General features: G+C 73.2%; 51 protein-coding genes (1 of these 51 cut by a window edge). 31 read left to right on the top strand and 20 right to left on the bottom strand.

Annotated elements, in window-relative coordinates; genetic code table 11:
• Nucleotides 1-547: the 5' end (the start) of a phosphatidylglycerol lysyltransferase domain-containing protein gene (locus AQJ30_RS31610; protein WP_067240764.1), read on the bottom strand. Its footprint begins 1,265 nt before the window's first position; 547 of the gene's 1,812 nt are visible here — the first part of the coding sequence; the start codon lies at nt 545-547; the stop codon falls past the left edge of the window.
• A gap of 223 nt (nt 548-770) precedes the next feature.
• Between AQJ30_RS31610 and AQJ30_RS31605 the strand changes: the two genes are divergently transcribed.
• Together AQJ30_RS31605 and AQJ30_RS31600 are read left to right on the top strand one after the other, a co-directional pair.
• On the top strand, nt 771-1,886 hold the full coding sequence (locus AQJ30_RS31605) for an alpha/beta hydrolase (protein ID WP_067240762.1): 1,116 nt from the start codon (nt 771-773) through the stop codon (nt 1,884-1,886).
• A gap of 138 nt (nt 1,887-2,024) precedes the next feature.
• Nucleotides 2,025-3,467 carry a hypothetical protein gene (locus AQJ30_RS31600; RefSeq protein WP_067240760.1) on the top strand — a complete coding sequence of 481 codons (1,443 nt, stop codon included), beginning with the start codon at nt 2,025-2,027 and terminating at the stop codon, nt 3,465-3,467.
• A 24-nt stretch (nt 3,468-3,491) separates the two neighbouring features.
• On the opposite strand, the gene AQJ30_RS31595 is transcribed toward AQJ30_RS31600, so the two are convergent.
• The gene (locus tag AQJ30_RS31595; RefSeq protein WP_067240758.1) at nt 3,492-4,826 is read right to left on the bottom strand and encodes a PH domain-containing protein; all 1,335 of its coding nucleotides are present in this window, start codon (nt 4,824-4,826) and stop codon (nt 3,492-3,494) included.
• On the bottom strand, nt 4,823-5,335 hold the full coding sequence (locus tag AQJ30_RS31590) for a PH domain-containing protein (protein ID WP_067240755.1): 513 nt from the start codon (nt 5,333-5,335) through the stop codon (nt 4,823-4,825). The genes AQJ30_RS31595 and AQJ30_RS31590 overlap by 4 nt, the downstream gene beginning before the upstream one ends.
• Before the next feature lie 31 nt (nt 5,336-5,366).
• Here AQJ30_RS31590 and AQJ30_RS31585 point away from each other — a divergent pair, with 31 nt between their 5' ends.
• Entirely contained in the window at nt 5,367-6,518 is a 1,152-nt protein-coding gene (locus tag AQJ30_RS31585; protein ID WP_067240754.1) for an NADH-quinone oxidoreductase subunit D, read from the top strand.
• 44 nt (nt 6,519-6,562) lie between these two features.
• Here AQJ30_RS31585 and AQJ30_RS31580 read toward each other — a convergent pair whose 3' ends face one another.
• On the bottom strand, nt 6,563-7,546 hold the full coding sequence (locus tag AQJ30_RS31580) for an SAM-dependent methyltransferase (RefSeq protein ID WP_245727226.1): 984 nt from the start codon (nt 7,544-7,546) through the stop codon (nt 6,563-6,565).
• Nucleotides 7,547-7,916: 370 nt separating this feature from the next.
• Between AQJ30_RS31580 and AQJ30_RS31575 the strand changes: the two genes are divergently transcribed.
• The 3 genes from AQJ30_RS31575 (at nt 7,917) to AQJ30_RS31565 (ending at nt 10,645) form a co-directional block, all read left to right on the top strand.
• On the top strand, nt 7,917-9,119 hold the full coding sequence (locus AQJ30_RS31575; protein ID WP_067240750.1) for a sensor histidine kinase: 1,203 nt from the start codon (nt 7,917-7,919) through the stop codon (nt 9,117-9,119).
• A gap of 80 nt (nt 9,120-9,199) precedes the next feature.
• Nucleotides 9,200-9,877, top strand: a complete 678-nt coding sequence (locus AQJ30_RS31570) for a response regulator (RefSeq protein ID WP_067240748.1) — start codon at nt 9,200-9,202, stop codon at nt 9,875-9,877.
• Between the two features lie 135 nt (nt 9,878-10,012).
• Nucleotides 10,013-10,645, top strand: a complete 633-nt coding sequence (locus tag AQJ30_RS31565; RefSeq protein ID WP_067240746.1) for an AAA family ATPase — start codon at nt 10,013-10,015, stop codon at nt 10,643-10,645.
• 47 nt (nt 10,646-10,692) lie between these two features.
• Here AQJ30_RS31565 and AQJ30_RS31560 read toward each other — a convergent pair whose 3' ends face one another.
• Complete coding sequence (locus AQJ30_RS31560) at nt 10,693-11,799, bottom strand: DUF5937 family protein (protein WP_067240744.1); 1,107 nt, start codon at nt 11,797-11,799, stop codon at nt 10,693-10,695.
• A 42-nt stretch (nt 11,800-11,841) separates the two neighbouring features.
• On the bottom strand, nt 11,842-13,062 hold the full coding sequence (locus AQJ30_RS31555; RefSeq protein WP_067241053.1) for a threonine aldolase family protein: 1,221 nt from the start codon (nt 13,060-13,062) through the stop codon (nt 11,842-11,844).
• 184 nt (nt 13,063-13,246) lie between these two features.
• Here AQJ30_RS31555 and AQJ30_RS31550 point away from each other — a divergent pair, with 184 nt between their 5' ends.
• From AQJ30_RS31550 to AQJ30_RS31505, 10 genes are all read left to right on the top strand, one after another.
• The gene (locus tag AQJ30_RS31550) at nt 13,247-14,185 is read left to right on the top strand and encodes a Rossmann-like and DUF2520 domain-containing protein (protein ID WP_067240743.1); all 939 of its coding nucleotides are present in this window, start codon (nt 13,247-13,249) and stop codon (nt 14,183-14,185) included.
• Entirely contained in the window at nt 14,182-15,174 is a 993-nt protein-coding gene (panC, locus tag AQJ30_RS31545) for a pantoate--beta-alanine ligase (RefSeq protein ID WP_067240741.1), read from the top strand. Before AQJ30_RS31550 ends, panC begins: the two co-directional genes overlap by 4 nt.
• The gene (locus AQJ30_RS31540) at nt 15,171-16,895 is read left to right on the top strand and encodes an L-aspartate oxidase (protein ID WP_067240740.1); all 1,725 of its coding nucleotides are present in this window, start codon (nt 15,171-15,173) and stop codon (nt 16,893-16,895) included. Before panC ends, AQJ30_RS31540 begins: the two co-directional genes overlap by 4 nt.
• On the top strand, nt 16,892-17,884 hold the full coding sequence (gene nadC / locus AQJ30_RS31535; protein ID WP_067240738.1) for a carboxylating nicotinate-nucleotide diphosphorylase: 993 nt from the start codon (nt 16,892-16,894) through the stop codon (nt 17,882-17,884). Before AQJ30_RS31540 ends, nadC begins: the two co-directional genes overlap by 4 nt.
• Nucleotides 17,885-17,900: 16 nt before the next feature.
• Nucleotides 17,901-18,698, top strand: a complete 798-nt coding sequence (locus AQJ30_RS31530) for a type III pantothenate kinase (protein WP_067240736.1) — start codon at nt 17,901-17,903, stop codon at nt 18,696-18,698.
• Nucleotides 18,699-18,881: 183 nt separating this feature from the next.
• Nucleotides 18,882-19,592: a serine/threonine-protein kinase gene (locus tag AQJ30_RS31525; protein WP_067240735.1), complete on the top strand. Its 711-nt coding sequence runs from the start codon at nt 18,882-18,884 to the stop codon at nt 19,590-19,592.
• A 263-nt stretch (nt 19,593-19,855) separates the two neighbouring features.
• A complete protein-coding gene (locus AQJ30_RS31520; protein ID WP_067240733.1) occupies nt 19,856-20,035 on the top strand; it encodes a hypothetical protein in 180 nt (59 codons plus the stop codon).
• A 194-nt stretch (nt 20,036-20,229) separates the two neighbouring features.
• Complete coding sequence (locus AQJ30_RS31515; RefSeq protein ID WP_067241050.1) at nt 20,230-20,694, top strand: BlaI/MecI/CopY family transcriptional regulator; 465 nt, start codon at nt 20,230-20,232, stop codon at nt 20,692-20,694.
• 9 nt (nt 20,695-20,703) lie between these two features.
• Nucleotides 20,704-21,237, top strand: coding sequence for an amino-acid N-acetyltransferase (locus AQJ30_RS31510; RefSeq protein WP_067240731.1), 534 nt, complete (start codon nt 20,704-20,706; stop codon nt 21,235-21,237).
• A 297-nt stretch (nt 21,238-21,534) separates the two neighbouring features.
• Nucleotides 21,535-21,870, top strand: a complete 336-nt coding sequence (locus tag AQJ30_RS31505; RefSeq protein WP_067240730.1) for a histone-like nucleoid-structuring protein Lsr2 — start codon at nt 21,535-21,537, stop codon at nt 21,868-21,870.
• On the opposite strand, the gene AQJ30_RS31500 is transcribed toward AQJ30_RS31505, so the two are convergent.
• The gene (locus tag AQJ30_RS31500) at nt 21,849-22,577 is read right to left on the bottom strand and encodes an SCO3374 family protein (protein WP_245727214.1); all 729 of its coding nucleotides are present in this window, start codon (nt 22,575-22,577) and stop codon (nt 21,849-21,851) included. The genes AQJ30_RS31505 and AQJ30_RS31500 overlap by 22 nt on opposite strands.
• A gap of 430 nt (nt 22,578-23,007) precedes the next feature.
• Here AQJ30_RS31500 and AQJ30_RS31495 point away from each other — a divergent pair, with 430 nt between their 5' ends.
• The gene (locus AQJ30_RS31495) at nt 23,008-25,533 is read left to right on the top strand and encodes an ATP-dependent Clp protease ATP-binding subunit (protein ID WP_067240728.1); all 2,526 of its coding nucleotides are present in this window, start codon (nt 23,008-23,010) and stop codon (nt 25,531-25,533) included.
• Nucleotides 25,534-25,637: 104 nt separating this feature from the next.
• On the opposite strand, the gene AQJ30_RS31490 is transcribed toward AQJ30_RS31495, so the two are convergent.
• On the bottom strand, nt 25,638-26,276 hold the full coding sequence (locus AQJ30_RS31490; RefSeq protein WP_067240726.1) for an HAD family acid phosphatase: 639 nt from the start codon (nt 26,274-26,276) through the stop codon (nt 25,638-25,640).
• A 524-nt stretch (nt 26,277-26,800) separates the two neighbouring features.
• Between AQJ30_RS31490 and AQJ30_RS31485 the strand changes: the two genes are divergently transcribed.
• A complete protein-coding gene (locus AQJ30_RS31485) occupies nt 26,801-27,379 on the top strand; it encodes a M23 family metallopeptidase (RefSeq protein ID WP_067240724.1) in 579 nt (192 codons plus the stop codon).
• Nucleotides 27,380-27,405: 26 nt separating this feature from the next.
• Here AQJ30_RS31485 and AQJ30_RS31480 read toward each other — a convergent pair whose 3' ends face one another.
• Nucleotides 27,406-27,999, bottom strand: coding sequence for a TetR/AcrR family transcriptional regulator (locus AQJ30_RS31480; RefSeq protein ID WP_067240723.1), 594 nt, complete (start codon nt 27,997-27,999; stop codon nt 27,406-27,408).
• Nucleotides 28,000-28,176: 177 nt separating this feature from the next.
• Between AQJ30_RS31480 and AQJ30_RS31475 the strand changes: the two genes are divergently transcribed.
• On the top strand, nt 28,177-29,763 hold the full coding sequence (locus AQJ30_RS31475; protein WP_067240721.1) for an MDR family MFS transporter: 1,587 nt from the start codon (nt 28,177-28,179) through the stop codon (nt 29,761-29,763).
• An 82-nt stretch (nt 29,764-29,845) separates the two neighbouring features.
• Here AQJ30_RS31475 and cseC read toward each other — a convergent pair whose 3' ends face one another.
• The 5 genes from cseC to AQJ30_RS31450 all read right to left on the bottom strand — a co-directional run bounded on the left by cseC (nt 29,846) and on the right by AQJ30_RS31450 (nt 34,689).
• A complete protein-coding gene (cseC, locus tag AQJ30_RS31470) occupies nt 29,846-31,258 on the bottom strand; it encodes a two-component system sensor histidine kinase CseC (protein ID WP_067240720.1) in 1,413 nt (470 codons plus the stop codon).
• A gap of 12 nt (nt 31,259-31,270) precedes the next feature.
• Complete coding sequence (gene cseB / locus AQJ30_RS31465) at nt 31,271-31,972, bottom strand: two-component system response regulator CseB (protein ID WP_067240718.1); 702 nt, start codon at nt 31,970-31,972, stop codon at nt 31,271-31,273.
• A gap of 158 nt (nt 31,973-32,130) precedes the next feature.
• Complete coding sequence (locus AQJ30_RS31460; protein ID WP_169808509.1) at nt 32,131-32,814, bottom strand: hypothetical protein; 684 nt, start codon at nt 32,812-32,814, stop codon at nt 32,131-32,133.
• Nucleotides 32,799-33,341, bottom strand: a complete 543-nt coding sequence (locus tag AQJ30_RS31455; RefSeq protein ID WP_067241044.1) for a SigE family RNA polymerase sigma factor — start codon at nt 33,339-33,341, stop codon at nt 32,799-32,801. The genes AQJ30_RS31460 and AQJ30_RS31455 overlap by 16 nt, the downstream gene beginning before the upstream one ends.
• A 319-nt stretch (nt 33,342-33,660) precedes the next feature.
• Nucleotides 33,661-34,689: an HhH-GPD family protein gene (locus AQJ30_RS31450; protein WP_107119745.1), complete on the bottom strand. Its 1,029-nt coding sequence runs from the start codon at nt 34,687-34,689 to the stop codon at nt 33,661-33,663.
• A gap of 316 nt (nt 34,690-35,005) precedes the next feature.
• On the opposite strand from AQJ30_RS31450, the gene AQJ30_RS31445 reads away from it, so the two are divergent.
• A complete protein-coding gene (locus tag AQJ30_RS31445; protein ID WP_079084421.1) occupies nt 35,006-35,857 on the top strand; it encodes a hypothetical protein in 852 nt (283 codons plus the stop codon).
• Between the two features lie 150 nt (nt 35,858-36,007).
• Here AQJ30_RS31445 and disA read toward each other — a convergent pair whose 3' ends face one another.
• Both disA and radA read right to left on the bottom strand, forming a co-directional pair.
• A complete protein-coding gene (disA, locus tag AQJ30_RS31440) occupies nt 36,008-37,132 on the bottom strand; it encodes a DNA integrity scanning diadenylate cyclase DisA (RefSeq protein ID WP_067240717.1) in 1,125 nt (374 codons plus the stop codon).
• A gap of 81 nt (nt 37,133-37,213) precedes the next feature.
• The gene (gene radA, locus AQJ30_RS31435; RefSeq protein ID WP_067240715.1) at nt 37,214-38,626 is read right to left on the bottom strand and encodes a DNA repair protein RadA; all 1,413 of its coding nucleotides are present in this window, start codon (nt 38,624-38,626) and stop codon (nt 37,214-37,216) included.
• 218 nt (nt 38,627-38,844) lie between these two features.
• On the opposite strand from radA, the gene AQJ30_RS31430 reads away from it, so the two are divergent.
• On the top strand, nt 38,845-40,569 hold the full coding sequence (locus AQJ30_RS31430; protein ID WP_067240713.1) for a BACON domain-containing protein: 1,725 nt from the start codon (nt 38,845-38,847) through the stop codon (nt 40,567-40,569).
• 87 nt (nt 40,570-40,656) lie between these two features.
• Here AQJ30_RS31430 and AQJ30_RS31425 read toward each other — a convergent pair whose 3' ends face one another.
• Nucleotides 40,657-41,478, bottom strand: a complete 822-nt coding sequence (locus AQJ30_RS31425; protein ID WP_067240711.1) for a DUF3109 family protein — start codon at nt 41,476-41,478, stop codon at nt 40,657-40,659.
• A gap of 186 nt (nt 41,479-41,664) precedes the next feature.
• Between AQJ30_RS31425 and AQJ30_RS31420 the strand changes: the two genes are divergently transcribed.
• The 4 genes from AQJ30_RS31420 to ilvD all read left to right on the top strand — a co-directional run bounded on the left by AQJ30_RS31420 (nt 41,665) and on the right by ilvD (nt 46,539).
• Nucleotides 41,665-42,597 (top strand): Ppx/GppA family phosphatase, encoded by a 933-nt coding sequence (locus AQJ30_RS31420; RefSeq protein WP_067240710.1) that lies wholly within the window; start codon nt 41,665-41,667, stop codon nt 42,595-42,597.
• Nucleotides 42,598-43,027: 430 nt separating this feature from the next.
• Nucleotides 43,028-43,852, top strand: a complete 825-nt coding sequence (locus AQJ30_RS31415; protein ID WP_211279140.1) for a sugar phosphate isomerase/epimerase family protein — start codon at nt 43,028-43,030, stop codon at nt 43,850-43,852.
• Between the two features lie 5 nt (nt 43,853-43,857).
• Complete coding sequence (locus AQJ30_RS31410) at nt 43,858-44,496, top strand: TetR/AcrR family transcriptional regulator (RefSeq protein WP_067241037.1); 639 nt, start codon at nt 43,858-43,860, stop codon at nt 44,494-44,496.
• A gap of 189 nt (nt 44,497-44,685) precedes the next feature.
• Nucleotides 44,686-46,539, top strand: coding sequence for a dihydroxy-acid dehydratase (gene ilvD, locus AQJ30_RS31405; protein ID WP_067240707.1), 1,854 nt, complete (start codon nt 44,686-44,688; stop codon nt 46,537-46,539).
• A gap of 70 nt (nt 46,540-46,609) precedes the next feature.
• Here ilvD and AQJ30_RS31400 read toward each other — a convergent pair whose 3' ends face one another.
• Nucleotides 46,610-48,931 carry a serine/threonine-protein kinase gene (locus AQJ30_RS31400; RefSeq protein WP_067240705.1) on the bottom strand — a complete coding sequence of 774 codons (2,322 nt, stop codon included), beginning with the start codon at nt 48,929-48,931 and terminating at the stop codon, nt 46,610-46,612.
• 181 nt (nt 48,932-49,112) lie between these two features.
• Here AQJ30_RS31400 and AQJ30_RS31395 point away from each other — a divergent pair, with 181 nt between their 5' ends.
• From AQJ30_RS31395 to proC, 5 genes are all read left to right on the top strand, one after another.
• Nucleotides 49,113-49,454, top strand: coding sequence for an SH3 domain-containing protein (locus AQJ30_RS31395; protein WP_067240704.1), 342 nt, complete (start codon nt 49,113-49,115; stop codon nt 49,452-49,454).
• A gap of 104 nt (nt 49,455-49,558) precedes the next feature.
• Complete coding sequence (locus AQJ30_RS31390) at nt 49,559-50,062, top strand: hypothetical protein (RefSeq protein ID WP_067240702.1); 504 nt, start codon at nt 49,559-49,561, stop codon at nt 50,060-50,062.
• A 232-nt stretch (nt 50,063-50,294) separates the two neighbouring features.
• Nucleotides 50,295-51,173: an ABC transporter ATP-binding protein gene (locus tag AQJ30_RS31385; RefSeq protein ID WP_067241035.1), complete on the top strand. Its 879-nt coding sequence runs from the start codon at nt 50,295-50,297 to the stop codon at nt 51,171-51,173.
• Nucleotides 51,170-51,991 (top strand): ABC transporter permease, encoded by an 822-nt coding sequence (locus tag AQJ30_RS31380; RefSeq protein ID WP_067240700.1) that lies wholly within the window; start codon nt 51,170-51,172, stop codon nt 51,989-51,991. Before AQJ30_RS31385 ends, AQJ30_RS31380 begins: the two co-directional genes overlap by 4 nt.
• 109 nt (nt 51,992-52,100) lie before the next feature.
• Complete coding sequence (gene proC, locus AQJ30_RS31375; protein ID WP_067240698.1) at nt 52,101-52,913, top strand: pyrroline-5-carboxylate reductase; 813 nt, start codon at nt 52,101-52,103, stop codon at nt 52,911-52,913.
• A gap of 31 nt (nt 52,914-52,944) precedes the next feature.
• Here proC and AQJ30_RS31370 read toward each other — a convergent pair whose 3' ends face one another.
• Nucleotides 52,945-53,529 (bottom strand): cysteine hydrolase family protein, encoded by a 585-nt coding sequence (locus tag AQJ30_RS31370; RefSeq protein ID WP_067240697.1) that lies wholly within the window; start codon nt 53,527-53,529, stop codon nt 52,945-52,947.
• Nucleotides 53,530-53,602: 73 nt separating this feature from the next.
• Between AQJ30_RS31370 and AQJ30_RS31365 the strand changes: the two genes are divergently transcribed.
• A complete protein-coding gene (locus AQJ30_RS31365) occupies nt 53,603-54,649 on the top strand; it encodes a GlxA family transcriptional regulator (protein WP_245727210.1) in 1,047 nt (348 codons plus the stop codon).
• On the opposite strand, the gene trpS is transcribed toward AQJ30_RS31365, so the two are convergent.
• Complete coding sequence (gene trpS, locus AQJ30_RS31360) at nt 54,601-55,614, bottom strand: tryptophan--tRNA ligase (protein ID WP_067240695.1); 1,014 nt, start codon at nt 55,612-55,614, stop codon at nt 54,601-54,603. The two genes, AQJ30_RS31365 and trpS, sit on opposite strands and share 49 nt — an antisense overlap.
• Nucleotides 55,615-56,392 lie beyond the last annotated feature (778 nt).

Raw genomic sequence — 56,392 nt, 5'->3', positions numbered from 1 at the left:
GGCGGTCGGCGAGGCTCGGGTCGCCGACCACGCGGTTCGGGTGGACGCTGACGATGACCAGCCCGAGGACGAGGGAACCGGCGCCCATCAGGACGAAGTTGGCGAGCGCGCGCCAGCGGCTGCGCGGGTCGGGCAGCGCCGCGAACTGGTCGCGGTGGCGCAGCAGCGGCACCAGCAGCGCCGCGGAGAGCAGCGCGCCCAGCAGCGAGTGGCGGTAGGAGAACTGGGCGATGGCGCCCGCCGGCAGCAGCGCCACGGCCGCCCGCCAGGCCCGCCGCTTGCCCCGCTTGAGCCCGTGCGCGAGCAGCAGCAGGAGCATCCCGGCGCTGAGCGAGAGCGCGGCGGCGAACGGCCCGAACGCCCCGGGCAGCACCTCGGCGAGGGTGTGCATGCGGCTGTGCCGGAACCGCGGGAACACGCCGGCGGCGACGTCCAGCAGGCCCACGAGCGCGCAGGCCCGGCCGACGAGCACGGGAACGGATTCGGGGCGCGGACCCCGGAGCATGCTCCGCACCCGGCTTGATCGGCGCGGAACCCCGCCCGACATTTCCCCATCTAGCCTGACAGACATCGCTTCCCACAGTGTTCGCGAGAGACCTGGATTCCGGAGCCGATCGGGCATCCGGCGACATTGCGCCCTCTAGGACGGTGTCTCGGGGAGAGAGGTTCACTCGTCTCCTCAAAGCCACTCCAAAGCCCACGGAAAGTCCGGGGCAAGCGTGCCCGACTTCGCGGGTGCGCGGACCGAAAGCGCAGGTGCCAGAACCCCCATGGGTCTCACGAGCACAACGGTTCTGCTGGTGGCGGTGGTGTCCGCCGCCACGCTCTTCGTCGGTACGGTCTGGCTGTGGCCGCGGCTGGCACGGCGTGGCTGGCGGGCCGTCGGCGGGCGGGTCGGACTGCTGCTGGGCACCCAGCTGATGCTGTTCGCCTCCGTCGGCCTGGCCGCGAACCAGGCCTTCGGCTTCTACGCGAGCTGGGCCGACCTGTTCGGCCGGGAGACCGACCAGGGCGTGGTGGTCGACCACACCGGCGGCTCGGGCGGTCCGCTGGAGGTGCTGGGCACGCGCCGGGTCGACGGGCCGGGCGGCGGCCGGCCGCAACAGGGCGGGCAGATCCAGAAGGTGGCGCTGACCGGCCGTACGTCGCACATCGCCACGCCCGCGTACGTGTACCTGCCGCCGGAGTACTTCCAGCCGCAGTACCGCACGCGCGTGTTCCCCGCCGCGGTCGTCCTGACGGGGTATCCGGGCACGGCGGAGGCGCTGTTCGAGAAGCTGCACTACCCGCGCACCGCGCGGGACCTCGCCAAGAACGGCCGGACGCAGCCGATGATCCTGGTGATGATGCGGCCGACGGTGGCGCCACCGCGCGACACCGAGTGCGTGGACGTCCCGGGCGGGCCGCAGACGGAGACCTTCTTCGCCAAGGACCTGCCCGAGGCGATGCGCGCGCACTACCGGGTGGGCCGCGTACCGGGCGGCTGGGGCGTCATCGGCGACTCCACGGGCGGCTACTGCGCGCTCAAGCTGGCCCTGCACCACCCGGGCGTCTACGCGGCGGGCGTCGGCCTGTCGGCGTACTACAAGGCGCCCCTCGACCCGACCACGGGCGACCTCTTCCGCGGCGACGCGACGCTGCGCAACGAGGCGGACCTGCGCTGGTTCGTGACGCACCGGCCCGCCGCGGACACCTCGCTGCTCGTCACGACCAGCAAGGTCGGGGAATCCAACTACAAGGCGACGCTGAAGTTCATCGACGAGGTCAAGGCCACCGGCAAGACCCGGATCTCCTCCATCGTCCTGGACAGCGGCGGGCACAACTTCAACACCTGGCGGCGGGAGATCCCGGCGGCCCTGCAGTGGCTCAGCGGGCGGCTCGGTTGAAATGATCTTGATCCTCGCCGAATTCGGCACGCATTCGGCGAGGACGGTGATTTCTGATGCCCCGTGAAGGCCACGGAACGGCAGCGTTTTTACGGGGCGGGGCGCCAACATTCGCCTACGCGCGGTAAGTTTCTGGCCATGCCACGTGGACGTCACCGCCATTCCCCACCTCTGCACAGGCTGTTGCCCCCCTCGGCGATCGCCGGCGTCTCCCTCGTCTGCGCGCTGGGCCCCTGGGTCTTCACCGAGGCCGTGGTGCTGCGCGTGCTGGCCGCCGCTGCGGCCGCCACGGCGATCACCGGCGCGTTCGTCATGCGCCGCTGGGACATCCAGGCCGGCAAGCAGGTCGCCGACCTCACGCGCGCGCGGGTGAGCGACGAGTGGCGGTTCGAGGAACGGGTCGCGGAACTGGAGTCCGACCTCGAGGAGTCGCGCGAACTGCGCAAGAAGCTGGAGCAGCGGCTGCGGGCCAAGCGCTCCGAACTCGCGGGGCTGCGCAACGAACACGCGGCCCTGCTGCGGCGGTACGCGACGGCGGAGACCGAGCGGGCGAGCGCCCTGGAGGGCCGCCGCCTGCTGGAGATCGAGACCACCGTCCCCGTGGCGCGCGAACTCACCGCCGGGCCGGGGAAGTCCGCGGCGGCGGAGAGCGAGACCGATCGGGCGGACTCCGCCGACGCCTCGAAGGACGAGCCGGTCGAGGCGACCGACGCGGCGGACGGCACTGCGGAGGTGCCCGAGACGCCGGGGGCCTTCTCCCCCGAGGGCTCCCAGCTGTTCCTGCGGGCCGGCGCGGCGCTGAGCCGCCTGGACACCGAGAGCGGCGAGGACGCAGGGAACGAGGCCGGCGGGGAGTCCGCCGCCGACGGCGGCGACGGCGAGCCGGTGGACGCCCAGGCGGCTGCGGAAGCGCCCGCGCCCGCCCAGGAGGACGACGACCCGCAGGGGAAGCCCGAGGCGGCCGACGAGCTCGCGCGCGCGGCCGCCACGGACACCCCCGACGCCCCCGACGTCACGGACACCGACGACGCGACCGCGGACGTGGACGTGGACGTGGATGACGTGGACGCGCCGCGCCGGACCGTCACGGACGTAGATGACGGCGTGAACGGCGAGGACGGCGAGGACGGCGGGGACGACGACCCCTCCGCCCAGCCGGTCGCCCGCGAGACCGAGGACGAGCCCCGGGCCGCGCGCCCCGCGGAGACCCCGGCGCCCTCCGCCGCCGTCGTGCCGCGTCCCGCGGCCCCCGCGCAGCGGCCCGCCGGTCACTTCACCGTGCCGACCGCCGTGGCCGTCGTACCGGCGTCGCAGCCCGTGCGGCGTCCCGCGTCCGAGGGCGGGTTCGACTTCTTCGGTACGCACAAGTCGTCGGCGTCGGCCGCGATGGAGGCCGTGCAGAACGAGGACCTCGCCGACGTCGTCGGGCAGGAGGCGCTCGCGCTGCACAAGGCGGAGGCCGAGGCCGACTTCAAGCCGGCCGACGAGGACACGCGCGGGGTCGGTCAGGTGATCGACCTGACGGCGCACGACGAGACCGAGCAGATCGACCTGCAGGGACTGCGCAGCGCCGCGTCCTGAGTGCTGCCGGGTCCCGAGGGGGCCTCAGGCCATCCAGCGGTCGGGCCGGGCGCTCCTGCGCCCGGTCCGCGACCGTTCCGCCTGACCGCGCAGCAGGTCCGCGGCCTCCTGCGCGTCCCGCAGCCGGGCCGTGACGGTCTTCCCGGCCCCCGTGTCCACGTGCACCGCCGCGAGCCGCCACAGCCGCAGCCAGGGCCCCTGGGTGAGCCGTACGCTCTGCACCTTCGCGTGCGGCACCAGGGCCAGGTCGCGCCGCAGCAGCCCGTGCCGGGCCGCGAACACCGCGTCCGTGACCGCGATCCCGTACCCGCGCCACCACAGCGGCAGGCACCGCCCGGCCCGCCGTGGCGGGCGCGACAGCGCGGCGCCGGCCGGGACGGTCACCCCGGGCAGCACGCGCGCGATGACGGCCTCCGCCGCCGCGCGCGGGGCGACGGGGACCAGCACGGAGTTGTCGGAGCCGGCCACGTCCAGCTCGACCCGCACCCAGTCGCGCCGCCGCCACAGCACCGGCTGCACGATCCGGACCGTCTGCACCCGGCCCGGGGGCACCGTCTCGTGGGTGCGGTCCAGCAGCCCGTGGTCCAGGCGCAGTCCGTCCGGCGAGTCGCCGACCGTCCAGTCGTACTCGGCGACGAACCGGCCCGCGCTGCGCGCACCCGCCGCGCCCAGCAGCGGCAGGCCCGTGGCGAGCACCGTCCACACGCTGTGGGTGACCAGCCACAGCACCGGCGGGACGACCAGCGCGGCGGCCAGCGCGCCCCAGGTGGCGCCCCGCAGCGCCAGGGACACCGCGAGCGCGCGCGGTGGCACGCGCAGCAGCTCGTGCGCTGGCGCCTCCCCGACCTCCCGCGCCGCGTCGGGCGCGAACCCGGCCGCCCGCGCGAGGAGTTCGGCGCGCAGGACGCGCGCCTCGTCCTGGCCGAGGAACGCCAGCTCGTCCTTCTTGTCCGCGCCCACGACATCCAGCCGCAGCTTGGCCACGCCCGCCACGCGCGCGAGGAGCGGCTGGGTGACGTCGACCGCCTGGATGCGCTCCAGCCGGATGTGCGCGGTGCGCCGGAACACCAGGCCGGTGCGGATGCGCAGTTCGCCGTCCGTCACCGAGAAGTACGTGAACCACCAGCTGAGGAAGCCGTACAGGGAGGCCGCCGGGACGATGACCGCGAGCGCGAGCAGCAGCGTCGTCGTGGTCAGCCGGGTCAGCTGCTGCTGCGCCTGGTTCGGGTCGTGCGCCGCCCAGCCGACGAGCACCGCCACCGGCGCCCACGCCCGCCGGAACGGCGTCACCGGGTGCAGCCGCCGCTCGCCCACCGGTTCCCGCACGCGTACGGCGTCGTCGACGCCCTCCGCGGTCACAGGCCCGCCGATCGGGCCTCGCCCAGCTCGGTCAGCCGGTCGCGCAGCCGCTCCGCCTCGGCCGGGTGCAGTCCCGGGATGGCCGCGTCGGTCGCCGCGGCCGCCGTGTGCAGCTGCACGCTGGCCAGCCCGAAGTGCCGTTCGACCGGACCGGAGGTGACCTCCACCAACTGCATGCGCCCGTAGGGCACCACGGTCTCCTCGCGCCAGAGCACGCCGCGGCTGATCAGCAGGTCGTCGGCGCGCTCGGCGTACCGCCAGGAGCGCCAGTTGCGCCCGACCAGCACCCAGCCCCAGGCCAGCGCGGCCAGCGGCAACAGCGCGAACGCCGCCCACGCGGGGCCGGCGCACAGCCCCGGTACCAGCCCCGCGGCGAGGGCGGCCGGCACCAGCCACACCGCCAGCAGCAGCCGGCGCATCCGCAGCAGTCCCGGCGGCAGACCGGTCCACGCCGGTCCGTCCCCCACCGCGTCCTCGGTGTCCACGTCCCGTGGGCTCCCCGTCTCCATGCGGCCAGCGTACGTAGGGGAGACTGGGTCCATGACTCCTACGACGGAGACCACGGTCGGGATCGGCGGTGCCGCGGAGAGCACCGACATGGTGCTCAACATCGGACCCCAGCACCCGTCCACGCACGGGGTGCTGCGGCTGCGGCTGCTGCTGGACGGCGAGCGCATCACGCGCGCGGAACCGGTGATCGGCTACATGCACCGGGGCGCGGAGAAGCTCTTCGAGGCGCGCGACTACCGTCAGATCATCATGCTGGCCAACCGCCACGACTGGCTGTCGGCGTTCTCCAACGAGCTGGGCGTGGTCCTCGCCGTGGAGCGGATGCTCGGCATGGAGGTGCCCGAGCGGGCGGTGTGGACGCGCACGCTGCTCGCCGAGCTGAACCGGGTGCTCAACCACCTGATGTTCCTCGGGTCGTACCCGCTGGAACTGGGCGGCATCACGCCGATGTTCCACGCGTTCCGCGAGCGCGAGGTGCTGCAGAACGTCATGGAGGAGGTCTCCGGCGGCCGCATCCACTACATGTTCAACCGCGTCGGCGGCCTCAAGGAGGACCTGCCGGCCGGCTGGACGACGCGCGCCCGGGCCGCCGTCGCCGCCGTCCGCTCCCGCATGGACGTCTACGACGACCTGGTGCTCGGCAACGAGATCTTCCGCGGGCGCACCCGGGGCGTGGGCGCGCTCGCGCCGGAGGCCGTCCACGCGTACGGCGTGAGCGGGCCCATCGCGCGTGCCTCGGGCGTCGACTTCGACCTGCGCCGCGACGAGCCGTACCTCGCCTACGGGGAGCTCCAGGACACCCTGCGGGTCGTCACCCGCAGCGAGGGCGACTGCCTGGCCCGGTTCGAGGTGCTGCTGGCCCAGACGCACAACGCCCTCGACCTCGCGGACGCCTGTCTGGACCGGCTCGCGCAGCTGCCGCCGGGGCCGATCAACCAGCGGCTGCCGAAGGTCCTGAAGGCGCCCGAGGGGCACACGTACGCGTGGACCGAGAACCCCCTCGGGATCAACGGCTACTACCTGGTCAGCAAGGGCGACAAGACCCCGTACCGGCTCAAGCTGCGCTCGGCGTCGTACAACAACATCCAGGTGCTCACCGAGCTGCTGCCGGGGACGCTGGTGGCCGACATGGTGGCGATCCTGGGGTCGATGTTCTTCGTGGTGGGGGACATCGACAAGTAGGTGGCGCCACGCAGGGCGCCGAGCGCACGCAGGGCGCCGAGCGCTCACCCGGCCAGCGGGTCCGGGACGCCCACCGGGTGCAGCAGCCAGCCGAAGTCGCCCAGTCCGCCGGGCGCCGTGAGTTCGGCGGCCTCGCCGGCGCCCGCGAGGGCGCGGACGTAGCCCGCGGGGTCCGTGGAGGCGAGCGCGAGCGGGGGGCGCGTGCCGGTGACGCCGAGGGCGCGCAGGGCGGCGCGCTGGGTGAGGAGGAGGGGGGCGGTCGCACGCGCGTCCGCCGCTGCGGCTGCCGGCGTCGCCGTTCGGGCCGCCTCCGCGCACGCGTCCAGGGCCACGTGGGCCGTGATGTCGCAGGAGCCGTCCGGCACCGGGGGCGTCTCGCGGCCCTCGCGGAAACCGGTGAGCGTGCCGAACGGGGGGCGCGTGGAGCGCGTGTGGGCGTAGTCCACGGCCACCGCGAGCCCCCGCCGCACGGCGGCCACGGCCGAGGCCCACGCGGCGTCCCGGGGCAGCCCGATCTCCGCGCGCGTGCCCTCCTCGGCGGGCAGCGGCCACCAGCGGTCGAGCCACCGCGCCTGCGCCCCGGCCACGGGCTCCCCGAGGCGTTCGGCGCCGTCGTCACGGACCAGGACCAGGCGGGGCACGCCGGTGGCGTCCGCCTCGGCGACGTCGACGGGCACGTTGTCCAGCCACTCGTTGGCGAACAGCAGTCCGGTGACGCCCTCCGGCAGGTCCGCGCGCCACTCCACCCGGGGGTCCAGCCCGGCCGGGCGGTCGGCCAGCTCGACGGCGTACGCGCGCGTGCGGGCGGCCACCTCGGCGGGGAGCGCGGTGAGCACGCCGGTGACCAGCTCGCCCCGGCCCGCGCCCACGTCGACGAAGTCCAGCGCGGCGGGCCGGCCCAGCGCTTCGTCGACCCGGCACAGCAGCCGGGCCACGGCGCCCGCGAACAGCGGCGAGGCGTGCACCGACGTACGGAAGTGGCCCGCGGGGCCCTCGGGCCGCCGGTAGAAGCCCTGGGGGCCGTACAGGGCGCTCTGTGCGGCCGTACGCCAGCCGCGCCAGGTGTCGCCGTCGCCGCCGTCGTCGCCCGCGTCTTGGCTGTCGGCCCCCGTGCCGTGGCCGCCCGTGCCGTGATCGTCGTCGTCCCCGCCGTGGCTCTTCACGCGCGTGCCCTCCCGTCCGTGCCGTGTGATCCGTCGTGCCGTGCCGTGCCGCGCCGTGCCGTGCTGTGCTGTGCTGTGCGTCGCGCCGCCGCTGTCGCCCGGCGTCCGCGGGCCCGTCCGGTCAGCCTAGGGGCACCGATGATCACTGCCTCCACCTTGGGGAGTACGCGCGTCGGGTGCGGATCGGCCCTCCGGTTGACCCCTGCACGCATCTCACTTCCCTACGCTGGGTTACGTGCAGCGCCTCTATGACTTCCTCCGCAGGCACCCGACCGGGGTCGACGGCTTCTGGGCCGTCGTCCTGTTCGGGCTCTCCGTGGTGACCGCGGGAGCCGGCCAGGAGGTCCGGGGCACCGACAACCTGGCGCTGATCATCCCGATCGTGCTGCTTCTCAGCCTGGTCGTGGCGCTGCGCCGGCGGATGCCGGAGAAGATGCTGGTGCTGGCCGGCGCGCTGGGCCTCGCGCAGCTGGTGCTGGACGTGGAGACCACGGTCGCCGACTTCGCGATGCTGGTGATCGTCTACACGGTGGCCGCCACGGGCGCCCGCTGGGCGTCCCGGCTCGCGCTCGGCATGGGCCTGTCGGCGGCGGCCCTGGCGCAGCTGCGCTGGCCGAACGACCAGGCCAGCGTCCCGGGCAACATCGCGATAGTCGTCTTCCAGACGGTGCCGTTCGCGCTCGCCTGGGTGCTCGGCGACTCGATGCGCACCCGGCGCGCGTACTTCGCCCAGCTCGAGGAGCGCGCGGCGCGGCTGGAGAAGGAGCGCGAGGCGCAGGCGAAGGTCGCGGTCGCCGCGGAACGCGCGCGGATCGCGCGTGAGCTGCACGACGTGGTCGCGCACAACGTCTCGGTGATGGTGGTCCAGGCCGACGGCGCCGCCTACGTCCTGGACGCGGCGCCCGACCAGGCCAAGAAGGCCCTGGAGACGATCTCGTCCACCGGACGCCAGGCCCTCGCCGAGATGCGCCGCCTGCTGGGCGTGCTGCGCACCGGTGAGCACCAGGAGGGCGGCGAGTACGTCCCGCAGCCCGACGTGGAGCAGATAGAGGACCTGGTGGAGCAGTGCCGCGGCTCCGGCCTGCCCGTCGACTTCAAGGTCGAGGGCACCCCGCGCCCGCTGCCCAGCGGCGTGGAGCTGACCGCGTACCGCATCGTGCAGGAGGCGCTCACCAACACCCGCAAGCACGGCGGGCCCAACGCGGGCGCGAGCGTGCGGCTGGTCTACTTCGACGACGGGCTCGGCCTGCTCGTCGAGGACGACGGCAAGGGCGCTCCGCACGAGATGTACGAGGAGGGCGGCGCGGACGGCCAGGGCCACGGCCTGATCGGCATGCGGGAACGGGTGGGCATGGTGGGCGGCACCCTGGACGCGGGGCCCCGGCCCGGTGGAGGCTTCCGCATCAGCGCCCTGCTGCCGCTCAAACCGGCGCATTGACGCCGACGCACGCCCCCTGGTGACACCTGTCACGCCCTGCACGACCCACTCGCTCACCCCCTTTGGACGGAAGAGGACCGATGACGATCCGCGTGATGCTCGTCGACGACCAGGTGCTGCTGCGCACCGGGTTCCGGATGGTGCTCGCCGCCCAGCCGGACATGGAGGTCGTCGCGGAGGCGGGCGACGGCGTGGAGGCCCTCCAGGTGCTGAGCGCCACCGCGGTGGACGTCGTGCTGATGGACGTGCGCATGCCGAAGCTGGACGGCGTGGAGACCACCCGTCGTATCTGCGCGGAGGCCGAACCGCCGAAGGTCCTGATCCTGACCACGTTCGACCTCGACGAGTACGCCTTCTCAGCGCTGAAGGCCGGAGCCTCCGGGTTCATGCTCAAGGACGTGCCGCCCGCCGAGCTGCTGGCCGCCATCCGCTCGGTGCACAGCGGGGACGCGGTCGTCGCGCCCTCGACCACCCGTCGGCTGCTCGACCGGTTCGCGCCGATGCTGCCGAGCACCGGCAGGGAGCCCCAGCACAAGGAGCTGGAGCGCCTCACCGAACGCGAACGCGAGGTCATGATCCTGGTCGCCCAGGGCCTGTCCAACGGCGAGATCGCGGCCCGGCTGGTCCTCTCCGAGGCGACCGTGAAGACCCACGTCGGCCGCATCCTCACCAAGCTGGGCCTGCGCGACCGCGTCCAGGTGGTGGTCCTGGCCTACGAGACGGGCCTGGTCCGCGCGGGCGGCGGCGGCCACGGCTGAGCGGGACGGCGGAGCCGTCGGCGCGGTGTGGGACGCGGTCCGCGGGCTCGGTTTGCGGGCTCGTGGTGCGGGTTGGGGGCGCGGAGGACCGGTGAACATCGGCCGGGCGTGACCGGTGTCCCCTAGGGTCGGCGCATGCTCCTGTGGATCAACGGTCCCTTCGGAGGCGGCAAGACACAGACCGCGCACGAGATCCTGCGCCGGCTGCCCGGCAGCGTGATCTGCGACCCGGAGCACCCGGGGTTCGGACTGCGCCGGATGCTCCCGCCCGGGCTGCGGGGGGACTTCCAGGACCTGGTGTCCTGGCGGCAGGGCGTCGTCGAGGTCCTCGACCTGGCGCTGCGCCGGCACGACGGTGTGGTGATCGCGCCCATGACGGTCACCGATCCCCGCTGCTTCGACGAGACCGTCGGCCGGCTCCGCGAGCTCGGTCATGACGTCCGGCACTTCACGCTGCTTGCCGAACGGGAGACCGTGCTGCGGCGGCTGCGCGAGCGCAACCTCGGGCACCTCCTGCGGGCCGTCACGGGCAGGAGCGCCGGACTGCGCCGGGAGAGTTGGGCCGTCGCGCGGCTCGACCACTGCCTGGAGCGCCTCCGCGAGCCCGAGTTCGCCGAGCACCTGTGGACGGACCGCTCGACCGTGCCCAGGACCGCGGACCGGATCGCCGTGCTCGCCGGACTGACGCTCACGCCGAACACCGAAGGGGCCCTGCGCACGCGCCTGCGCCAGGCCCGGGTGGGTCTTCGGCACATCCGGTTCGACTGAGCGGGGGGCGCCAGGGGCGACTCGGCAGAGCATGCCGCCCGGGCCGCTCAGCGCAGGATGCCCTCCAGGAAGTCCGTGCCGAGGCGGGACACCACCGTCACGTCCAGCTGGTGCAGGACGTAGCGGCCGCGGCGGCGCGTGGTGAGCAGGCCCGCCTTCTTCAGAACGCCGAGGTGCCGGGATATCTCGGGTGCGGTCATGCCGTGCGCCTGTGCCAGCTCGCTCGTGGTGTAGGCGCTGCGGGCCAGGTGGCGGCACAGGCGCATGCGGACCGGGTGGGCCAGGGCGGTCATCCGCAGGGCCAGCTGCTCGACCGGGGTCGGCGCGGCCGGTTCGGGGGAGCCGACCGGGTAGTGCAGCACCGGTTGCCAGGCGTACCGGTGCAGGACGCTCAGGTGCGGCCAGCCGAGGCTGGTCGGGACGAGCAGCAGGCCGCCGTCCCCCGTGGCCGAGTGGCCGGTGCCCAGCTTGTCGACGGTGATCCGCGCGGTCGCCTCGTCGAGGGAGAGCGCGGGCGACGTGGCGGTGAGTGCCTCGCCCAGGCCCTTGCGGCGCAGCAGCTCGGTCTTGTGCCGGGCGTCCGCCGCGAGCGGGTGGCGCAGCCGGGACCACACCTCGGCGAAGAACGCCTCGTCGCAGTCCTGGAGGAACTGCCGCAGCCAGGCCCTGGTCCGTGGCGGGTCGTCCAGCAGCCGCTCGCTGAACCGCAGCTGCCGGGGTCCACGCGCCGCGGCCAGCTCCAGCGCCCGCCGCCGCAGGCTCGCGTCGGCCAGCACGTCGGGTCCGTGCGAGCAGTACGGCAGCGCGCAGGTGAACTCCAGCGCGGCGTCCACGAACTGCTCGTCCGTCAGCTTGTCCAGCAGGTCCAGGTCCTCGGCGAGCGTGGCCCCGGGGAGCGTGCTGCGGCCGGGCAGCCCGGCGAACGGCATGAACAGGTCCGAGAACGTCGTCCGCCACAGGAAGTCCGCCTCGCACATGCGGTCGGCCAGGTGCGGGTCGAGCCCCGCGCTCACCCCGGTCACCCAGCCCCGCAGCCCGGGGTGGTGCCCCGGCTCGGACAGCGCGTGCAGCGCCATGCCGAGCTCGGCCAGGGGCGAGGGCACCACGGCCACCCTCTCCGGCCGCAGCCCCGCGACGTCGATGCTCACGCTCATGGGCCCATGGTGCACCCCACCACTGACAGCGCCGCCGCCCGGCTACCCGTGCACCCGGCCGGCCTCCTCCCGCAGCCGGACCACGAAGTCGGCGACCGCCGCCCGTACGTCCTCCGCGCTCCACTCCAGGCCGGAGGCGCGGACGTCGACCTCCGTCCGGGCCAGCCCCGGCACGGTCCCGTCCCAGGCGCGGCCGAACAGCAGGGTCCCGGTCTCCTCCGCCGTGCGGATCGCGGCCTCGGCGACCACGTCGGCGTCGTACGGCAGCCACACCTGGAACTCGTTGGTGTGCGGCACCTCGGGGTGCACCCGCGACCACGGCAGGCCGGCCTCCGCCAGGGCCTCGCGCAGCGCGGCGGCCACCACGCGCGCGTGGCGCACGTACTCGGGCAGGCGCGGCAGCTCCCGCTCCAGCCCGAGGAGTGCCGACAGGGCGGTGGGGAACTGCTGGAAGACCTGACCGCCGTACCGGTGGCGCCAGGTCTTCGCCTCCTCGACCAGCGTGGCAGGCCCGGCGAGCGCGGCGCCGCCGAAGCCGTCCAGGGACTTGTAGAACGACACGTAGACACTGTCGGCGAGCCCCGCGATCTCGTCGAGCGGGCGGCCGAAGTGGACGGTGGACTCCCACAGGCGCGCGCCGTCGAAGTGCACCACCGCGTCGCGCTCGCGCGCCGCCTCCACCAGCTCGTTCAGCTCCTCCCAGGACGGCAGCAGGTACCCGGCGTCCCGCAGGGGGAGTTCGAGCATCAGCGCCCCGAAGGGCTCGGGGCAGTCCCGCACCTCCTGGGCCGTGGGCTGGCGGGGCTCCCCGGTCAGCTGGACCGGCCGCAACCCGCTGACCCGGCTGAACGCATCGCGTTCGTGCACCTCCGGGTGGCCCAGCGCGTGCAGTGCGACCGCCGGGTTCCCCGAGCGCCCGGCCCAGCAGCGCAGGGCGACCTGCTGGGCCATGGTGCCGGTCGGGAAGAACGCCGCGGCCTCCGTGCCGAGCAGTCCGGCGACCTTCCGCTCCAGGGCCTCGACGACGCCGTTGCCGTAGACGTCGACGGACTCGTCCAGGTCGTACACCTCGCCGGCGGCGTCCAGCGAGGCCAGCCGCCCGCGGATCGTGCCCTGCAGCCCGGAGCGCGCGAGCACCCGGCGCGCGCTGCGGGCCGCGCTCCTGCGCCGCTCCCACCGGCGGGTGCGCCGCTCCTCCTCCGACAGCTGCTCGATGGGCCCCTCGTCGGGCACGCGCGTGGTCCGCTCCGTCGTATCGCTCATGTCGGGGATCATGTCGCGCGCGGGGCGGCCGCGGCACCGCATTTCCGTCCGCGCGCCCACCCCGGCACGGCGTGTAGTTACCCACAGCCTGTGGACGAACGGACGCCGCCGGGACAGATCGCGTTAACATGACGAGAAATCGTCCGGTACCCCGAGCGGACTGGAACGGGAAGGCCTCCGTCGCGTGAGTACAAGCCAGCAGCCAGATCCCCGGGACCGTCCCGCGCGGCTCACCGTCGGCGTCGTCGGCGCCGGCCGGGTGGGTCCCGCGCTCGCCGCGTCCCTCCAGCTCGCCGGGCACCGCCCGGTGGCCGCCTCGGGGGTCTCCGACGCCTCCCGCAGACGCGCCGCCCTGCTGCTGCCCGACGTCCCGCTCGTCACGCCCGCCGAGGTCCTGCAGCGCGCCGACCTGGTGCTGCTCACCGTCCCGGACGACGCCCTGCCGGACCTGGTCGAGGGCCTCGCCGGGACCGGCGCCGTACGGCCGGGGCAGCTCATCGTCCACACCTCCGGCCGCTACGGCGCGAAGGTGCTCGACCCCGCCCTGCGCGCGGGCGCGCTGCCGCTGGCGCTGCACCCGGCGATGACGTTCACCGGCACGCCCGTGGACGTGCAGCGGCTCGCCGGGTGCTCCTTCGGCGTCACCGCGCCCGAGGAGCTGCGGCTGGCCGCCGAGGCGCTGGTCATCGAGATGGGCGGCGAGCCCGAGTGGATCGCCGAGGACATGCGGCCGCTCTACCACGCGGCCCTCGCCCTCGGTGCGAACCACCTGGTGACGCTGGTCGCCCAGTCCATGGAGCTGCTGCGCGCCGCCGGCGTCCAGGCACCGGACCGGATGCTCGGCCCGCTGCTCGGCGCCGCGCTGGACAACGCCCTGCGCTCCGGCGACGCCGCCCTCACCGGCCCGGTCGCGCGCGGGGACGCCGGCACCGTCGCCGCGCACGTCGACCAACTACGGCGGCACGCCCCGCAGACCGTCGCCGGCTACCTGGCGATGGCCCGCGCCACCGCCGACCGCGCCCTCGCCCACGGCCTGCTCAAGCCGGAACTCGCCGAGGACCTCCTCGGGGTCCTCGCCGACGGCGACCACGGCACCCACGGCACCGAAGGAGCCGCCGGATGACCACCACCCTGCTGCGCACCGCCGACGACCTGCACGCGCGCGTGCGGCACGGACGCCGGGCCGTCGTGATGACGATGGGCGCCCTGCACGAGGGCCACGCGACCCTCGTGCGCACCGCCCGCGGCATCGCCGGACCGGACGGCGAGGTCGTCGTCACCGTGTTCGTCAACCCGCTGCAGTTCGGCGCGGGCGAGGACCTCGACCGCTACCCGCGCACCCTGGACGCCGACCTGAAGATCGCCGAGGAGGCGGGCGCCGACGTCGTCCTCGCGCCCTCGGTGGACGAGGTCTACCCGGGCGGCGCACCGCAGGTGCGCGTCAGCGCCGGGCCCATGGGGGAGCGCCTGGAGGGCGCCTCGCGGCCGGGCCACTTCGACGGCATGCTCACCGTCGTCGCCAAGCTGCTGCACCTGACCCGCCCGGACGTCGCGCTGTACGGGCAGAAGGACGCCCAGCAGCTCGCCTTGATCCGCCGCATGGTGCGCGACCTGAACTTCGGCGTCGAGATCGTCGGCGTCCCCACCGTGCGCGAGGACGACGGGCTCGCCCTGTCCAGCCGCAACCGCTACCTCTCCCCCGAGGAGCGGCGCACCGCGCTCGCCCTGTCCCAGGCGCTGTTCGCCGGCCGCGACCGGCACGCCGCGCAGGAGGCGCTGCGGGCACGCGCGCGTGAGGTGCCCGCCACGCGCGCGCGGGCCGAGGCGCTCAGCGCGATCGGCGAGTCCCGCGCAGCCGCCGACACGCACGCCGTCGTCAAGGCCGTCCCCGGCTCCGCAGCGGCCGTGCGCGCCGCCGCCCGGCTCGTCCTCGACGAGGCCGCCCGGCTCACCCCGCCGCTCGCCCTGGACTACCTCGCCCTCGTCGACCCCGCCGACTTCACCGAGATCGACGACGACTTCACCGGCGAGGCCGTCCTCGCCGTCGCCGCCCGGGTCGGCTCGACCCGGCTGATCGACAACCTCCCCCTCACCTTCGGAGCCGCCTCGTGACCAGCACAGGCATACGACTGCACGCGCCCGCGCCCGGGTGGTCCATCGCCGCGGACGTGGTGGTCGTCGGCTCCGGCGTCGCCGGCCTGACCGCGGCGCTGCGCTGCGAGGCCGCCGGCCTGGACACCGTCGTCGTCACCAAGGCCCGCCTCGACGACGGCTCCACCCGCTGGGCGCAGGGCGGCATCGCCGCGGCCCTCGGCGAGGGCGACACCCCCGAGCAGCACCTGGACGACACCCTGGTCGCCGGCGCCGGCCTGTGCGACGAGAACGCCGTGCGCCTCCTCGTCACCGAGGGCCCCGACGCCGTGCGCCGCCTCATCGCGACCGGCGCCCACTTCGACGAGTCCGACGAGGGCGGCCTGGAACTCACCCGTGAGGGCGGCCACCACCGCCGGCGCATCGCGCACGCGGGCGGTGACGCGACCGGCGCGGAGATCTCCCGCGCGCTCGTCGAGGCGGTCCGCGCGCGGGGCGTGCGGGCGATCGAGAACGCGCTCGTGCTGGACCTGCTCACCGACGCCGACGGCCGCACCGCGGGCGTCACCCTGCACGTCATGGGCGAGGGCCAGCACGACGGCGTGGGCGCCGTGCACGCACCGGCGGTCGTCCTCGCGACCGGCGGCATGGGCCAGGTGTTCTCCGCGACCACCAACCCGTCGGTGTCGACCGGCGACGGCGTGGCGCTGGCGCTGCGCGCGGGCGCCGAGGTCAGCGACCTGGAGTTCGTGCAGTTCCACCCGACCGTGCTGTTCCTCGGCCCCGACGCGGAGGGCCAGCAGCCGCTGGTCTCCGAGGCGGTACGCGGCGAGGGCGCCCACCTGGTGGACGCCGACGGCGTGCGCTTCATGGTCGGGCAGCACGAGCTGGCCGAGCTCGCCCCCCGCGACATCGTCGCCAAGGGCATCATGCGCCGGATGCAGGAGCAGGACGCCGAGCACATGTTCCTCGACGCCCGCCACTTCGGCGCCGAGATGTGGGAGCACCGCTTCCCGACGATCCTCGCCGCCTGCCGCGCCCACGGCATCGACCCGGTCCACGAGCCCATCCCGATCGCCCCGGCCGCCCACTACGCCTCCGGCGGCGTGCGCACCGACTCCCACGGCCGCACGACCGTGCCGGGCCTGTACGCGTGCGGTGAGGTCGCCTGCACCGGTGTGCACGGCGCCAACCGGCTCGCCTCCAACTCCCTGCTGGAGGGCCTGGTCTACGCCGAGCGCATCGCCGCCGACATCGCGACCGGCCGCTCCGCCGACGGCCTGCCCGCGCGCGAGCCGCAGGCGGTGCCGCAGCCCGAGAAGCCGTCCCACCCGCTGCTCGCCGCCGAGGCCCGGTTCGCCATCCAGCGGATCATGGCCGACGGCGCGGGCGTGCTCCGCTCCGCACCGTCCCTGGAGCAGGCCGCCGACCAGCTCCAGCGGCTGCACGCCGACGCGCGCGACGCGCTCGACGAGAACGGCAAGACCGCCGAGCCCGGCGTCGACACCTGGGAGGCCACCAACCTCCTGTGCGTGGCCCGCGTCCTGGTCGCCGCCGCCGCGCTGCGCGAGGAGACCCGCGGCTGCCACTGGCGCGAGGACCACGCCGGGCGCGACGACACCCGGTGGCGCCGCCACATCGTCGTACGGCTGAATCCGGACCGGACGCTGGCCGTACGCACCACGGACACCGCAGACTTCCCCCCGACCGTCCCCTCGTCCCGGCAGCCCCAGGAGCAGTGAGCGAAGTGAGCAACGACCTTCCCCTCGTCCCGAGCGGAGGCTGCGCCGACGGCTGCGGCTGCGGCGCCGAAGGAGGCGACGCGGACGAGGCGTACCTGGAGTGCGGTCTCGACCCCGCCCTCGCGCAGCTGCTGGCCGACGCCGGACTCGACCCGGTCGAGGTCGAGGACATCGCCAACGTGGCCATCCAGGAGGACCTCGACCACGGCGTGGACGTGACGACCGTCGCGACCATCCCCGAGGAGGCCGTGGCCACCGCCGACTTCGTCGCGCGCGAGGCGGGCGTCGTGGCGGGCCTGCGGGTCGCCGAGGCGGTCCTCTCCGTGGTCTGCACGGACGAGTTCGAGGTCGAGCGGCACGTCGAGGACGGAGACCGCGTCCACCCCGGGCAGAAGCTGCTGTCGGTCACCACGCGCACGCGTGACCTGCTGACCGCCGAGCGCAGCGCGCTCAACATCCTGTGCCGCCTGTCGGGCATCGCCACCGCCACGCGCGCGTGGGCCGACGTCCTGGAGGGCACCAAGGCCCGCGTGCGCGACACCCGCAAGACCACGCCGGGCCTGCGCGCGCTGGAGAAGTTCGCGGTGCGCTGCGGCGGCGGGGTCAACCACCGCATGTCGCTGTCCGACGCGGCCCTCGTCAAGGACAACCACGTGGTCGCCGCGGGCGGCGTCGCCCAGGCCTTCAAGGCCGTCCGGGAGACCTTCCCGGACGTGCCCATCGAGGTGGAGGTCGACACCCTGCACCAGCTGCGCGAGGTCGTGGACGCGGGCGCCGACCTGATCCTGCTGGACAACTTCACCCCCGGAGAGTGCGAGGAGGCCGTCGGCATCGTCGGGCCGCGCGCCCTGCTGGAGGCGTCCGGACGGCTCACCCTGGACACCGCGCGCGCGTACGCCGAGACCGGCGTCGACTTCCTGGCCGTCGGGGCGCTCACGCACTCCTCGCCGATCCTGGACATCGGCCTGGACCTGCGAGCGGCGGAGTAGGGAGCGGGTAGCGGCCATGCTGCTGACGATCGACGTGGGCAACACCCACACCGTGCTCGGCCTGTTCGACGGTGAGGACATCGTCGAACACTGGCGGATCTCGACGGACGCCCGCCGCACGGCCGACGAGCTGGCGGTGCTCCTCCAGGGCCTGATGGGGATGCACCCGCTGCTCGGCGACGAGCTGGGCGACGGCATCGACGGCATCGCCATCTGCGCGACCGTGCCGTCCGTGCTGCACGAACTGCGCGAGGTGACCCGGCGCTACTACGGCGACGTCCCCGCCGTCCTGGTGGAGCCCGGCGTGAAGACCGGGGTGCCGATCCTCACCGACAACCCCAAGGAGGTCGGCGCCGACCGCATTATCAACGCGGTGGCGGCCGTCGAGCTGTACGGCGGGCCGGCCGTCGTCGTGGACTTCGGCACGGCGACGACGTTCGACGCGGTCAGCGCGCGCGGGGAGTACGTCGGCGGCGTCATCGCGCCCGGCATCGAGATCTCGGTGGAGGCGCTGGGCGTCAAGGGCGCGCAGCTGCGCAAGATCGAGGTGGCGCGACCGCGCAGCGTCATCGGCAAGAACACCGTCGAGGCCATGCAGTCGGGCATCGTGTACGGCTTCGCCGGCCAGGTCGACGGCGTGGTGAACCGGATGGTCCGCGAACTCGCGGACGACCCCGACGACGTGACGGTGATCGCCACGGGCGGGCTGGCGCCGATGGTGCTGGGCGAGTCCTCGGTGATCGACGAGCACGAGCCGTGGCTGACCCTGATCGGCCTGCGCCTGGTGTACGAGCGCAACGTCGCGCGCATGTGAGGACGCCGGGACGCACGGACGCGCCCCGCGCGCGGTCCCGTGCCTCCCGGCGGCGCCGGCCATGGGTCCAGGTGAGTGGTCCTGGCGCGACACCCTGCGCGGCGTCCCCGCTTGCGGTGTCCCATTTGTCTGATTAGCGCGTACCGTCGGCGCATGCCCACGCCATACGGATCCCGAGGCGGCATGGCGTTCGGCGTGGAGGAGCTGCGTGTGCTCCGCCGCGCCCTCGCCCTCGCCCTCCAGCCCGAACCCGCCTCGGCCGAGGACGTCCAGGACTGTCTGCGCCTCGCCGAGTCCCTCGACGAGGCGATCCGCGAGGGCGCCCGGCTGCGGGCCTTCCTCGTGGCCGACCTCGCCCGGTACCGCGCCGCCCTGCCCGGCACCGCGGCGGGCTACCTGACGCTCCTGGACGAGGTCCTCGGCACCGGCTACCGCCCCGTCGCCGACGACCTCGCCGCCCTGCGCGCACTGCGCGGCAACCCCGCCGGGGCCGCTCTCCTGGCGCGCTGCCAAGTGCTCGCCGAGCAGGACGTCCGGGCCCGCCTGGCGCGCTGCACGGTCCCGGCGCCGGCCGCCCCCACCGGCACGGTCACGGCGGCCGCCGCCCCCGCCGCACCCACGGTCACCGTCCCCGCCTCCCGGACCCGCTTGCTGGCCCTTCCCGGCGGGCGGGCCGGGAGCGCGGGAGACGGCGCGCCGCGGCCGGAGCGGGCCAAGGAGAAGAGGCCCGCGGACCAGCCCGCCGCCCCGGGGCCCGGCCGTGGCACGCCCCAGCCGGCCCGTCGGCCCGTCCCCACCCCGGGCGAGGTCTTCCCGCGCCGCAAGCCCGCCGCGCCGCCCGCTGAGCCCGAACAGCGCCCGAGTGAGTCGGCCCACCGTCTGGCGGTCGGCTGACCGCCGGACGCCCTCACGCACGCGTCCCGCGCACGCGTCCCACGGACGCATGGAGGGGCCGGTCGCCACGTCGGCCGGCCCCTTCGCCGTACGCCCGACCGCGCCGGGCTGTGCCCGATCGACCCGCACCCGGCCCGGGCCGGCCCGTACGGCTCCCTCCCGTGGACGCTCACGCGCACGCGTAGCGCCCCAGCCCACCAGCGGCCGCGCCCGGGGTGCCACCCCGGCCGGATGTCCGCTTCCTCCGTGGCTACCCTGGATGCATGGACTACGTCTCCGCGCTCGTGCCCCCGGTCGTCATGGCCGTGTTCTTCGTCGGCGTGATCAGGGTGATCGTGAAGACCCAGGGCGGCGCCAACAAGGCCAAGGAGGACGCGGCCGTCGACGCCGCCCTCGCGCGGGCCGAGGGCACCCGTCAGGTGTCCGGCCCCGCCGACGCCTGAGCGCCCCGCCTCCACCGGCGTACGTCTGCCCGCGCGCGCTCCGCGCACGCGTGCCCCTGCGGGGGCCCAGGGAGCCGTACGCCCTTTTTGTTGTGTTCGGCGAGGTAAGCGCCCGTCCCGCACGCCATGGGGGAGATCTACCACTATTGTCTTGAGGTGTGCCTCGCCCCTTGGGAGAACTCGAAGACGCGGTCATGACGCGGGTGTGGAAGTGGAACCGTCCGGTGACCGTTCGAGAAGTCCTGGAGGACATCCAACAGGAACGCTCGATCGCGTACACCACCGTGATGACCGTTTTGGACAATCTCCACCAGAAGGGCTGGGTGCGCCGTGAGGCGGAAGGCCGGGCCTATCGATATGAGGCGGTCTCCACCCGTGCCGCCTACGCGGCCGCCCTCATGAACGACGCCTGGTCCCAGAGCGACAACCCCGCCGCCGCTCTCGTCGCGTTCTTCGGCATGATGAGCGAGGAACAGCGGCGGGCGCTGAGCGATGCCGTGCGCATCGTCCAGGGCCCGGAATCCCCGGGGCCCGCGGAACAGCCGGAAGGCACCCGTCCCGCCGAACCCCGCGAAGAGCGCGAACCCCGCGAAGAGCGCGGACCCGGTGAGAGCGCGGCACGGAACCCCGGCTCGGCAACGGAGCAGGGCGGGCGATAGCGTCCGTACATGTCCGCAGAGAGTCCCGAAGTCCCCGCTAAAGCCATCACCGTCCGGCGGGCCCGGACGAGCGATGTCCCGGCCGTGCGGCGTCTCCTTGACGCGTACGTCCGTGCGGGCATCCTGCTGGACAAAGCGACGGTGACGCTTTACGAGGACATCCAGGAGTTCTGGGTGGCGGAACGCGACGACAACGCGGAGGTCGTGGGCTGCGGCGCCCTGCACGTGATGTGGGAAGACCTGGCGGAAGTGCGCACGCTGGCCGTGAAGCCCGGCCTCAAGGGCGCCGGCGTCGGCCACCAGTTGTTGGAGAAGTTGCTGCACACCGCGCGCTGGCTCGGGGTCCGGCGCGTTTTCTGTCTGACCTTCGAAGTCGACTTCTTCGGCAAGCACGGCTTCGTGGAGATCGGTGAGACGCCCGTCGACACCGATGTCTACGCCGAGCTCCTGCGTTCCTATGACGAGGGCGTCGCGGAGTTCCTCGGGCTGGAGCGGGTGAAACCGAACACCTTGGGCAACAGCCGGATGCTTCTGCATCTGTGATCGCCGGGGATCGGCGAAGCGTCGTCCCGGTGTATTCCGCCCTTCGCCGGTCCTTCCCGGTGCGCTTCCCCGTACCGTTCCCTGGGCCCTTCCCCGTCTTCCCCACGTGCCCCTATGTCCGAAACGCGTACGTTTCCCGCCGGGTGGCGGGTGGTCGGTCTCTGCCGGGGGTTTGTGTTTTCCCGGCAAAAGCGGTTTGCTTTCCGACGTAACGCAGTACTGCATATAAGGGGGGAGCGGCGAAACGGCGGACGCCGCGGACCCCCGGCCCTCACGTTATCGATGAAAGGAAATCCGGTGGCACAGAAGGTTCAGGTCCTTCTTGTCGACGACCTCGACGGTGGCGAGGCGGACGAGACCGTGACGTTCGCGCTGGACGGCAAGACGTACGAGATCGATCTCACGACTGCGAATGCGGACAAGCTGCGCAGCCTTCTCGACCCCTATGTCAAGGGTGGTCGTCGTACCGGGGGCCGCTCTTCGGGCGGACGCGGAAAGGCCCGTGCCGCTTCCGGTGGCAGCCAGGACACCGCTGCCATCCGCGCGTGGGCGAAGGAGCAGGGTCTCGAGGTCAACGACCGCGGCCGGGTTCCCGCGGCCATCCGTGAGGCCTACGAGAAGGCCAACGGCTGAGCGCCGGCGCGTCGCAGCCGGACGCGGTGACACTCGGTCGCCACCGTGTCCACCAGCCGTACGAGATCGGGGGCGCCCCCAGTGGCCCCCGGCGTCGGCAGTGCCGACAGTGTCGGCAGCGAGGCCTCGACCTCGCACCCGGCCCCGGGGGGCCGCAGCCACACGGCGGCCCCCTGCGCAGGCCCCTCCGGCCCCCTGGCGGCACCCGGTCCCCGCGGGCTCGACGCGCGTACGCCCACGCCCTGGCCCGGTAGACCCGCCCCCGGCGGTCCGGGCGGCAGCGGCGCCTCGATCGTCCCGCCCGCGCCGATCGCCGCGATGTCCAGCGGCAGGCCGCCCCACTCCAGCCACCGCAGGACGCCCGGCAGCTCCTCCGCGCTGCCCGCGGCCACCAGCAGCCACATCCGCTGCCCGCGCACGGCCACGGGTGCCGTGCCCGGCGCCAGGCGCCGCAGGGCCGCCTGTCCGGCCGCGGCGGGGACGTCCAGGACGTCGAAGCGCCGGCCCGCGATAAGTCGTACCGGCGTTCCGGGCACTGTCGCCCATCCCAGGTCGTTCTCGTACCAGCCGCGGATCCGCTCGTCCGGGTCCTGCGGCCGACGGGGGTACGGGAGGAGAGGGCCGGGGATGAGTCGAGTGACGGACGGGGTCGTGTGCGAGACCTCCGCGGCCGCCTCCGAGGCGGTCTTCGGCGCTGAGCCAGTCATGTCAGCGCCAACCGCGCGGAGGACCGTGGAGTTACGCTGGGTGCCCTTACGGGTGCGCACGGTGTCGAGCAAGGGAGCGCGTCGGGGTGGGGGGAGGCGCAAGGTTGTTCGCCCGTAGCGGAGGGAATGGGGGCGCGCGGCATGGACTGTCTGTGCGCGCGGGTAAGACATCCCTAGTGGGAGGGGGCGACGCGCGGGAAAGGCCGTCTCACGTTCGCCATCGGCGTAGTGGCGACTGGGGTATCTGCCTGGCCTGCGGGAACATCGTCTCGCACCATCGGGTTGGAGCAGATGTCGGCGTTCGGGGTCAGGAGGCCATCGACGGTGTCGGCAGTTGGAATGAGCGGTCCCCGCTTGCGGGACTAAGCTGCGGAAGGACAGGGAGGGGAAGTTCCCCCCACTGCCTGACCGCTCTGAGGAGCGATTAACGATGTTCGAGAGGTTCACCGACCGCGCGCGGCGGGTTGTCGTCCTGGCTCAGGAAGAAGCCCGGATGCTCAACCACAACTACATCGGCACCGAGCACATCCTCCTGGGCCTGATCCACGAGGGTGAGGGTGTCGCCGCCAAGGCCCTTGAGAGCCTCGGGATTTCGCTCGAGGCGGTCCGCCAGCAGGTGGAGGAGATCATCGGTCAGGGCCAGCAGGCCCCGTCCGGGCACATCCCCTTCACCCCCCGTGCCAAGAAGGTCCTGGAGCTGTCGCTCCGCGAGGCCCTTCAGCTGGGCCACAACTACATCGGCACGGAGCACATCCTGCTCGGCCTGATCCGCGAGGGCGAGGGCGTCGCCGCCCAGGTCCTCGTCAAGCTGGGCGCTGATCTGAACCGCGTGCGGCAGCAGGTGATCCAGCTGCTCTCCGGTTACCAGGGCAAGGAGACCGCCACCGCCGGCGGGCCTGCCGAGGGCACCCCCTCGACGTCCCTGGTCCTCGACCAGTTCGGCCGGAACCTCACCCAGGCCGCTCGTGAGTCCAAGCTCGACCCGGTCATCGGGCGCGAGAAGGAGATCGAGCGGGTCATGCAGGTGCTGTCCCGCCGTACCAAGAACAACCCGGTGCTGATCGGTGAGCCCGGCGTCGGCAAGACCGCCGTCGTCGAGGGCCTCGCCCAGGCCATCGTCAAGGGCGAGGTCCCCGAGACGCTGAAGGACAAGCACCTCTACACGCTGGACCTCGGCGCCCTGGTCGCCGGCTCCCGCTACCGCGGTGACTTCGAGGAGCGCCTGAAGAAGGTGCTCAAGGAGATCCGCACCCGCGGCGACATCATCCTGTTCATCGACGAGCTGCACACGCTGGTCGGTGCGGGTGCCGCCGAGGGCGCCATCGACGCCGCTTCGATCCTGAAGCCGATGCTGGCCCGCGGTGAGCTGCAGACCATCGGTGCGACCACGCTGGACGAGTACCGCAAGCACCTGGAGAAGGACGCGGCCCTGGAGCGCCGCTTCCAGCCCATCCAGGTCGCGGAGCCGTCCCTGCCGCACACCATCGAGATCCTCAAGGGCCTGCGCGACCGGTACGAGGCGCACCACCGCGTCTCCATCACCGACGAGGCGCTGGTCCAGGCCGCCACCCTGGCCGACCGGTACATCTCGGACCGCTTCCTGCCGGACAAGGCGATCGACCTGATCGACGAGGCCGGTTCCCGGATGCGCATCCGCCGGATGACCGCTCCGCCGGACCTGCGCGAGTTCGACGAGAAGATCGCCTCCGTCCGCCGGGACAAGGAGTCCGCGATCGACTCGCAGGACTTCGAGAAGGCCGCCTCCCTGCGCGACAAGGAGAAGCAGCTCCTGGCCGCCAAGGCCAAGCGGGAGAAGGAGTGGAAGGCCGGCGACATGGACGTCGTCGCCGAGGTCGACGGCGAGCTGATCGCCGAGGTCCTCGCCACGGCCACCGGCATCCCGGTCTTCAAGCTGACCGAGGAGGAGTCCAGCCGCCTGCTCCGCATGGAGGAGGAGCTGCACAAGCGGGTCATCGGCCAGAACGACGCCGTCAAGGCGCTGTCGAAGGCGATCCGCCGTACGCGTGCGGGTCTGAAGGACCCGAAGCGTCCGGGTGGCTCGTTCATCTTCGCCGGCCCGTCCGGTGTCGGTAAGACCGAGCTGTCCAAGGCGCTCGCCGAGTTCCTCTTCGGTGACGAGGACGCGCTGATCTCCCTCGACATGTCGGAGTTCAGCGAGAAGCACACGGTCTCGCGCCTCTTCGGTTCGCCCCCCGGCTACGTGGGCTACGAGGAGGGCGGCCAGCTGACGGAGAAGGTGCGCCGCAAGCCGTTCTCGGTCGTCCTCTTCGACGAGGTCGAGAAGGCCCACCCGGACATCTTCAACTCGCTGCTGCAGATCCTGGAGGACGGTCGCCTGACCGACTCCCAGGGCCGGGTCGTGGACTTCAAGAACACGGTCATCATCATGACGACCAACCTCGGCACCCGGGACATCTCCAAGGGCTTCAACCTGGGCTTCGCGGCCTCGGGTGACACGAAGACCAACTACGAGCGCATGAAGAACAAGGTGTCGGACGAGCTCAAGCAGCACTTCCGCCCCGAGTTCCTCAACCGCGTCGACGACGTGGTCGTCTTCCCGCAGCTCACGCAGGAGGACATCCTGCGGATCGTCGACCTGATGATCGGCAAGGTGGACGAGCGCCTGAAGGACCGGGACATGGGCATCGAGCTGTCCCAGGCCGCCAAGGAGCTGCTGGCCAAGAAGGGTTACGACCCCGTGATGGGCGCGCGGCCGCTGCGCCGCACGATCCAGCGCGAGATCGAGGACACCCTGTCGGAGAAGATCCTCTTCGGCGAGGTCCGCCCCGGTCAGATCGTGGTCGTGGACACCGAGGGCGAGGGCGAGACCCAGACCTTCACCTTCCGCGGCGAGGAGAAGTCGGCGCTGCCCGACGTCCCGCCGATCGAGCAGGCGGCCGGCGGTGCCGGGCCGAACCTGAGCAAGGAGGCCTAGCCTCCGCGCTCGGCCTGAACGGACGAGGGGCCGGCCCCGGGACACATGTCCCGGGGCCGGCCCTTTTCCCTGTCTGCGGGCCCGTGGGGCCTCAGGGGCGGCCGTCAGGACAGCTGGCCGTTGTAGTCCGGCAGCTTGAACGTCTTCTCGGCGTGGCCGCCCGACAGGTCGGTGGCGCTGTTGCCGATGTTCGCGATGATCGTGTAGCCCTTGTTCTCGATGCCGACGCGCTGGGCGGTCTTGTAGGCGCCGACGTTCTTGAAGAGGTCGAACAGGCCGCGGACGGAGAGGCCGGAGACCTCGTAGCCGTCGTGCTCGAGGTTGTACTCGGTGGGCAGCGCGATGATGCCGGGCCGGGCGGTGACGAAGAACAGGGAGACGCCGTGCTCCTGGGCGTAGCGGGCGACGTCGAGGACGGGCCTGTTCGCCGGCTGCGGGAAACTGAAGCCGAAGTCGGTCTCCAGCGCGGTGTTGTCGACGTCCAGGACGATGGCCTGCCTCTCGCCGGGCCGGGCGGCGGCGATGCGCTGCTTCAGGTACGGCAGTGCCTGGTCCATGACGGCCCGGCAGTCCTGCTGCCAGGTGGCGTAGTCGACGTCCGCAGCGGCGGCCGTGGCGGCGGCCGTGGTGCGGGCGGGCGCGGTGTCCGTCGCCGCGTCGGCCGGGGCGGCCAGGGCCACGAGGGCGGTCGCGGAGACGACGGTCACCGAGGCGTTGCGCAGCCAGGCACGTCTGTGGGTCATGTGGGGGTCCTCTCCCGTTCAACGCTGCTGTGTCGTGTGCATGTTCGTCGGCGAGGGTGGCGCGAGAGGAACCGTAGGGTTACCGGACGGTAGGGCGCTAGAGGCGTGCGTCACCCAAAGGGGCCCCGCCGGTGACGGCGGTCACCATCCGGCCGTCGGTTGGGGCGACATGACGATGCGTCAGGAGGGTGGCCCGGGTCACCTCTTCGGGGTCGTGGGCCACGGCCCCCGGTGACATGCCGCACAGGCGGATTCGGTAGTACTAGCGGGAATAGTCGCCACACAGAGTGGGGCAAAACGGACAGCGGAGATGGACCTCAATGCCCGTTTTCGCCGTACTGCACGGAATGACCGCCAGGAACCCTTCTGTCAAGAAGTGGGAAAGTTCTGTGTTCACGTACTACTTTCCGTCGTAGGTCACGCGTTTGGGTGGGGATGGGAGTGCGGGTTACCAAGGACTGGCCCACCCGGCAGGCGTCCTCGCCCCGGGGGGTGACCCCCGCTCCCGACCTCATGAGGTTTCGATGTTCCACCGCGCCATGAACCGCTCTTCCCGTACGTCCCTGCTTCGCACCCGCGTGGCCGTCGGGGCCGCTGCCCTGGGTGCCACCGCGGTCGTGCTGGGCGGCGGAGTGGCGACGGCCGCCGAGCACACCAGCGTGACGGCCGTCAGCAAGAAGGCCGCTTCCTGGGTCGACCCGGTCAAGCACTACGAGCTGTCCGCCGGCTTCGCCCAGTCCGGCAGCCACTGGGTCGCCAAGCACAGCGGCCAGGACTTCGCGGTGCCGATCGGCACCAACGTCGTCGCCGCGCACGGCGGCACCGTCGTCAAGGCCGGCGGCAACGGCGCCGGTGACGGCCCCGCCTACGGCAACGCCATCGTGATCAAGCACGCCAACGGCGTCTACTCGCAGTACGCGCACCTGTCGCGCATCGACGTCAAGATCGGCCAGGTCGTCAAGACCGGCCAGCACATAGCCAAGTCCGGCAACACCGGCAACTCCACCGGCCCGCACCTGCACTTCGAGATCCGCACGACGCCGAACTACGGCTCCGCGGTCAACCCGGTCAGCTTCCTGCGCGCCAAGGGCGTCACCGTCTGACCCCTCGGGCGGGGTGAGTGACTCGGTCAGCCGCCCTGGTGGGCCTGGGTCACCAGATCGATGGCGACCTCGAGGACGGCCGCGCGCTTCTCCTCGGGGTCGACCTCCAGGTCCTGCAGCACGAACATGCCGGCGTGCAGCGTGAAGAGCGCGCTGATGCAGCGGACCTGGTCGGTCAGCGGGGCGTCCGGATCGATGATGATCTCCCGCAGACCCTGCATCCGGCTCTTGAAGGACTCGCCGATGCGCAGCTCGCGGATCGTCGCCTGGTTCTCCTGCATGAAGCGGAAGAGCGGGGCGGCGTCGTCGAGCGCCTGGCCGTAGCGCCGCACGATCTCCTGCTTGGTCTCCAGGGTGTGCGGCTGCTCCCGGCCCCACTCGATCAGGTCTTCGATCGGCTGCGTCAGATCCTGGAAGATGCTGACGAGGATCTCTTCCTTCGTCTTGAAGTGGTAGTACAGGGCCGCCTTCGTCACATCGAGCCGCTCCGCGATCTCGCGGAGCGACGTCTTGTCGTAGCCCTGCTCGGCGAAGAGTTCGAGCGCCACGTCCTGGATGCGCTGGCGGGTGTTCCCGCGCCGCTGCTGCTTGGTGCCGTCGTCGTCCATGGTGACGTCCATCCTCGTACTCCTCGCGTCCCCGCGAGAACGTGGGTCCCCCGCGGGGGCGTGTGTGCCGCCCAGCAGGTGTGCCCTCCGGAAACTTACTTGACGACCGGCTAGTGACAGGTCTACCTTCCCAGTGTACTGAACTAGCCGGGCGGCAAGTAAGTAGCAGCCCTGGGGGAGTGGGACGAGATGGCGGACACACAGCCGGCCGTGGCGGCCGGGACCAGCGAGGGCAAAAAGCCCAAGAGCGTGCGGGTGGTCCTGCTCGCACTGATGATCACGATGATGCTCGCGATGCTCGACAACATGATCGTGGGCACCGCGATGCCGACGATCGTCGGCGAGCTCGGCGGGCTCGAACACCTTTCCTGGGTGGTGACCGCGTACACCCTCGCGACCGCCGCCGCCACGCCGATCTGGGGCAAGCTCGGCGACATGTACGGCCGCAAGGCCACCTTCATGACCTCGATCGTGCTCTTCCTGATCGGGTCCGCGCTCAGCGGCATGGCCCAGAACATGGGCGAGCTGATCGGCTTCCGCGCCGTGCAGGGCCTGGGCGCCGGCGGTCTGATGGTCGGCGTCATGGCGATCATCGGTGACCTGATCCCGCCCCGCGAGCGTGGCAAGTACCAGGGCATGATGGCCGCCGTCATGGCCGTCGCGATGATCGCCGGACCGCTCGTCGGCGGCACGATCACCGACCACTGGGGCTGGCGGTGGGCCTTCTACATCAACCTGCCGCTCGGCGTCGTCTCCCTCGGCCTGATCAGCGCCGTGCTGCACCTGCCGAAGAAGCGGTCCAAGGCGGGCATCGACTACCTCGGCGTGATCCTGCTGACGGTCGGCATCACCTCGATCGTGCTGGTCACCACCTGGGGCGGCACGGAGTACGCCTGGACGTCCGCGCGGATCATGGAGCTGATCGGCATCGGCGTCGCCGCGCTCGTCGGGTTCGTGTTCTGGCAGACCAAGGCCGCCGAGCCGGTCGTCCCGCTGCACATCTTCCGCAGCCGCAACTTCACCCTCATGTCGGTCATCGGCTTCATCACCGGCTTCGTGATGTTCGGCGCGACCCTCTTCCTGCCGCTCTACCAGCAGTCCGTGCAGGGCGCGTCCGCGACCAACTCGGGCCTGCTGCTCCTGCCGATGCTCGGCGCGATGCTCGTCACCTCCATGATCGCGGGCCGGATCACCACCAACACCGGCCGCTACAAGGTCTTCCCGGTCATCGGCAGCGCCTTCATGATCGTCGGCCTGTACCTGCTGTCCACGATGGACACCGGCACCACCCGGCTCACCTCCGGCCTGTTCATGGCGGTCCTCGGCCTCGGCATGGGATGCCTGATGCAGATCACCATGCTGGTCGCGCAGAACAGCGTGGAGATGCGGGACATGGGCGTCGCGTCCTCCTCGACCACCCTGTTCCGTACGCTCGGGTCCTCCTTCGGCGTCGCGATCATGGGCGCGCTGTTCAACCACCGGGTCCAGGACGTCATGAGCGAGCGTGCCGGGTCGATCGGCTCGAAGGTCACCGAGCAGTCCGCCCAGCTCGACGCGGCCAGCCTGGCGAAGCTGCCGGCCGCGGCCCGCGAGGCCTACCAGTACGCCGTGTCCGACGGCACCCACGCGGCCTTCGTCCTCGGGTCCGTGGTGGCCGTGGTCGCCCTGGTCGCCGCCGTCTTCGTCAAGGAGGTGCCGCTCAAGGGGGCGGGCCCCAAGAGCGAGGACGCGCCGGCCGAGGCCGCGCCGCAGCCGCCCGTCGTCGAAGCGGTCTGAGCCCTACGGCTCCGGCTTCCCCCATCGAAGGCCCCCGGCGGGTGTCCGCCCCGGGGGCCTTCTCCTGTGCCTGGGGCCTCTCCTACGGGCCCAAGGGCCGGGGTCCTACCGGCGGGCCGGGTCTGGGTCCCTGCGGTGAGGCCGCGCCCGGGAGCGGCAGCACCGGGTAGCTGCCCGTGTTGGTCGGGGCGTGTTCCGGCAGCCACAGCACGGCCACCGCGCCCTCCGCCGGTACGTGGTCGGGGGCGCCCGCGGGGCGGACGTTGCGGAAGGTGAGGCGGGCGCCCAGGACGCGGGCCTGGCCCGCGGCGATGGTCAGGCCGAGGCCGTGCCCGTGCCCGGAGCGGTCGGTGCTGCCGGTGCGGAAGCGGCTCGGGCCCTCGGCGAGCAGCGCCTCGGGGAAGCCGGGGCCGTGGTCGCGGACCCGGATGACGCGGCCCTCGACGGTGACCTGGATCGGCGGTCTGCCGTGGCGGGCGGCGTTGGCCAGCAGGTTGAACAGCACGCGCTCCAGGCGGCGCGGGTCGGTGGTGACCTCCGACTCGTGCACCACCCGCACCTCGACGTCCGGGTCCTTCGCCGCGACCCGCCGGGTGACGAACTCGCCCAGCATGATGTCCTGCAGCTCGGCCCGCTCGGAAGCGCCGTCCAGCCGGGCCACCTCCAGCACGTCCTCGACGAGCGTGCGCATCGCCTGGGCGCGGTCCAGCACCAGCTCGGTCGGCCGCCCGGGAGGCAGCAGCTCGGCGGCGGTGAGCAGCCCGGTCACCGGGGTGCGCAGCTCGTGCGCGATGTCGGCGGTGACCCGGCGCTCGGCCTCCAGCCGCTGCTGGAGGGCGTCCGCCATGGCGTCCACCGCGCTGGCCAGGTCGTCGGTCTCGTCGCGGACGACCCCGCCGATCGCGTCCCGCACGCGCACGTCCGTCTCGCCCTTGGCGACCTGGTTCGCCGCGGCCGCCGCCTTGCGCAGCCGCCGCGAGAGCTGCCCGCCGATGAGCACGCCGAGCGCGCTGCCGCCGAGGACGACCGCGATGGAGCCGATCACCAGGGCCTGGTCGAGGTCGTTGAGGATGTCCGTGCTGCGGTCGGTGAAGCCGGTGTGCAGGGACATCACGTGCCCGTCCTTGAGCGGCATCGCCGCCCAGATGTCGGGCACCCCGCCCGCCCGGTCGGCCACGAACGTGGCCCGGCGGCCGTCCTCGACCTTCTGCCGCAGCTCGGCCGGCAGCCGCGGGTCGTCGATCTTGACGCTGGGGAAGTTCGGCCGGCCGGACAGCTCGTAGTTGCGCTGGGCGATCCGGACCCGCTCGTCGGCGAGGTCACGGGCGTTGTCCAGCATCGACACCCGGGCGGCGTTGTGCACGACCAGGCTCAGCGCGATCGCCACCAGCGCGCCGACCAGCGCGATCGCCGCGCTCAGCTTCCACCGCAGGCCCGTCCGCATGCCCGCGCGTTCCACGCGGGCCGGAACCAGGTGCCGCACCATCCCCCGCATCCCCTGCTCCGCTCAGGCCTTCAGCTTGTAACCGAAGCCGCGGACCGTCTCGATGCGGTCCTGGCCGATCTTCTGCCGCAGTCGCTGCACATGGACGTCGACGACGCGGGTGTCCCCTCCCCAGCCGTAGTCCCAGACGCGCTCCAGGAGCTTGTCGCGGGAGAGCACCGTGCCCGGGGCGGAGGAGAACTCCAGCAGCAGCCGCATCTCGGTCGGGGTGAGCGCCACCGGCCGGCCGTCCCGGCGGACCTCCATGCCCTCGGTGTCGACCTCCAGGTCCCCGAAGGTCAGCAGTCCGCCGTCGGCGGCCGCCTCGGGCTCGGCGCGGTCACCGCCCCCCGCGTGCCCGAACCGGCGCAGCACCGCCCGGATGCGGGCGACCAGCACGGCCCCGTCGAACGGCTTGGTCACGTAGTCGTCGGCGCCGGCCTCCAGGCCGAGGACCACGTCGATGGAGTCGGCGCGCGCGGACAGCATGATCACCGGCACGGTGGACTCGTCGCGGATGCGCCGGCACAGGCTCACGCCGTCCAGGCCGGGCACCATCACGTCCAGCAGGGCGATGTCGGGGCGGTCCGCGCGGAACGCCTCCAGGCCCGACAGCCCGTCGGGCATGGCCGTGACGACGAAGCCGTCCCGCTCCAGGGCGAGCTGGGTGGCCTCGCGGATGACGTCGTCGTCCTCGACGAACAGGACGTGTGTCTGGTCTGCCATCCCGGTGCTCTCAGTCCTCGTGGTCCTCGTGTGGATCTCGGTCGTCCCCCGCGGGTCCCCTGAGGGGGACGTCCGCGGCGCGTGGTGCGTTCACTGTCCTCATCGGATCCGGAGGCCCGATCGGTTCACGCCCACCCGGAAAGTGTCGCGGACCCCGTTCATCCGCTCTCGGGGGCGGGGGTCGCGTCCCCGCCGACCACGTTGCTGTAGTCGTTGTGGGTGCGGAACGCCTCGGTGAAACGGCCCGCGCTCCAGTGGTACGTGATGACGTTCTCGCCGGACGGGCTGGAGACCGGGTCGCCCCGCTCGTAGACCTGCTTGGTCACCACCAGGTCGCCCCGGTCGATCTCGGCGTAGACCGGCGGCTCCTCGGCCTTGAAGACGTTCTCGTACCGGCCGCCGCGCTCGCGGTACACGTAGGCGCCGACGCCGACCGGGTCGCTGCACGTCAGGATGTTGACGACGACGTCGCTCCCGGAGCCGCCGGTGAGGTCGCCGTAGGAGACGTCGACCGGGTACTCGTCGCCGACGCACGGCTTGAGCTCGCGCTTGACCTCCGCCGAGACGGCCGGGTCCTGCTTGATCAGCCGCACGGCGTCCACCCGGTCGGGCGTGTCGCTGGGCGCCGCCGAGGCGGAGACCTTCGCGCTGCCCGCCACCCCGTCGGCGTGGGCCGGGCCCTCGTCACGGGCGCCGGTGCCGCCGGTGGCGCACGCGGAGACCAAAAAGGCCAGGGCGGCGAGCACGGCCACTGCCGTGCCTGCCGCCTGCAGGGCCCCGGGGGCCGGGGTGGTCCCGGGCCGGTCCGGGGTGGGCCCGGGGTCGGTCAAGCCGCCGCGCAACGCTCCCGCTCCTCACGCTCCAGCGCGCGTGCGTCCAGGTCGCGCGCCTCCAGCTCCTCGCGGAGCCGGGCGAGCGCCCGGTGCAGCGTGCTCTTGACCGTTCCCGCCGACATGCCGAGGGCCGCGGCGGTCTCCTCCGTGGACATCTGCTCCCAGTGTCGCAGGACCACGACGCTGCGCTGCTTGGGTGCGAGGACCTTCATCGCGTCCATCAGCAGGGCGCGGTCCGCGTGCTGCTCGGTGGCGTCGTCCACGCACGCGTCCGGGAGCTGCTCGGTGGGCACCTCCTCCAGCTTGCGCGCGCGCCACCACTCGGTGCGGGTGTTGATCATGACCCGGCGCAGGTAGGCGTCGGCGAGCCGCTTGTCGGCGATGCCCTCCCAGCGGCCGTAGGTGCGCGCCAGCGCGGTCTGGAGCAGGTCCTGGGCGTCGACCGGGTCCGGGACCAGCCGGCGGGCGCTGCGCAGCAGCGCGTCCTGCCGGGTGCGGACGTACTCCTCGAACTCGAGCACCTCGCCCTGCGCCATGATCAACCGCCTCCGAAAAGTTCCCCGTTTTCCGGCGGGCTGCCCCCGGCCGGTTCCTGCTTCAGGTCCGTGGCCCCCGCGTCGGTGGCGGCCACGGAAGAGAAGCTACGGAGCACTTGTCACGGCGCTGTCCGAAGCAGCCTGCGGCCAGCGCTCAGCTGTCCGTCGGTTGTGTAACAGCCGCGGTAACGGGGTATAGGGATGGGGCTGTTGAGAGGCTTATGAGGTGATTTGTCCGGCATCCGGCTGTGACGATCGCCGTGTCACGGGCGCGATACGGCCGTTGCCGGTGGTGCGTCCGCTGTCGGGCTGCCGTGCGTCAGCTGTGCGGCAGCCGGTACAGACCGCCCGGCAGCGGCTCGACCAGACCGTCCGCCACGAGACCGTCCAACGCCCGTGCGCGCTGCACCGGTTCGTGCCACACCCGGTCCAGCGCGGACTGCGGCACGGGCGCGTGGGCCTCGCGCAGCACGGCGAGCAGCTTGCCGCGCACCTGTCGGTCGGTGCCCGCGTACGTCTGCCCGCGCCGCGGCGGACCGGCGTGCTCCGGCTTGCCGGCGAGCCGCCACGCGCACTGGGCCGCGATCGGGCAGCGGTGGCAGCTCTCGTTCTTCGCGGTGCACACCAGCGCGCCGAGCTCCATGGAGGCGGCGGCCCAGCGGGCGGCCGTCCGCTCGTCCTCGGGCAGCAGCGCGCGGGCCAGCCGGCGCTCGGCGGCCGTGGTGGCGTTCGGCGGGTACTGCACACCCGTCACCGCGCGCGCGAACACCCGGCGGACGTTGGTGTCCAGGACGGCGTGCCGCTGTCCGTACGCGAAGGAGGCGACCGCCGCGGCCGTGTACTCGCCGATGCCGGGCAGCGCGAGGAGCTGCGCGTGGTCCGCCGGTACGTCACCGCCGTGCCGCTCCGTTATGGCCACCGCGGCGCCGTGCAGGCGCAGGGCGCGCCGCGGGTAGCCGAGGCGACCCCACGCGCGGACGGCCTCGCCGGGGGCGTCCGCGGCCAGGTCGGCGGGGCGGGGCCAGCGGGCGAGCCACTGCTCGTAGACGGGCAGGACCCGGCTGACCGGCGTCTGCTGGAGCATGAACTCGCTGACCATCACGCCCCACGCCCCGGCCTCGGGGCGACGCCAGGGCAGGTCGCGGGCGTTGTCCTCGAACCAGTCGATGACGGGGGAGTGCAGGTGCGCGCCGCCCGGCACCGGTCCGGCGGACGGCGGCTCGGCGGCGGCCGGGCCGGGGACGGTGTCGGCGGCGGCTGCGGGGTCGGCGGCGGTGTCGGGGGCGATCGCGGCGGCGGCGGGGGGCAGGGCGGCGGTGCCGTGCGGGGGCTTCGTGGGCGCAGTCATGGCCTTTCGATCCTGCCACGACAGGGGTGCACGCGTGCGTACCGTCACCCGACGGGGTGGGGCGGCCGCCGGGGGGTCGACGGCGCGGGGCGAGCCGTGGCCAGAGCTGCAAGGCACGCGATCGCGAATCCGTACGGGGTCCGCTCACTGTCCGTGCCGGGTGCGCCGTCCTCGTCACGCACCGCATTCAAGGGGCTGGGCGGGGGCCGCAGGGAGCGGAACTCGCCGCGGGGACCGGGATGATGATCCGGAAAAGTTGCGCCGCGGGCGGCGGGTGAGAACGGCGAAGGCCAAGATCTCTCGTACAGTTTGCGCCGTGGGATCTCTGCGCAATCCGGTCGGGCCGCTTCCCTCCTCCATCTACTGGCGACGGAGGGTCGTACTGGTGTCCGTGATCGCCCTGTTGGCGCTCCTGGTCGCCTGGATCGTCACCTCGGGCGGCGGTGGCGGCCACAACGGCGCCGACGGGGGCGACGGCAAGAATCCCGCCTCCTCCATCACGCCCGGGCCCTCCGGATCGGGGCCCGCCATCAGCCAACACCCGGGCGGACGCGACGAGTCGAGCAGCGGGGGCTCCGGGACCGGCGGGTCGTCGTCCGGGTCCTCCGCGGGGGACGGTTCCGGTTCCGGGTCCGGTGGGTCGGCGGGCTCGGGCGGTTCCGGGAGCGGCGACGGCAACGGTGACGCGTCCGTGAGCGGCGGTGCCGTCGGGGACGGTGTCGGCGCCGGGAGCGCGGCGACCACACTGCCGGCCGGGACCACACTGCCCAACTGCACGCCCAGCGTGGTGACGTTGACGCTGCGCAGCGTCCGCAACAGCTACGCGCCGGGGGAGACGCCGACGTTCCGGATCACGGCGAAGAACCGCTCCGGCAGTGACTGCAAGCTCGACCTCGCGCCGAAGAACGCAGTGCTGACGCTCACTCAGGCCGGGTCCACGGACGACTACTGGGCGTCGGACGACTGCCCGAAGGTGTCCGGGAGCCTGCTGTACCGGGTGCCGGCCGGGGAGGCCTTCACGTACACCGTGAAGTGGGACCGCCGGCCGAGCGCGCCGCACTGCGCGACGCCTCCCGCGGGGAAGGCCGGGGCCGGGACGTACCTGGTGGAAGCCGAGGTGCCCGGGTTCGCCAAGGCGCAGACGTCGTTCGTGCTGACGGCGGACTAGCGTTCGTTCCGACGGCGGACCAGGGCGCTTGCGGCGGGGCAGGGGGCATCCGGCGGACCGGGGTGCGTCCGGCCGGCCCGAGCGCGCCGTGCCGTTCCAGCGGTACGGCCGTCCGCGGCCGAGCCGGTGGCGGCGCGGCGCTGACCCGTCCTAGACGTACCGCTCCAGGATCGACGACTCCGCCAGGCGGGACAGGCCCTCGCGGACGCTCCGGGCCCGGGCCTCGCCGACGCCGTCGACCGTCTGCAGGTCGTCGACGCTCGCGGCGAGGAGCTTCTGCAGGCCGCCGAAGTGCTCCACCAGGCGGTCGATGATCGCGCCGGGGAGCCGGGGCACCTTGGCCAGCAGCCGGAAGCCGCGCGGGGAGACCGCCGAGTCCAGTGCCTCGGGGGAGCCGGTGTACCCCAACGCGCGGGCCACCGTGGACAGTTCGAGCAGCTCGGCGTGGCTGAGGGCGTCCAGCTCGGAGAGGGCCTCGTCGACCGTGCGGGAGCGCTTGGCCGTCGGCTCGGGCACGTAGTCCCGGACGACCAGGGAGCGCTCGGGCTCCACGCCGGCGATCAGCTCGTCCAGCTGGAGGGCCAGCAGGCGGCCGTCGGTGCCCAGCTCGACGACGTACTCGGCGATCTCCGTCGCGATGCGGCGCACCATCTCCAGGCGCTGCGCGACCGCGGAGACGTCCCGGACCGTCACCAGGTCCTCGATCTCCAGCGCCGACAGCGTCCCCGCGACCTCGTCCAGGCGGAGCTTGTAGCGCTCCAGGGTCGCCAGCGCCTGGTTCGCGCGGGACAGGATCGCCGCCGAGTCCTCCAGCACGCGCCGCTGCCCGTCGACGTAGAGCGCGATCAGCCGCATCGACTGCGAGACGGACACCACCGGGAAGCCGACCTGCTTGGAGACGCGGTCCGCCGTGCGGTGCCGGGTGCCGGTCTCCTCGGTCGGGATCGTGGCGTCGGGCACGAACTGCACGCCCGCGCGGAGGATCTTCGACAGGTCGGAGGACAGGACGATGCCGCCGTCGAGCTTGCACAGCTCGCGCAGCCGGGTCGCGGTGAACTCGACGTCCAGCACGAATCCGCCCGTGGCCATCGTCTCGACGGTCTTGTCGGAGCCCAGCACGATCAGGCCGCCGGTGTTGCCGCGCAGGACGCGCTCGAGCCCGTCGCGCAGGGCCGTGCCGGGTGCCACGGCGCTCAGCGAGGCGCGCATGAGGCCATCGGAACCGGCACTCCCACCGGACTTGCCGGGAGCTGCTGCCCGGTCGTTGGCTGCCACTGCACTCCTCCGGTCGCAGGTTCTGGGGCGCTCCCGTTTCGCGCACTCGGTTCGTACGGACGGGCGAGACCTGGGCAAAGTCTACCGGCGGTCCTCCGCCTCCCGCGGGGCCTCGCGGCGACGGGAGCGCGGCAGGACCCGCAGGGCGTCCCCCATGTCCGCCACTTCCAGGACCTTCATACCGGCCGGGACCTTGCCCGGATCGCCCGGCACCAGCGCGTGCGTGAAGCCCAGCCGGTGCGCCTCGGCGAGCCTGCGCTGCACGCCCGTGACCCTCCTCACCTCGCCCGCGAGGCCGACTTCGCCGATCGCGACCAGGTTCTTGGGCAGCGGGGTGTCGCTGGCGGCGGAGGCCAGCGCGAGGGCGATCGCGAGGTCGGCGGCCGGCTCGGACAGCTTCACACCGCCCACCGTCGCCGAGTAGATGTCGCGCTTGCCGAGGGCGCTGATGCGGCCGCGCTGCTCCAGGACGGCCAGCATCATCGACACCCGGGAGGTCTCCAGGCCGGACGTCGTGCGGCGCGGGGAGGGGATCTGGGAGTCGACGGTGAGCGCCTGCACCTCGGCGACCAGCGGGCGCCGGCCCTCCAGGGTGACGGTCAGGCAGGTGCCCGGGACCGGTTCGTCACGGCGGGTCAGGAACAGTCCGCTCGGGTCTGCGAGGCCCGTGATGCCCTCGTCGTGCAGTTCGAAGCAGCCGACCTCGTCGGTCGCGCCGTAGCGGTTCTTGACGCCCCGTACGAGCCGCAGGCGCGCGTGGCGGTCGCCCTCGAAGTGGAGGACGACGTCCACCAGGTGCTCCAGCAGGCGGGGCCCGGCGATGGCGCCGTCCTTGGTGACGTGGCCCACCAGGAGCGTCGACATGCCGCGGTCCTTGGAGGCGCGGATCAGGGCGCCGGCCACCTCGCGCACCTGGGCCATGCCGCCCGGCGCGCCGTCGATCTCCGGGGAGGCGACCGTCTGCACCGAGTCGAGGACCAGCAGCGACGGCTTCACCGCGTCCAGGTGGCCGAGGACGGCGGAGAGGTCGGTCTCGGCGGCCAGGTAGAGGTGGTCGTGCAGGGCGTTGATGCGGTCGGCGCGCAGGCGGACCTGGCTCGCCGACTCCTCGCCGGTCACGTACAGCGTGCGGTGTTCCTCGCTCGCCGCCTTGGCGGCCACGTCCAGCAGCAGGGTCGACTTGCCGACGCCCGGCTCGCCCGCGAGCAGCACCACCGCGCCCGGCACGAGCCCGCCGCCGAGTACCCGGTCCAGCTCCGGCACGCCCGTGGAGCGCGCGGTGGCCTGCCGCCCGTCGACCTGGCCGATGGGCAGCGCGGAGGTGGTGACCCGGCCCGGCGCGGTGGTGCGTACCGCGGGGGCGCCGCCGTACTCCTCGACGGTGCCCCACGCCTGGCACTCGGCGCAGCGGCCCAGCCACTTGGCCGTCTGCCAGCCGCACTCCGTGCAGCGGTACGACGGACGGTCCTTGGTGGTCTTGGTACGGGCAGCCATGGGGAAACCGTAACCGCAGGGTCTGACAACCGGGCCCGGGCTCCGCCCCGCGCTCCTCCCCGGGGGCCTTCCGGGGACCTTCCGGGGACCGTTGCGGCGGTCCGTGCGGGGCCGCCCCGGAGGCCGCTGTCCCCTTATGAGGGATCGTTTCACCCGTACGGATTAAAAGGGCTCAAGGGGCGGGAGCTGTCCGTTCCAGGACGCCTACGGTCGCACGGGTGACGAGCAGCAGCCCGGAGACCACGACCCGCACGACCGGCGCACACCGGGCGCACCGGGAGGCGCGTGACCGCGGTGCGACCCGCACGGCGGTGCAACGCCCGGCGACGCCCTACGAGCCGTACCTGGACGGCCTGTTCACCTACTGCCTGTCGGTGCTGTGCGACCACGACGCGGCCACCGCCGCCCTCGCGGACGTCCTCGCCCTCGCCGACCGGCGCGGACAGCGCGTCCCGGACGCCGCGGGCGACCGCCGCGCGTGGCTGTACGCCCTGGCCCGCTGGGCGTGCCTGCGCAAGCTGGCCGAGGCCAAGCAGAAACGTCAGGGCACGCACGCGGCGGGCCGCCACGGCACCCACCGCCCGCCGGCCGCGCGGCCCCCCGCCCCACCCGTCCCGGACGACGTGCGCGAGCAACGACGGCGCGAACTCGCCCTGCTCGCCTGGCCGGAGGCGGCCGGCACCACCCCCGAGCAGCGCGAGGCGCTGGAACTCGCGGTGCGCCACCAGCTCGCCGCCCACGAGGTCGCCGCCGTCCTCGGCATGGACCACGCCGCCGCCCGCGAACTGCTCGCCAGTGCCGCCTGTGAGGTCGAGCGCACGCGTGCGGCGCTCGCCGTCGTGGAGACCGGCGGCTGTCCCGGGGTGGCCCGGCTCACCGGCGACCAGCAGCTCGTCCTGAGCTCCGCCCTGCGCCGCGAACTGGTCCGGCACGTCGACGACTGCCCCCGCTGCCGCCGCGCCGCCGAGCGCGCCGTGCCGGGACGCTGGCCCGGCGCCGGGGTCACCCCGGCCGAGCTGCCCGTGCTGTCCGCGCCCCGCCGGGCCCTGCACCACGCGCTCGCGCACCTGCCCCGCGCGCGGGGTGCCACCGCGCCCCGCTTCGACCGGCGCGGCTTCCCGATGGACCCCAAGGACCGCGCGGCCCGCCGCGACCGCCTGCGCGCGCGTGCCGTCACCACGACCGTCGTGGCGACCGTCGTCGCCGCGCCCGTGTTCGCCCTGTGGGCCGCCTACCGGGGCACGCCGACCGGCGAGGGCGTCGACGGCCACGCGGCGGGCGCGAGCGAGGCGCACGGCCCCGGCACCACCGACGGGGACGTCACCGGCGGCTACGAGAACGCGGGCAACGCCAGCACCCGCCCCGGCTCCGGCATCGACGGCGCTGACGGGTCCGACGTCTCCGTGGAGGTCGTCAGCGTCAGCGGTGCCGGCACCAAGGGCCCGGACAGCCTGTCGGTCACCGCGAGCAGCCGCGGCGACACCACGCTCATCACGCTGACCGCCGCCGCCGAGGCCGACGGACCGGTCACCTGGTCCGCGTCGACGGGCGCCTCCTGGCTCTACCTGAGCCGGTCCTCGGGCACCCTCGCGCCCGGGGAGTCGGTCACCGTCAAGGTGTACGTCGACCCCCTGCGCGAACCCGCCGGGCAGTGGCACGCACGCGTGGCGATCGCCCCGGCCGGCGCCGTCGTCTCGATCGAGGGCCGCGGCGCCGTGCCGCACGGCCCCGGCCCCTCAGGCCCGGGGTCCGGCAGTCCCAGCGGACCGCCGCCCTCCTCGCCCGAGCCCACGCCGTCCACCTCGACGCCCTCCGACCCGACGCCCAGCGACCCGCCCACCACGACCGACCCGGAGCCCACGCCCAGCGGCTCGCCGTCCGGGCCGGACGACACCCCGTCGCCGGTCGAGAGCAGCGGGGCGCCGAGCCCGGAGACGTCGTAGGAGGCGCAGCACGCGGGGCGAACCGGACGGCGTCGGGCGTGAGGCCCGGCGTCAGGCGGCAGAACCGTCGTCAGGCGGCAGAACCGGTCAGGCGTCCGGGCCGACCGGGTCCGCCGGGTGCGGGGCCAGCAGGGGCAGGCTGGACGCCAGGCGCTCCTCGCACAGCTCGACCAGGCGGTCGTAGCCGGCCTTGCCCATCAGCTCGGTCAGCTCCGCGCGGTAGGACACGTACACCGGCTCGCCCGCGCCGTGCGCCGAGGTCGCCGACGTGCACCACCAGTGCAGGTCGTGGCCGCCGGGGCCCCAGCCGCGGCGGTCGTACTCGCCGATCGACACCTGCAGCACGCGCGTGTCGTCGGGCCGGTCGATCCAGTCGTACGTCCGCCGGACCGGCAGCTGCCAGCAGACGTCCGGCTTGGTCTCCAGCGGCTCGCGGCCCTCGCGCAGCGCGAGGATGTGCAGCGAGCAGCCCGCGCCGCCGGGGAAGCCGGGGCGGTTCTGGAAGATGCACGAGCCCTCGAACGGGCGGGTCTGACGGGAGCCGTCCTCGTCCTCCGAGACCCAGCCGCCGCGCGTGCCCTCGGCGTGGTGCTGCCAGATCTCCGGAGTGAGCCGGGCGACGTGGCCGGCCACGCGCTGCTCGTCCTCCTCGTCGGAGAAGTGGGCGCCCAGCGTGCAGCAGCCGTCGGCCGCGCGGCCCGGCTGGATGCCTTGGCAGCCGCTGCCGAAGATGCAGTTCCAGCGGGAGGTCAGCCACGTCAGGTCGCAGCGGAAGACCTGCTCGTCGTCCGCCGGGTCCGGGAACTCCACCCACGCGCGCGTGAAGTCGAGGCCGCCCTTCTCGTCCGCCGCCAGGGCGGCCGCCTCCACGGCGGCCAGGGCCTTCTTCGACTTCTTGGAGGGCTTCACCGGTGACTTCCCCTGCACAGGAACCTCGGACGATTCGCGCACGATGTCGGCATCGGCCTTCTTCGTCGCCTTTTCGTCCTTCGCCTTTTTCGTCTTTGGCACGCGTCCAGGGTAAGTCGCCCAGGTCCGTTCCCGGCACCGCACGGGGGCCCGGGAAAAGCACTGGCGGCAGTAGCGTTTCCCTCCATGAGACTCGGTGTCCTCGACGTGGGATCGAACACGGTGCATCTGCTGGTGGTGGACGCGCACCCGGGTGCGCGCCCGCTGCCCGCGCACTCGCACAAGGCGGAGCTGCGCCTCGCCCAGCTCCTCGACGGGGACGGCGCGATCGGCCCCGAGGGGGTCGACCGGCTGATCGCCGTCGTGCACGACGCCCTCCAGGCCGCCGAGGACAAGGGCGTCGAGGAGCTGCTGCCGTTCGCGACCTCCGCCGTGCGCGAGGCCAGCAACGCCGACGACGTCCTCGCGCGCGTGCAGGAGCAGACCGGCGTCGAGCTGCAGGTCCTGGCCGGCGACGAGGAGGCGCGGCTCACCTTCCTCGCCGCCCGCCGCTGGTTCGGCTGGTCCGCCGGGAAGCTGCTGGTGCTGGACATCGGCGGCGGCTCCCTGGAGATCGCCTACGGCATCGACGAGGAGCCCGACGCGGCCGTGTCGCTGCCGCTGGGCGCCGGCCGGCTCACCGCGGGCTGGCTGCCCGGCGACCCGCCCCGGCCCGAGGACGTACGGGCGCTGCGCCGCCACGTGCGCGCGCAGATCGCGCGGACGGTGGGCGAGTTCAGCCGGTTCGGCGCGCCCGACCACGTGGTGGCCACGTCCAAGACGTTCAAGCAGCTCGCCCGGATAGCCGGGGCCGCGCGCTCCGCCGAGGGCCTGTACGTGCAGCGCGAACTCAAGCGGGAGTCCCTGGAGGCGTGGGTGCCGCGGCTGGCCGGCATGACCGGGGCCCAGCGGGCGGAGCTGCCCGGCGTCTCCGAGGGGCGCGCGGGACAGTTGCTCGCGGGGGCCCTGGTGGCCGAGGGGGCGATGGACCTGTTCGGGGTCGAGACGCTGGAGGTCTGCCCCTGGGCGCTGCGGGAGGGCGTGATCCTGCGGCGGCTGGACCAGATGGTGGTGGTGTGACGCGGTGACCCCGGCGCGGCTCGGGGACGCGGCGGGTTCAGGGGACGGCGCGGGGACGCGGCGGGCTCCGGGGACGGCACCGCGACGCGGCGGGCTCCATGGACGGCGCGGGGAATGGGAGGCCATCGGGAACGGCCCGGGGACAGCAGCGTCCCCACTCCCTACGGCGCCCACGGGCCCCCGTACGCCGTGAAGTGCGCCACCTTCCCACCCGTGAACGCCGCCCCCGGCCCGCCGTCCGCACCCCCCGCCCGCGCACCCGCCCCGCACCGGCCCACCCCCCGGCTCACGAGCGCGAACGCCCGCGTACCGGGCCCCGGACGCCCCGGTGACGACGGGCCACGCACGCGTGGCCGGTCGGCGCGGGGCCGACGGGGGAGCGCCCGGTCCAGCTCCCCGACGGCGAGCGCGGGACCGTACCCTGTCCCTCGTGGCAGAACCAGTGGTGCGCATCCCGGATGCGAAGGTCGCGCTGTCCACGGCCTCGGTGTATCCGGAGTCGACGGCGACGGCCTTCGAGATCGCCGCGCGCCTCGGGTACGACGGCGTCGAGGTCATGGTGTGGAACGACCCCGTCAGCCAGGACATCGACGCCCTGCGCCGCCTCAGCGACTACCACGGCATCCCGATCCTGGCCGTGCACGCCCCCTGCCTGCTCATCACCCAGCGCGTGTGGTCGACCGACCCCTGGACCAAGCTCCAGCGCGCGCGTGCGGCGGCGGAGAAGCTGGGCGCCGGCGCCGTCGTGGTGCACCCGCCCTTCCGCTGGCAGCGCCAGTACGCGCGCGACTTCGTCCAGGGCATCTGGCGGATGGCGGACGAGACGGACGTGCGGTTCGCCGTGGAGAACATGTACCCGTGGCGGTACCGGGACCGGGAGATGCTCGCCTACGCGCCCGACTGGGACGTCACCAAGGACGACTACCGGCACTTCACGATCGACCTCAGCCACGCCGCTACGGCCCGCACGGACGCCCTGGACATGGTCGACCGCATGGGGGACCGGCTGGGCCACGTCCACCTCGCCGACGGCCTGGGCTCCAACAAGGACGAGCACCTGGTGCCGGGCCGCGGCAGCCAGCCCTGCGCCGAGCTGCTGGAGCGCCTCGCGCGCACCGGCTTCGACGGGCACGTCGTCATCGAGGTCAACACCCGGCGCGCCATGTCCGGCGCCGAACGCGAGGCCGACCTCGCCGAGGCCCTGGCCTTCACCCGCCTCCACCTGGCCTCGCCGGTGAAGGTGCCCCGGCGGTGACCGACGTGCCCGACACCCGGTCCGAGCCCGCCGCGCCCGACCCCCGCCCCCGCACGCGGGGCCGCGGCCGACCGCGCCGTACCGAACCCGCCGACACCCGGGACCGGATCCTCGACACCGCGCGCGCGGAGTTCTCCCGGTACGGGTACGACGGGACGTCGGTGCGCGGCATCGCCAAGGCCGCGGGCGTCGACTCGGCGCTGGTGCACCACTACTTCGGCACCAAGGAGGGCGTCTTCGAGGCGGCCGTGGCGGTCGCCTTCGCGCCCGCGCTGCACGCGCCCGACGCCGTCGCCGAGGGCCCGCGCGAGGACGTGGGGGAGCGGCTGACGCGCTTCATCTTCGGCGTCTGGGAGAACCCCACCACCCGCACGCCCCTGCTCGCGATCCTGCGCTCCGCGGTCAACAACGAGACCGCGGCCGCCGTCTTCCGCCGCCTGGTCGTCTCCCAGCTGCTGCGCCGCGTCGCCGCCCAGCTCGAGGTGCCGGACGCCGAGCTGCGCGCGGAACTCGCGGCGGCGCAGCTGGTGGGGTGCGCGATGCTGCGGTACGTGATCAAGGTGGAGCCGCTGGCGTCGGCGGACCTGGAGCAGGTGATCCGCCGGGTGGCGCCGGTGGTGCAGGGACACCTGACGGCGCCGTGAGGCACGGGTCCCTCGGAGCGATCGGGTCCCTCGGAGCTCCGCTCCCGTAGCACGGCGCCGAGACACGCGTCCCGCATTCCGGACACCTTGTCCCGACCCCTGGATGACGGGCGTAGGCTCGTTCACAGTCAGAAGTCTCTCTGACGGTCACGATCTCCCAGATCGCAGTCTCTGAAGGAGCGAGCGACGATGCCCGAGCTGAGGTCCCGCACAGTCACCCACGGCCGCAACATGGCGGGCGCCCGCGCCCTGATGCGCGCCTCCGGTGTACCCGGTGCGGACATCGGCCGGAAGCCGATCATCGCCGTCGCCAACTCCTTCACCGAGTTCGTGCCGGGCCACACGCACCTCCAGCCGGTCGGCCGCATCGTCAGCGAGGCGATCCGCGAGGCCGGCGGCATCCCGCGCGAGTTCAACACGATCGCCGTGGACGACGGCATCGCCATGGGCCACGGCGGCATGCTGTACTCCCTGCCCTCCCGCGACCTGATCGCGGACTCGGTCGAGTACATGGTCGAGGCGCACTGCGCCGACGCGCTGGTCTGCATCTCCAACTGCGACAAGATCACGCCGGGCATGCTCAACGCGGCCCTGCGCCTGAACATCCCCACGGTCTTCGTCTCCGGCGGCCCGATGGAGTCCGGCCGAGCCACCCTGGTCGACGGCACGGTCCGCACGCTCGACCTGGTCGACGCGATCTCCGACGCCGTGAACGACAAGATCTCGGACGAGGACATCCTCCGCATCGAGGAGAACGCCTGTCCGACCTGTGGCTCCTGTTCGGGCATGTTCACGGCCAACTCGATGAACTGCCTGACCGAGGCGATCGGCCTGTCGCTGCCCGGCAACGGCTCGGTCCTGGCCACCCACACCGCGCGCAAGCAGCTCTACGTGAACGCGGCGCACACGGTGATGGACCTGGTCCACCGCTACTACGAGCAGGACGACGAGAGCGTGCTGCCCCGCTCGATCGCCACCTTCGCGGCGTTCGAGAACGCCATGGCGCTCGACATCGCGATGGGCGGCTCCACCAACACGATCCTGCACCTGCTGGCCGCCGCCCAGGAGGCGGAGGTGCCCTTCGGCCTGGAGCAGATCGACGCGGTCTCGCGCCGGGTGCCGTGCCTGGCGAAGGTGGCGCCCAACGTCGCCAAGGACCGCACGTACTACATGGAGGACGTGCACCGGGCCGGCGGCATCCCCGCCCTGCTCGGCGAGCTGCACCGCGCGGGCCTGCTGAACGAGGACGTGCACTCGGTGCACAGCCCGTCGCTGTCGGACTGGCTCAAGACGTGGGACGTGCGCGGCGGTTCGCCCTCCCCCGAGGCGGTCGAGCTGTGGCACGCGGCGCCGGGCTGCGTCCGCTCGGCGGAGGCCTTCTCCCAGTCGGAGCGCTGGGAGGCGCTGGACGTGGACGCCGAGGGCGGCTGCATCCGCAGCCTGGAGCACGCCTACTCCCAGGACGGCGGGCTCGCGGTCCTCAAGGGCAACCTCGCCGTGGACGGTTGCGTGGTCAAGACGGCCGGCGTGGACCCGTCCATCTGGACCTTCGAGGGCCCCGCGGTGGTCTGCGAGTCGCAGGAGGAGGCCGTCCAGAAGATCCTGACCCAGCAGGTCAAGGAGGGCGACGTGGTGGTCATCCGCTACGAGGGCCCCAAGGGCGGACCGGGCATGCAGGAGATGCTCTACCCGACCTCGTACCTGAAGGGCCGCGGCCTGGGCAAGGCGTGCGCGCTGGTCACCGACGGCCGCTTCTCCGGCGGCACGTCCGGCCTGTCCATCGGCCACGCCTCGCCCGAGGCGGCCTCCGGCGGCACGATCGCGCTCGTCGAGGACGGCGACCGCATCCGCATCGACATCCCCGGCCGCACGATCGAGCTCCTCGTCGACGAGGCCGAACTGGCCCGCCGCGAGCAGGCGCTGGGCGGCGCGTACGCGCCCAAGAACCGCGACCGCAAGGTCAGCGCGGCGCTGCGGGCCTACGCCGCGATGGCGACCAGCGCCGACAAGGGCGCGGTGCGCGACGTGTCGAAGCTGGGCTGAGCCCCAGGCGAACAGCACCGGCCGTACAGGCACCGAGGGCCGCTTCCCCTGAGGGAGGCGGCCCTCGCCGTCACCACCCGGCCGGGTCCCGGCCGTCCACCGCGAAGACGGTGCCGTCGGGGGCGGCGGCGTAGACGCGGCCGTCGGCCACCACCGGTACCGGCAGGTACCCGCTGACCTGGTCGGAGTTCGCGCCCAGCCGCGGCGGCGTCTGGCCCAGGAGACCGCCGTCGCGGGCGTCCACGGCCAGGAGCCGTCCGTCGGGTGCGGTGAGGTAGAGGTGGTCCCCGGCGGCCACGGGCGCCGAACCGCGGGTCACCCCCGTCTCCAGGTGCCACAGCCGCTCGCGCGCGTCCATGTCGACGGCCTCCAGGGACCCGCCGGTGGCCAGCAGGTACACGACGTCCCCGTGCACGCCGACGACCGGATCGGCGCGTTCGACCGGCAACGGCACCCGGCGCGTCGCGCCCGAGACCGGGTCGTACCGCACGACCGCGTCCGTGAAGCCGGAGCCCTTGTCGACCGAGAGGAAGAACAGGCGGCCGCCGCTGCTGCCGACCGGCCTCAGCGTGCCGTGCAGCCGGGCGTCCCAGCGCACGGTCCCGGTGCCGGGGTCGACCGCGGTGACCTTCGTGCTGCCGGCGTCGGACGCGCTGGTGGCGTAGGCCAGCGGGTCACCGGCGAACGAGGAGAAGGCCGGGGTGCCCCGGCCGGGGAGCGCGTGGCGCCACGTCGTCGCGCCGGACGCGGCGCCCACGGCGGTCACCGTCCCGTCGGGGCCCGTGAGCAGCACGGTGCCGCCGGCCACCCGCAGCCCGACGTGCGCGGGCATGTCCCGCGTCCAGCGGGGCGTGCCCGTACGGGGGTCGAGTCCCTCCAACCGCCGCTCCTGGTCCGCCATCGGCTGCACCAGGCCCCCGGCGAGCACCGGCGGGGCACTCCCGTACGCCTTCCTGACGCGGTGCTTCCACAGCACGGCGCCGTCGGAGGCGTCCAGGGCGAAGACCAGGCCGGACTGGGCGCAGAACAACGCCCCCGAGCCGTACGAGCACCGCGGCACGGACGCCGCCCCGGACACCGATGCCGACTCCCACGCCGCGAACCCGCCCGCCGTGGCCCGGGGGCCCGGGTTCGGCGACGAAGCCGCTCCGCCCGCGAGCTCCACCGAGGCGAACACCCCTCCGACCACCAGACCCAGCGTCGCGGCCACGAGGGCCATGCGCCGCGAGACCCTGTGGCGGGGCCGGCCCACGGAGGGCCCGGCCGGCTCGGCGGCGTCCGCGGGGTGCTTGGCGTCGGCGGAGCCGCCTGCGTCGGCGGAGTCATCGGCGTCTGCGGGGTCACCGGCGTCTGCGGGGTCACCGGCGTCTGCGGGGTCACCGGTAGCAGCAGCGGGGGCCCCGAGGTCGGACGCGCCACTCGGCGCCCCGCCCCTGTCGGTGCCGGACACGGGACCGCCCCCGCTCCCCGGACCGCTGTCGCCGAGCAGACCGCCCACGCTCGCCGGGTCACCCTCCGGCCGCTGCGCCGGTATGAACGCCTGCGTGTCGTACGAGGCCGCCACCGACCGCAGCTCACGCATCAGTTCGTCCGGCGTGGGCCGATCCTCGGGCTCCTTCGCCAGGCACCGCAGCACCAGCGGGGCCAGGTTCTCCGGGACGCCGGTCATGTCGGGCTCGTGGTGCACCACTTGGTAGGCCACGACGTACGGGCTGTCGGAGTCGAACGGCCCGCGCCCCGTCGCCGCGTGCACCATCACCGACCCCAGCGCGAAAACGTCCGCCGCCGGCCCCACCTCGCGCGGCCGGCGGAACTGCTCCGGCGCCATGAACGGCGGCGTGCCGATCAACTTGCCGGTCTCGGTGCGCAGTTCGCTGTCCTTGGGCCGGGAGATGCCGAAGTCGATCACCTTCGGTCCGTCCTCGGCGAGCAGTACGTTGCTCGGCTTGAGGTCGCGGTGGACGACGCCGACCCGGTGGATGTCGCGCAACGCCTCCGCGAGCCCGGCCATCAGCCGCCGCAACTCACCCGGCGCCAGCGGCCCGTTCCGCTTCACGCGGTCGGAGAGGGTGGGCCCGGGGATGAACAGGGTAGCCATCCAGGGGCGTTCGGCCCCCGGGTCGGCGTCGACGACGGGCGCGGTGAAGGCGCCGCTCACCCGCCGGGCGGCGGCCACCTCCTGCCGGAAACGGCCCCTGAACTCGGGGTCCTTGGCGAACTCGGCGTGCACCACCTTCACCGCCACCCGCATGCCGGAGGTGCTGCGGGCCAGGTGGACGACGCCCATGCCGCCGGAGCCAAGACAGGACTCCAGGACGTAGTGGCCGGTGTACTCGGGAAGTCCGGGACGTTCCGCTTCCGCGCCCGCTCCGGTGTTGCGCTGTGGCGTCATGAACCACCCCCGTGCTGTTCGTTCGCGCGCGCGACGCACGGAGCCTAGTCGATGACCCGTACGGGACAGAGGAGGCGTGCTGGTCCCCTCGTGCGAATTGCGCACACGTGTTTCAAACGGCGCCGGTGGGGAATCACTGGGACCCCATGGCTGTCATGGGGTGCAACGGGGGAGGTTTTTCATGTCTGTCGAGCGCATCGAGGAGACCGTCGGAGCCGGGGACACCGGCGTCATCGCGGAGGCCGAGATCGCCACGGCGACCGCCGCGGCCGTCACGTACTACCCGGTCGCCCCGGGCGTGCGCCTCAACGTCCGCAGCGGCCCCGGCACGGGCTACAGCATCGTCCGCGTCCTGCCCGAGGGTTCAAAGGTCGCGATCTACTGCCAGACGCCGGGCACGAACGTCTCGGGCCCCTACGGCACGTCGAACATCTGGGACAACATAGCCAGCGGCGAGTTCGTGTCCGACGCGTTCGTGAAGACGGGCAGCGACGGTTACGTGGCGTCGCGCTGCGCCCTCTGACCAACTGGCCGGCACCACCTGGCCCGGCACCACCTGGCCCGGCGCCATCCGGCCAGCCGCACCCAGCCCGGGAGCCCGCCCCCGTCCGGAGCCATAATCGTCCCGTGAGCGACGACAACGGCACACCGGACACCACGGCGGGCTCCACGGGCCCGCGCCCCGAGCCCCTGCGCTTCTTCGGCACGACCTGGGTGGAGCACGACAAGGGCTACACGCCCCGCCGCGTCGGCGTGGCCGTCGGCTCGCTCGCCGCCGCCGTCGCCTCCTGCCTCGTCCTGCGCTTCGCCTACCAGGGGCTGCGGATCGCCGACATCGGCGCCTTCGTCACCGTCCTGGTCGTCGTGATGTTCGCCGTGTGCAGCGCGCTCGCCTTCCGGCACACCTGGGACGGCTTCACCCGGCGGCCCGACCCCGAACGCCAGGCGTCGCTGCGCGGCCTGCTGGCCATCGGCTTCATCGGCTCCCTGCTCGCCTACTTCTTCCGCTCCCTCACCGAGGCCCCCGGCGAGAAGCTGCACCGCGAGGAGTACGAGGCCGCCCTCGACCAGCACCGCCGCCGCACGTCCCGCCGCACGGGCAACCCGTCGAGGAAGCGCCGCCGCTCCTGACGCAGTCCGCTCACCGATCCAACGCGTACGGGCTTGCGCCCCGGACCCGCACCCGACAACGCACCGTCACCCGGCACCCCCTCAGGGGCGCGGGGAACTGCGCGACGAGCCCCCACTCACCGGCACCCGACAGCGCACCCGAGCCGACCTGCTGGTGGCGACCCCTTCCTGACCTCCGATCGACGTTCCCCCTTGACGGCACCCCCTACTCAGGTCATTTAATCATCACATGATGATTAATTCAGCCCGTCCACCCGACCCCACTTCCGCCCCCCTCCCCACTTCCGCCCCCCACCCCGACTCCGCCCCCCACCCCGACCCGGCCCTCCGCGCCGACGCCCTCACCGTCACCCGAGGCCCCCGCACCGTCCTGCGCGGCCTGCGCTTCACCGTCCCCCGCGGCCAGATCACCGGCCTGCTGGGCCCGTCCGGCTGCGGCAAGTCGACGTTGATGCGCTCGATCGTCGGCACCCAGGCCAAGGTCAGCGGCACGCTCGACGTGCTCGGCCACCCGGCCGGCCACCCCGCCCTGCGCACCCGCGTCGGCTACGTCACCCAGGCCCCGTCGGTCTACGACGACCTGTCCGTCCGGCAGAACCTCGACTACTTCGCCGCGGTCCTGTCCCCGGCGAGCCCGGCCGCCGCCCGCCGCGCCGACGTCGACCGGGTCCTCGCCGAAGTGGACCTCGCGACCCACGCCGACGCCCTCGCCGGCAACCTCTCCGGCGGCCAGCGCAACCGCGTCTCCCTCGCCGTCGCCCTGCTCGGCACCCCCGAGCTGCTGGTCCTCGACGAGCCGACCGTCGGTCTCGACCCGGTGCTGCGCCGCGACCTGTGGACCCTCTTCCACCGGCTCGCCGACCGCGGCGCCACCCTGCTGATCTCCTCGCACGTCATGGACGAGGCCGAGCGCTGCCACCGCCTCCTCCTCATGCGCGAGGGCGAGATCCTCGCCGACGACACCCCCGACGCCCTGCGCGAGCGCACCGGCGCCGACACGGTGGAGGCGGCGTTCCTGCACCTGGTCGACGAAGCCGCGGCCAGGACCGGGCACAGCACGGAGCCCACGGCGCAGCGCACCGAGGGCGCGAAGGAGACGACGACCCGATGAGCACCACCGCCACGACCCCCGCGGCACCGACACCGGCACCGCGACCGGGAGCGACACCGACGCCCGCCCCCGCCCGCGCCCTCAGCCCCGCCCGCACCCTCGCCACCGCGACCCGCGTCCTGCGCCAACTGCGCCACGACCCCCGCACGATCGCCCTGCTGGTCCTCATCCCGTGCGTCCTGCTGGTCCTGCTGCGCTACGTGTTCGACGGCAGCCCGCGCACGTTCGACAGCATCGGCGCGTCCCTGCTCGGGATCTTCCCGCTGATCACGATGTTCCTGGTGACGTCCATCGCCACCCTGCGCGAGCGCACCTCCGGCACTCTGGAACGCCTCCTCGCCATGCCGCTCGGCAAGGGCGACGTCATCGCCGGCTACGCCCTGGCCTTCGGCGCCCTCGCCATCGTCCAGTCGGCCCTCGCCACCGGCCTCGCCCTCTGGCTCCTGGGCCTCGACGTCACCGGCTCCCCGTGGCTGCTGCTCCTGGTGGCGCTGCTCGACGCCCTGCTGGGCACGGCCCTCGGCCTGTTCGTGTCGGCCTTCGCCGCCTCCGAGTTCCAGGCGGTCCAGTTCATGCCGGCGGTGATCTTCCCCCAGCTGTTGCTGTGCGGACTGTTCACCCCGCGCGACGCCATGCACCCCGCCCTGGAGGCCGTCTCCGACGTCCTGCCCATGTCCTACGCGGTGGACGGCATGAACGAGGTCCTCCGGCACACCGACATGACCGCCACCTTCGTACGGGACGTCCTGGTCGTCGCCGGCTGCGCCCTCCTCGTTCTCTGCCTGGGAGCGGCCACCCTCCGACGCCGCACGGCGTGACCCCCGGCCCGCACCCCCGACGTCCCACCTCCCGGACACCACCCCCCACCCCCCGCCCCGAATGGGAGGATGCCCCCAGGACGACGCACCCCCGGAGGGCACCGCAGCCATGACCCAGACCGTCGCAGTCCTCGGCACCGGAAAGATCGGCGAAGCCCTGCTCAGCGGCATGATCCGCGGCGGCTGGACCCCGGCCGACCTCCTGGTCACCGCCCGCCGCCCGGAGCGCGCCGAGGAGCTGCGCAGCCGCTACGGCGTCACCCCGGTCACCAACGCCGAAGCCGCCAAGGGCGCCGACACCCTCATCCTCACCGTCAAGCCGCAGGACATGGGCAGCCTCCTCGACGAACTCGCGCCGCACGTCCCCGCCGACCGCCTGGTCATCAGCGGGGCCGCCGGCATCACCACGGCGTTCATCGAGGAGCGCCTCACCGAGGGCACCCCGGTGGTCCGCGTCATGACGAACACCCCCGCCCTCGTCGACGAGGCGATGTCCGTCATCTCCGCCGGCACCCACGCCACCGCCGCCCACCTCACCCACGCCGAGGAGATCTTCGGCGCCGTCGGCAAGACCCTGCGCGTCCCGGAGAACCAGCAGGACGCCTGCACGGCCCTGTCCGGCTCGGGACCGGCGTACTTCTTCTACCTCGTCGAGGCCATGACCGACGCGGGCATCCTGCTCGGCCTGCCCCGCGACAAGGCCCACGACCTGATCGTCCAGTCCGCGATCGGCGCCGCGACCATGCTCCGCGACAGCGGCGAACACCCGGTCAAGCTCCGCGAGAACGTCACCTCCCCCGCGGGCACGACCATCAACGCCATCCGCGAACTGGAGAACCACGGCGTACGGGCCGCCCTCATCGCCGCCCTGGAAGCCGCCCGCGACCGCAGCCGCGAGCTGGCCTCCGGCACCAAGGACTGACGGCCGACCCAATGGAGGGGAAGGGGGCGGGTCACTTCGCCGCGGTCACGACGTCCTGCGTCGTCACCACGCGCGCGAAGCCGCCCCCGTGCAGCGACACCGCCGTCGCCTGCGCCAGTTCCTCCGCCGTGCGCCGCCAGCCGAACGGCCCCACGAGGTCGAACGTGTGCGTCGCGTCCAGCGCCACCACCACGTCGTAGCCCAGGTTCCCGCCCATCCGCGCGGTCGTCTCCACGCACATGTTCGTCTGGATGCCGGCCAGCACGAGCTGCCCGATCCCGGCCTCCGTCAGCCACGCCCCCAGGTCGGGCGTCCCGTAGAACGCCGAGTTCACCGACTTCGTCACCAGCAGCTCACCGCCGCTGCCCTTCCCGCGCCGCGCCTCCACGTACTCCTTGAAACCGTTCCCGGCGTGCCCCACGCGCAGCGGCGAGTCCGGCTTCACCGAGTCGTGCCGCACGAACACCACCGGCCGCCCCGTCGCCTGCCACACGTCGATGAGGGCGGCGACGTTCTCGTCGGCCCCCGGATTGTTCCGCGGCCCCCAGAAACCGGCCTCCTCGAAGCCCTTCTGCACGTCCACGACCACCAGCGCTGCGTTCTCCGCTATCTCCATGCCCCGAGCATCCCGCCGCAGGACCCCGGGTCCCAGACCCGGGAAAGTCATCGATCGATGGTTTACTGCCATCATGGCCGACCCGCAGCGCACACAGCCCCACCGCGCACAGCCACACGGTGCAGAGCCCCACCGCGCAGCCCCCTACCGCGTCGCCCTCGTCGCCTTCCCCGGCATCCGCGCCTTCGACGTCTCCGTCATCACCGAGGTCTGGGGCACCGACCGCACCGACCGCGGCGCCCCCGCCTTCGACCTGCGCCGCGTCGCCGCCGACCCCGCGACCCCCGTCCCCCTGCGCGGCGGCCTCACCCTCCACGCCGACCGCGCCCTGAGCTGGCTGCGGCGCGCCGACCTCGTCGTGGTCCCCGGCCTGGACGACCACCTCACCCCCGCCCCGGCCCCGGTCCTGGACGCCCTGCGCCGCGCCCACGCCCACGGCACCCCCCTCGCCGCCCTGTGCGGCGGCGCCTTCACCCTCGCCCAGGCCGGCCTCCTCGACGGCCGCCGAGCCATCACCCACTGGAACCTCATCGACCTCCTGCGCACCCACCACCCCCAGGTGCACGTCGTCCCGGACGCCCTCTTCCTCGAGGACGACAACATCTGGACCGCCGCGGGCACCGCGGCCGGCATCGACCTCTGCCTCCACCTGGTCCGCCGCTCCCACGGCGCCGAGGCCGCCGCCACCATCGCCCGCTCGATGGTCACGGCCCCCTTCCGCACCGGCGGCCAGGCCCAGTTCATCGAGCACCCCACCCCGCACGCCGACCGCGACGCCGACACCCTCGCCGCCGTCCGCGAACACGCGCTGCGCCACCTGCACGAACCGCTCACCGTCGCCGGCCTCGCCGCCCGCGCGGGCATGGCACCGCGCACCTTCGCCCGCCACTTCACCGCCGCCACCGGTACGACCCCGCTGCGCTGGCTCCTCGACCAGCGCCTCGCCGCCGCCCAGAAACTCCTCGAACGCACCGACCTCCCCATGCCCGAGGTCGCCCGCCGGGCCGGCTTCGGCAGCGAGGTCACGATGCGCCAGCACTTCGCATCGCGCCTCGCCACCAGCCCCCGCGCCTACCGGGCCGCGTTCGGCACGGGCGGCAGCAACCCGATCGCCCGGTAGGCCGCGTCCACCCTCGGCCGCGCCATCGCCCGAGCCTTCTCCGCACCCGCCCGCAGCACGCCCTCCACGAACCCGGGATCGGCACACAGCTCCCGGTGCCGCGCCCGCACCGGCCGCAGCACCTCCACCACGGCCTCGGCGGTGTCCTTCTTCAGTTGCCCGTACGACCCGTACGCCCCGGCCAGCGCGCCCGGCTCACCCCCGGTGCAGGCGGCCAGGACCTCCAGCAGGTTCGCCACCCCGGGCCGCCCCTCCCGGTCGTACACGACGTCCCGCCCGCTGTCCGTCACCGCCCGCGCGACCTTCTTGCGCACGACCTCCGGCTCGTCGAGCAGATAGACGATCCCCGGCCCCGAGTCGTCGCTCTTGCCCATCTTCGACGTCGGGTCCTGGAGGTTCATCACCCGCGCCGCCACCTTCGGCACCGTCGCGCGCGGCACCACGAACGTCCCGCCGTACCGCTGGTTGAACCGCACCGCCAGGTCCCGGGTCAGTTCCACGTGCTGCGCCTGGTCGTCCCCGACCGGCACCTCGTCCGCCCCGTACGCCAGGATGTCCGCCGCCATCAGCACCGGGTACGTCAGCAGCGACAGCCGCACGCTGCCCCCGCGCTCCCGCTCCCGCGCGGCCTTCTCCCGGTACTGGATCATCCGCCGCATCTCCCCGTCGGTCGCCACGCACTCCAGCACATACGACAACCGCGCGTGCTCGTCGACGTGGCTCTGGACGAAGAGCGTGCACAGCTCGGGATCGAGCCCGGCCGCCAGCAGCAGCGTGGCCGCCTGCCGACTGAGCCGGCGCACCCGCGCCGGATCGTGGTCGACGGTGAGCGCGTGCAGATCGACCACGCAGAACAGCGCGTCGGACCGGTGCTGGTCCACCGCGGCCCACTGCCGCATGGCGCCCAGGTAGTTCCCCAGCGTCAGGTGCCCGGTCGGCTTGATCCCACTGAAGACCCGCGTCATCTCGTCTCTACTCCCTCTCGGACCGGAGCCGCCGTCCCGGCGGCCGATCCCCGGAGCCCGGAGCCCCTGGAGGGAGAAACGCGAACGGCCGCCGAAGCGGCGGCCGTTGGTGTGCGTACGTCAGCACGGCCGCCGTCAGGCGGCCCACCAGAGCTGTCGGTACGTACGCGTCGTCATGGACTCCACGGTACGCCCCGGGCGGGCTCCGAGCAGGCGAGTTGACACACCCCGACCCGGTCCGTAGTGTTCTCCGGGTTGTCCGACGTGAGCGCCGACTCCGGTCGGTCCCCGGACAGCCATTCCGCAGGTACTCACCGAGAAGCGATGATTCGTCGTCGTGGACTTGGCACGCTCATGCGTGCGTATTTGCGAAATGAGGACTCCGCGTTCGAAAGGGCGCAGGCCCCCGATTAGCTCGGGAGCCGGGAATCCGCTAAAGTCTCACTCGTCGGAACGGCCCAACAGCCGCGAAGACAAATCCCGCTGACTGGGAATCAGACGCCGAAAGGATCTGATAGAGTCGGAAACGCAAGACCGAAGGGAAGCGCCCGGAGGAAAGCCGCGAGAGAGTCTCTCGGGTGAGTACAAAGGAAGCGACCGTTCCTTGAGAACTCAACAGCGTGCCAAAAATCAACGCCAGATATGTTGATACCCCGTCTCCGGTCATCACGGCCGGGACGAGGTTCCTTTGAAGAAAACACAGCGAGGACGCTGTGAACCGTCGGGCTTATTCCGCTCGACGGTTCCGCTCTCGTGATGTGTGCACCGGATTACCGGT

The sequence above is a fragment of the Streptomyces longwoodensis genome, from assembly GCF_001514125.1.
Taxonomy (GTDB): Bacteria; Actinomycetota; Actinomycetes; order Streptomycetales; family Streptomycetaceae; genus Streptomyces; species Streptomyces longwoodensis.
The sequence above is the reverse complement of the archived record's forward strand: the minus strand, read 5'-3'. Positions and strand labels throughout refer to the sequence as shown.

What these genes read in the sequence shown, in the direction of transcription:
- AQJ30_RS31400 (WP_067240705.1), bottom strand. Translation starts at nt 48,931, where the DNA reads ATGACGCCACAGCGCAACACCGGAGCGGGCGCGGAAGCGGAACGTCCC.
- AQJ30_RS31370 (WP_067240697.1), bottom strand. Translation starts at nt 53,529, where the DNA reads ATGGAGATAGCGGAGAACGCAGCGCTGGTGGTCGTGGACGTGCAGAAG.
- AQJ30_RS31555 (WP_067241053.1), bottom strand. Translation starts at nt 13,062, where the DNA reads ATGAGCGATACGACGGAGCGGACCACGCGCGTGCCCGACGAGGGGCCC.
- AQJ30_RS31385 (WP_067241035.1), top strand. Translation starts at nt 50,295, where the DNA reads ATGATTAATTCAGCCCGTCCACCCGACCCCACTTCCGCCCCCCTCCCC.
- radA (WP_067240715.1), bottom strand. Translation starts at nt 38,626, where the DNA reads ATGGCTGCCCGTACCAAGACCACCAAGGACCGTCCGTCGTACCGCTGC.
- AQJ30_RS31510 (WP_067240731.1), top strand. Translation starts at nt 20,704, where the DNA reads ATGTCCGCAGAGAGTCCCGAAGTCCCCGCTAAAGCCATCACCGTCCGG.
- cseC (WP_067240720.1), bottom strand. Translation starts at nt 31,258, where the DNA reads ATGCGGGGGATGGTGCGGCACCTGGTTCCGGCCCGCGTGGAACGCGCG.
- AQJ30_RS31560 (WP_067240744.1), bottom strand. Translation starts at nt 11,799, where the DNA reads ATGAGCGTGAGCATCGACGTCGCGGGGCTGCGGCCGGAGAGGGTGGCC.
- AQJ30_RS31600 (WP_067240760.1), top strand. Translation starts at nt 2,025, where the DNA reads ATGCCACGTGGACGTCACCGCCATTCCCCACCTCTGCACAGGCTGTTG.
- panC (WP_067240741.1), top strand. Translation starts at nt 14,182, where the DNA reads ATGACCACCACCCTGCTGCGCACCGCCGACGACCTGCACGCGCGCGTG.
- AQJ30_RS31475 (WP_067240721.1), top strand. Translation starts at nt 28,177, where the DNA reads ATGGCGGACACACAGCCGGCCGTGGCGGCCGGGACCAGCGAGGGCAAA.
- AQJ30_RS31485 (WP_067240724.1), top strand. Translation starts at nt 26,801, where the DNA reads ATGTTCCACCGCGCCATGAACCGCTCTTCCCGTACGTCCCTGCTTCGC.
- AQJ30_RS31565 (WP_067240746.1), top strand. Translation starts at nt 10,013, where the DNA reads ATGCTCCTGTGGATCAACGGTCCCTTCGGAGGCGGCAAGACACAGACC.
- trpS (WP_067240695.1), bottom strand. Translation starts at nt 55,614, where the DNA reads ATGACGCGGGTCTTCAGTGGGATCAAGCCGACCGGGCACCTGACGCTG.
- ilvD (WP_067240707.1), top strand. Translation starts at nt 44,686, where the DNA reads ATGCCCGAGCTGAGGTCCCGCACAGTCACCCACGGCCGCAACATGGCG.
- AQJ30_RS31585 (WP_067240754.1), top strand. Translation starts at nt 5,367, where the DNA reads ATGACTCCTACGACGGAGACCACGGTCGGGATCGGCGGTGCCGCGGAG.
- AQJ30_RS31530 (WP_067240736.1), top strand. Translation starts at nt 17,901, where the DNA reads ATGCTGCTGACGATCGACGTGGGCAACACCCACACCGTGCTCGGCCTG.
- AQJ30_RS31450 (WP_107119745.1), bottom strand. Translation starts at nt 34,689, where the DNA reads ATGACTGCGCCCACGAAGCCCCCGCACGGCACCGCCGCCCTGCCCCCC.
- AQJ30_RS31500 (WP_245727214.1), bottom strand. Translation starts at nt 22,577, where the DNA reads ATGACTGGCTCAGCGCCGAAGACCGCCTCGGAGGCGGCCGCGGAGGTC.
- proC (WP_067240698.1), top strand. Translation starts at nt 52,101, where the DNA reads ATGACCCAGACCGTCGCAGTCCTCGGCACCGGAAAGATCGGCGAAGCC.
- AQJ30_RS31420 (WP_067240710.1), top strand. Translation starts at nt 41,665, where the DNA reads ATGAGACTCGGTGTCCTCGACGTGGGATCGAACACGGTGCATCTGCTG.
- AQJ30_RS31525 (WP_067240735.1), top strand. Translation starts at nt 18,882, where the DNA reads ATGGCGTTCGGCGTGGAGGAGCTGCGTGTGCTCCGCCGCGCCCTCGCC.
- AQJ30_RS31570 (WP_067240748.1), top strand. Translation starts at nt 9,200, where the DNA reads ATGACGATCCGCGTGATGCTCGTCGACGACCAGGTGCTGCTGCGCACC.
- cseB (WP_067240718.1), bottom strand. Translation starts at nt 31,972, where the DNA reads ATGGCAGACCAGACACACGTCCTGTTCGTCGAGGACGACGACGTCATC.
- AQJ30_RS31380 (WP_067240700.1), top strand. Translation starts at nt 51,170, where the DNA reads ATGAGCACCACCGCCACGACCCCCGCGGCACCGACACCGGCACCGCGA.
- AQJ30_RS31590 (WP_067240755.1), bottom strand. Translation starts at nt 5,335, where the DNA reads ATGGAGACGGGGAGCCCACGGGACGTGGACACCGAGGACGCGGTGGGG.
- AQJ30_RS31515 (WP_067241050.1), top strand. Translation starts at nt 20,230, where the DNA reads ATGACGCGGGTGTGGAAGTGGAACCGTCCGGTGACCGTTCGAGAAGTC.
- AQJ30_RS31605 (WP_067240762.1), top strand. Translation starts at nt 771, where the DNA reads ATGGGTCTCACGAGCACAACGGTTCTGCTGGTGGCGGTGGTGTCCGCC.
- AQJ30_RS31495 (WP_067240728.1), top strand. Translation starts at nt 23,008, where the DNA reads ATGTTCGAGAGGTTCACCGACCGCGCGCGGCGGGTTGTCGTCCTGGCT.
- AQJ30_RS31520 (WP_067240733.1), top strand. Translation starts at nt 19,856, where the DNA reads ATGGACTACGTCTCCGCGCTCGTGCCCCCGGTCGTCATGGCCGTGTTC.
- AQJ30_RS31490 (WP_067240726.1), bottom strand. Translation starts at nt 26,276, where the DNA reads ATGACCCACAGACGTGCCTGGCTGCGCAACGCCTCGGTGACCGTCGTC.
- AQJ30_RS31395 (WP_067240704.1), top strand. Translation starts at nt 49,113, where the DNA reads ATGTCTGTCGAGCGCATCGAGGAGACCGTCGGAGCCGGGGACACCGGC.
- AQJ30_RS31365 (WP_245727210.1), top strand. Translation starts at nt 53,603, where the DNA reads ATGGCCGACCCGCAGCGCACACAGCCCCACCGCGCACAGCCACACGGT.
- AQJ30_RS31480 (WP_067240723.1), bottom strand. Translation starts at nt 27,999, where the DNA reads ATGGACGTCACCATGGACGACGACGGCACCAAGCAGCAGCGGCGCGGG.
- AQJ30_RS31455 (WP_067241044.1), bottom strand. Translation starts at nt 33,341, where the DNA reads ATGGCGCAGGGCGAGGTGCTCGAGTTCGAGGAGTACGTCCGCACCCGG.